Genomic DNA, 56,834 nt, shown 5'->3' with positions numbered 1-56,834 from the left:
GCCTGCAACAGCAGGTCGGCAACGCGGTGCGGACGATCAAGAGCAGCCACGCCAGTGCCTCGACCCGGGTCGGAGAAGTGACCCTTACGGCGCAGAGTTTCCAGGCGATTACCCAGGCGATGGGGGACATCATCGATCACAACCTGCAAATTGCCTCGGCCGCCGAACAGCAGGCGCAAGTGGTGGAAGGCGTGGAGCGCAACACCCTGGAAATCCGCGCCTTGAGTGAAAGCAATGCCAGCGAGGCGCGCATGACCGTGCAGGTCAGCGATGAAGTGGCGGGCATGACCCGGGAGCTGCATCGGCTGATTGCGCACTTCAAGGTCTGAGTCGCGAGTCCTTTAGCTTTGGAGGCCTGTCGGGTTCGCCGTATAATTCGCGGTCAGCCTGGGAGCCACCATGAATTCGTTGCCGATTGATGAAGTATTGCCGGCCCTGCGCCAGGCGTTGGGCGAGCGCCACGAGGCGGTGCTGGAGGCGCCGCCGGGGGCCGGTAAAACCACTCGGGTACCGCTGGCGCTGCTGAACGAGCCGTGGTTGGCCGGGCAAACCATCCTGATGCTTGAACCCCGGCGCCTGGCGGCCCGGGCGGCGGCCGAGCGGTTGGCCAGCGAACTGGGGGAAAAGGTCGGCGAAACCGTCGGCTATCGCATTCGCCTGGAAAGCCGGGTCGGCCCGAAGACGCGCATCGAAGTGGTCACCGAAGGCATTCTCTCCCGTCGCCTGAATGACGACCCGGCCCTTGAAGGTGTCGGCCTGGTGATTTTCGACGAATTCCACGAACGCAGTCTGGATGCTGACCTGGCCCTGGCCCTGAGCCTCAACGGGCGGCAGATGTTTCGTGACGAACAGCCGCTGAAGATCCTGCTGATGTCCGCCACGCTTGAAGGCGAACGCTTGGCCGGCCTGCTGGACGACGCGCCGGTGGTCCGTAGCGAAGGGCGCATGTTCCCGGTGACCCTGCGCTGGAGCCGGGCCTTTCAGCCCGGCGAGTTTATCGAACCTCGGGTGGTGCAGACGGTGCATGAGGCGCTGGACGCCGAGCACGGCAGCCTGCTGGTGTTTTTGCCGGGGCAGGCGGAGATCCGCCGGGTGCATCAGCAACTGGAGGAGAGCCTCGGTGGGCGGGCCGATGTGCTGCTGTGCCCGCTGCATGGCGAGTTGGACCTCGCGGCCCAGCGCGCGGCCATCGAGCCGGCGCCGGCCGGCAAGCGTAAGGTGGTGCTGGCCACCAACATCGCGGAAACCAGTCTGACCATCAATGGCGTACGGGTGGTGATCGACGCCGGGCTGGCGCGGGTGCCGCGTTTCGATCCGGGCAGCGGCATGACCCGCCTTGACACCCAGCGTATCTCCCGGGCCAGCGCCACCCAGCGTGCGGGTCGCGCCGGGCGTCTGGAACCGGGGGTATGTTATCGGTTGTGGTCCGAGGCTCAGCATGAGCAGTTGGCGGCCTACGGCAGCGCGGAAATTCTCCAGGCGGACCTGGCCGGGCTGGCCTTGCAACTGGCGCGCTGGGGCGTGGCGCCCGGCGAGTTGGTCTGGATGGACGCACCGCCGGCGGCTGCTTATGCCCAGGCGCAGGACCTGTTGCAGCGACTTGGTGCGCTGGCCGACAAGGTCGGCGCCGAGTCCGTATTGACGAACCATGGCCAGGCCATGGCCGAGTTGCCGGCGCATCCGCGTATCGCTCATTTGCTCTTGCGCGGTCAGGCGCTGGGGCTGGCGAGCATGGCTTGCGATGTGGCGGCACTCCTGGGCGAGCGGGATATCCAGCGCGGCGGCGGGGCCGACCTGCACACGCGGTTGGCTTTGTTGGCGGGTGAAGAGCGCGTGGCACGTGGCGCCCAGGGCGGTGTGCAGCGGGCAAGACAATTGGCTCGACAGTATCGCGGCTACTTGCGCGGCACGGCGAGCGAGCCGGTCGCCGACCCGGATCACCCGCGCTGGCTCGGGGCGTTGCTGGCCCTGGCGTACCCGGATCGGGTCGCGCAACAGCGCCGCGAAGGTGGCGCGGAGTACCGGTTGGCCAATGGCCGGGCGGCCTTGTTCAGTGAAACCGACAGCCTGATGAAACAGCCCTGGCTGGTGGTGGCCGACCTGGGCAGCCGCCAGGGCCAGCGAGAAGAGCGTATCTACCTGGCGGCGGAGTTCGATCCGGGCCTGTTCGACACTGTGCTGGCCGAGCAGGTGAGCACGGTCGACCAGTTGGACTGGGACGAGCGCGAAGGCGTGCTGCGGGCCGAGCGCCAGCGCAAGGTCGGCGAGCTGATCCTCGGTCGCGAACCCTTGACCGGGCTGGACGAGGCGGCGCGTAGCCAGGCGCTGGTCAACCTGGTCCGGCGCAAGGGCCTGGAGCTGTTGCCCTGGACCCCGGAACTGCGCCAATGGCAGGCGCGGGTGGCCTTGTTACGCCAGCTGGACCTGGCCGGGGCGGGCAAGAGTGACTGGCCGGATGTCAGCGACAAGACCTTGCTGGCGACCCTGGAGCAGTGGCTCAAACCGTATCTGGGGCGGGTCTCGCGGCTCAGTCATTTCGCCAACCTGGAACTGGCCGGGATCCTTCACAGCCTGTTGCCCTGGCCGTTGCCGCAGCGCCTGGATGAGCTGGCGCCACACCATCTGAGCGTGCCCTCGGGCTCGTCGATCCGCCTGGACTACAGTGAGCAGCCGCCAATTCTGGCGGTGCGCCTGCAGGAGTTGTTTGGCCTGGCCGAGACCCCGCGGATTGCCGGTGGTCGTCAGGTGGTGAAACTGCACCTGCTGTCGCCGGCCCGTCGGCCGGTGCAGGTGACCCAGGACCTGGCGAACTTCTGGCGCAGCACCTACGCCGAAGTGAAGAAGGACCTCAAGGGACGTTATCCAAAGCATTACTGGCCGGACGATCCCTTGGTAGCAGAGGCCACTGCTCGGGCAAAACCCAGGGGGACCTGAGGGCGCGACGGGTTGAGCGGGTCAGGTTTTCAGGATGTGGCCAGGAGTGCTCTCAACCTTGCGGCTGGTTGGCAGGGGAGGGCTGTAAGGGAGCGGTCATCTGCTTGATGCGTCCTTCCAGGCCACCATTTTCCTGGTAGCTCGAATAGAGCGTGAACAGCCCGAACAGTGCCAGCGCCACGGCGACAGAGGCAATGCCACTCAGAGTATGGTTTCCAAGGGAACGCCAGAAGCCGGGCTTAAGGCTCTCGATTTTGGCAACGATAACGCCATTGGCGATGGTCTCTTTCATCTCCGCACCGAGTTGATCAAGCGACTCGTCGATGAAGTTTTTTGCCAACTGCTCGGCTCTATCTCGATACATCCTGACTTGCTGTGGGGTGCAGGCGATCTGTTTGAATGCATCGTGATTATCGCTGTCCTGACTTCGAAGCCATTCAATTTTATGGCGCTTGTACAGTGCGTAGGCCAGCAGGCCCAGGAAATCCTCATCAGCCTCAACCATCTTGTTGAAGACGTTGAACGGTATCGAACTGGCAGGTGAGGTTGCTGTGGAGGAGTGAGCTGGAGTGTGAGGAAGGTCAGCGGGAGATGACGCCTGAGGTGTCGTCTCGACTGATGGGCGCGCGGACAAAGAATGAAAATCCCGCCGTCAACGAGACAGGCGTTCGTACGCCCGCTTCATCATGTCATTGATGGTTTCTTTGGATAGCTTCGAGGAGCGAGCAACGACATCCTTCCTGGCAGTCGACGAGAGCCGCTTGTTACTTTCCTTGACGAGTGCGATCGAGACGTTGGGCATGACAACCTCCAGTTTCTCCGTGGTCGCTCGGGCTTTCAGAGCTGCCCGGACGATAATCTCCCTCTGATCATCTTTGACAGCGACCCTGGAAAAGTCAAGGAAGCAGGGGGCAACTGGTGCCGCATCAAGAATACAAGCTGTGTCTGGCTTGGCCGAGCGATGGGCTTTCTGGGGGAGCCAGCAAGCCGGCTCCTACAAAGCCGCCGGCAACAGAAACCGCGCCAGCACCGGCAAGTGATCGGAAATCGTCAAGGTGTCGTCCTGGCGTACCTGTGCCTCGACCCGCTTGAGCTTGGAACTGTAGAACCAGTAATCCAGGGTCCGATCCGGCCCACTGACGTCGGGATCGTTCGGGTAGTACGACAGCCACTGCTCACGGTCTATGCCGCTGGCTTCGTTGTTGCTCGGGATCATCGGGTACTTGTCCCACAGCAGATGCAGCTCGCTGTCCGCCGAGTAACCGCCGCGCAAGCGTGGCGGCAGGCGCAGATACTGGCCCAGCGGCAGCAGGTTGAAATCACCGCCGATCAGCCAGGGCGTGCCCTGGCTCTCGAACTTGTCGAGCAATTGCAGGGTCATCCGCACTTGCTGTAGCTGGGTGTCGTTCTGGGCGTAGGCCCCCAGTTGCGTATTGACCACTGCCAGTTGCCCGCCGTCGCTCAACGGCAGGTAGTTCACCAGCAGGGCCGGGCGCGGCTTGAACTGCCGCTTGAGCAGATTGCCCGAGGCCAGCGGCAGTTGCTGGCGTTCGGCGTGTTCGACCTGATAGCGACTCAAGGTCGCCAGTTTGCGCCCGACGCTGCCGAAAATATGCCGGTCCGGGACAAAGTCGGCTTTCCAGTCGAACGCCTGGGAGCTGCAGGGATACAGGTCCGCGAGCCGTTCCTGGAGCAATTTCAACTGATCCTGGTAGGCGCTGGCCTTGGCGTTTTCGTCGACTTCCTGCAACAGCACGATGTCCGGCTGCTCGTCGCGGATCACCCGGCTCACCTCATCCAGGGTAAAGGCCATGTCTTCCGGGGTCGGACGTTCGTCCGGGCCGCTACCGTCGGGCAGGTCGTACCAGAACACGTAGCGTTTGCCCGCCAGGTACTGGAGGTTCCAGGTCATCACCTTGAGGGCCTGGCCCGGGACCAGCACCGGGGCCTCGGCGGTGCAGCGCACCGGCAGGGTTTCGCGCTCTTCCGGACGCCAGGTCAGGCTGTAGACCAGCAGGGCGGTCAGGCCCGTGACAATCAGCAGGCCGGCCACCAGGTAACGTAATAGACGGGTCATGGGCCTCGGTTCAGTCTTTAGCGGAATTTTCACCGATCAGCATGTAGATTCGGAACAAGACGACGCTGCTGAACAGTTGCAGGAAACTGTGGGCGCTGTCGATGATCAGCATCAAGACCGGGTTCTGTGGCGCCGGGTAGACACTCAGGCTCAGCCCCTTGAGCAGCCAGAGTGGCCCCATGACACACAGAATGCAGGTGAAGATTAGCCAGAAGTGGCCGCGGCTCAAGGCGAAGCTCTCCTTCATCGCCCGCAGCGGCTCGCGCCCGCGCAGCACCAGCAGGTATTCGGAGAAGGCCAGCACCACGGTCAGCCAGATGCCGGGAATGAAATACAGCGACAGGCCCAGCACGATGGCGATGGTATTGACCGCCGACAGCAGCGCAAAACGCGGCCACAGGCGTAGGGACATGGCCAGCAGGTCACGGTTGGCCGGGGTTTCGCCACGGCTGCGGGCATCGAGAAACAGGATCAGCGCCGCGGTATAGAGTGGATAGACCAGCAACCCGGACACCAGCCCGTAGGCCGGCGAGGCATCCGGGCCCACGGCGTTGTCCAGCAGTTGCTGGAGCAGGGTTTCGAAGATCACCAGCGGCAGGCAGAGCAGGGCGATCTGGCGCAGGTTGCGCTGGAAAAAGTACAGGGAGTCACGGATTACATTGAACGGGTTCATCGATTGTCTATCGCGCAGGCTGAGGCAGGGCATCACTTTAACCGATGGCGCGGGCCGACACTCAAATGTAAACGTTAGGTAAGGACTATTGAAACTTCCGGTAACAACCCCATAACTGAGGGACGCCTGGACCCGCTTGGGTCGGGGCGATCGATTTCTACCCGGCAATCTAATGAGGTCGCCATGAACAGCGAAGAGCAAACCCTGATCGATGGACTGTTTTCACGGTTGCAGCAAGCCGGAACGGATTCAGCCCCGCGTGACGCCCTGGCCGAAGCGCGGATCAAGGAACACCTGACTCGCCAACCGGCCGCACCGTACTACATGACCCAGTCGATCCTGGTGCAAGAGCATGCGCTCAAGAGCCTTGACGAACAGAACAAGCAATTGCAGGCGCAGGTGCAGCAGCTACAGGACGAGTTGCAGCAGGCCCGTGCCCAGGGCGCCGCGCCGGCGCCGAGCAGCGGTGGTTTCCTGTCGAGCATTTTCGGTGGCGGCCGCGATCCGGCCCCCGCACCGGCCCCGAGCAACTCCGGTGGCGGCTGGCGTGAGCCGGGGCGTCCTGGGTTCAATGCGCCACCACCGCAGCAGAACTACAACGCTCAACCCAACTATCAGCAACCGGCCTACGCCCAACCCGCGCCACAGCAGGCGGCTCCGGCGGCGCCTATCGGCAGCGGTTTCCTCGGTGGCGCGCTGAAAACCGCAGCCGGTGTGGCCGGTGGCGTGATGCTGGCGGAAGGTATCAGCAGCTTGTTCCATCACAACCAGCAGCAACCGCAGATCATCGAGGAAATCATCGAGCCGAGCCCGATGAGCAACAACGGTGGCGGTTGGGGTGATGAGCAGCGCATGGCCAACAACGATTCCTGGGGCAGCAATAACCAGGGTGGTTTCGCCGACGCTGATTTCAATGACGACAGCTCGTCCTTTTCTGGCGACGACGACTCCTTCGTCTGACCGATAATGGGGAGCGACTCCGCACTTGTGGGAGCGGAGCTTGCCCGCGAAGCTTTTGGCGGCCTTGAGGGCGCTTTCGCGGGCAAGCACCGCTCCCACAGGTTTTCGGTCGTATGCAGACTTTCGATTCGACGCGGAAATTGTGGGGGCCGGATTCACCGGAGCGCCGGACCACCACGAAGAGGCCCCTGGGGCCGCAAAAAATTTTGCAGGTGACCAGACTCCTGAAATTCTGTTCCTCCAGCCCCCCAGCCCCGTCGAATATTCGCTGAACCTTCCCCCAGGCTGGCATACTGCGCACCTAATCGCTCCCGAGCGCTCGTCATCACCCGCCAGTGCGCTTTTGCGCCATGAGGATTTGCGGTGAAGAAAATCGCTGTGTTCGCCGATGTGCAGAACCTCTACTACACCGTTCGCCAGGCCTATGGTTGCCACTTCAACTATGCCGCCCTGTGGGCCGATATCAGCCAGCGCGGGGAGATCGTCGAGGCCTATGCCTACGCCATCGATCGCGGTGACAGCAAGCAGCAGCAGTTCCAGCAGATTCTGCGCAACCTGGGTTTTACGGTGAAGCTCAAACCGTATATCCAGCGCAGCGACGGCTCGGCCAAGGGCGATTGGGACGTGGGCATCACCATCGATATCATGGACGCGGCGCCCCATGTCGACGAAGTGGTGCTGGCTTCCGGCGACGGCGATTTCGACCTGCTGCTCACGCGCATCATCGGCAAGCACGGCGTTGAAGCCGTGGCCTATGGCGTGCCGGGATTGACGGCCAACTCGTTGATTCGTGCCGCCAGCCGCTACGTGCCCATCGAAGGCGCGTTGTTGTTGAGAAACTGAAACTGATTTTGCAAAGGGCTGGGCTTTTGGAACGTATTGCGGTCATCGACTTTGAAACCACGGGCATCACGCCGAACGCGGGGTGCCGGGCTACGGAAATCGCCGTGGTCATCCTGGAACAGGGGCGCATCGTCGACCGTTACCAGAGTTTGATGAACGCCGGCGTGCGCGTGCCTGCGTTTATCGAACAGCTGACCGGCATCAGCAACGCCATGTTGCGTACCGCGCCGTCGGCGGAGCGGGTGATGAACGAGGTCAACGAATTCGTCGGTACCACCCCGTTGCTGGCGCATAACGCCGCGTTCGACCAGAAGTTCTGGGACTTCGAGCTGGGGCGGATCAAGCGTACCCGGTTGCAGAACTTTGCCTGTTCGTTGCTGCTGGCGCGGCGCTTGATGCCGTCGGCGCCGAATCACAAGCTGGGTACGCTGACGGCGTTCGCCCGCTTGCCGAATACGGGCCAGGCGCACCGGGCCATGGCCGATGCCGAGATGGCGGCGAATCTGCTGGCGCATATGGCTGGCGAGTTGCGCGACAAGCATGGGGTGCAGGGGGTGTCCCATGATTGGTTGTGTAAGTTGCAGAAGGTGCCGGCAGCGAAGATTGGCGAGCATTTGAAGCGCTATCGGGGCGTTTGAGAGCACTGTCGCGGACAGTCCAGGGTTTACGTCTGGCCGAGATTTGTGGCGAGCGGGCAAGCCCGCTCGCCACAAGACCGCGCTCCGTTACAAGTTTCCTTGACTGACTGGCATTGCTCCTGAATAGATCTTTTGTCGTGTGTTTTTTAGGAAATGTCGTACTGCGGGTGGCGACCTGTGCTGTCTTTCCCGAGCGGGGCAGTGACGTTAGCCTTTCTCCTGTCATCGCCAAATCGGTGACAGGGCGTAGGAACCCTTGCTGATCTCTTCAGACGCTTTGCGTCCACCTTCTGATTGCGGTGCTTTTTTTATGCCCGGATAATCAGCCGCGGTGGCCGTGCGCGGGCACGCTTCTGCGTGGCCGGGGTTGTCTGAAGACTCGGTTCCTACCCCGCGTACGGCTGCCACCCAAGTTCGTAGGAAGACGATTGGCAGCTTTTTTCAGACAGCCAAGAGTAATCCACAATGGAAAATTCCATTCCCGAAATACAAGCTGACATCAGCTTCGAAGCGCAAATCTTCACCCGCCACCACCTCAAACTCCGCGCCTTGCTCCTGCATGACGAGGCCTGGTTCTGTGCCCGTGATATCGGGCATCTGATGGGGATCGAATGGCATGAACGCAAAGCCATCAAGCTCGACCCGGATCAACGGTGGGTATTGAAACTCAAGGGTAACGGCCGATCTGAAGATCACCTGATGCTCAGCGAATCCGGTGTCTACGCGATGTTGGTCTATCACTACCTGCCGGAGAATCGCCATCTGCGCCAATGGCTGACGCATCAGGTGCTGCCGATGTTGCGCGGTCAGCCGCAGCCGGCGTTGACCCAGGCGCCGTGCCTTGGAGTTCTGGAGTGGGAGGGTGGGGCGCTGAGTCTGCTGCACTGGCGGAAAGAACCGTGGATTGGGCTGCGTGATATGCCGCAGGTGGTGCCGGTCAGTGGGTGTGGCAGCGTCTGGTAGAGAGCTATCGCGAGCAAGCTTGCTCCTACAGGATTTGTGTCGTGCACAGCCTGTGTGTTCGGCACCGTACTGTAGAAGCAAGCTTGCTCGCGATGGGGTGCGAAGCGCCCCCAAAACCGGTAAACACGGACTATCAGGCAGAACGCCGCCCCCGGTTTATCAGCCCTTCGCTTTCCCATTCATGTCCAAATGCCCCAACGGCACCCGCCGCTCAATCGCGCTCGACAACACAATCGAGGTCTTGCTGAAGCCGAACTGGGCAATCCGATTGATCAACTGCTCCAGCTCCGCCATGCTCCCCACCGCCGCCTGCAGAATCACACAGGGATCCCCGGTCACCCGATGGCATTCGGTAATCTGCGGAATCTGCGCCAGATCGTCGTAAGGCTGCTGCTTGCCATGCTGGTTGAGCCGTAACTCGATCACGCACTGGATCGGCAAACCGATCTTCGCCAGGTCCACCTTGGCCTGATAGCCGGTGATGACCCCGCTGCTTTCCAGCTTCGCCACCCGCTCCGCCACGGCCGGCGCGGACAGGTTGACCTTGCGCGCCAGTTCGGCGAACGAGGCGCGGCCATTGTCCAGCAGCTCACCGAGGATCAAACGGTCGTATTTATCCATCCACAGGCTCTCTATGACGCGGGCTTTCGAAACAGCGGTCGAAACCCGGAATATCCATGCTTTGCAAAGTGTACTGGCCTTATAACACGGTTTTGTAACTTATTATTTGCCGGGCGCCTTCCTAGAATAAGCCTCCCTTGTCCCGCCTGGATCTGCCCCCCATGCCTGCCCCTCGCCGTTTTCCGTTACCGCTGATCGGTGCCTTTTTTGCGTTGTATTTCATCTGGGGCTCGACCTACCTGGCCATTCGTATCGGCGTGGAATCCTGGCCGCCGTTAATGATGGGCGGCATCCGCTTTGTGATCGCGGGCACTCTGCTGTATGCCTATCAGCGCTTTCGCGGGGTGCCGGCACCGACCTGGCAGCAATGGAAAGCGGCGGCGGCCATCGGTGTGCTGCTGCTCAGTTTCGGCAATGGCGCGGTGACCCTCGCCGAACACATGGGCGTGGCCTCGGGCGTTGCCGCGTTGACGGTGGCGACGGTGCCGCTGTTTACCTTGCTCTGCGGGTTTTTCTGGGGCAACCGTAATACCGGTCTCGAATGGGCCGGGATTGTGCTCGGGCTGATCGGTATCGCCCTGCTGAACATGGGCTCCAACCTGCAAGCCAGCCCGCTGGGGGCCGGCCTGCTGCTGTTGGCCGCGGCGACCTGGGCCTTCGGTTCGGTGTGGAGCAAGCACCTGCCGTTGCCTCAGGGCGGCATGGCCAGCGCCGCGGAAATGCTGGTGGGTGGCGTGGTGCTGCTGCTGGCCAGCTTTGTCCGCGGCGAACGCCTGACCCAGATGCCCACCACCGACGGCTGGATTGCCATGGCCTATTTGACCGTCTTCGGCTCGATCATCGCCTTCAACGCCTATATGTACCTGTTGAAGCATGTGCGCCCGGCGGCGGCCACCAGTTATGCCTACGTCAACCCGGCTGTGGCGGTGTTGTTGGGCATCTTGTTCGCCGGCGAGCACATCGGTTGGCAGGAGTGCATGGCCATGGGCGTGATCATCAGCGCCGTGGTGTTGATCGGTTTACCGCAGTGGCGCAAGCCGAAAGAGGCCTGACAGGGTAAACTGCCGCGCATTGCTTCACGGCGCTGACACTTTTCCCGACGGTACTTCCATGACATTCGCCACACTCGGCCTGATCGAACCCCTGACGCGGGCCCTGGATACTCTGGGTTACCAGACCCCCACACCGATCCAGACCCAGGCCATTCCCGCCGTATTGGCCGGCCGCGACCTGATGGCCGCGGCCCAGACAGGCACTGGCAAGACTGCCGGTTTCGCCTTGCCGCTGCTGCAGTTGCTGACCCTGGAAGGGCCAAAGGTTACCGCCAACTCGGTGCGCTCACTGATCCTGGTACCGACCCGCGAATTGGCCGAGCAGGTGCATGAAAGTGTGCGCCAGTACGCCGAGCACCTGCCGCTGAGCACCTACGCGGTGTACGGTGGCGTCAGCATCAATCCGCAGATGATGAAGCTGCGCAAGGGTGTCGACCTGTTGGTGGCGACCCCGGGCCGCTTGCTCGATCTGTACCGCCAGAACGCCCTCAAGTTCAACCAGTTGCAGACCCTGGTGCTCGACGAAGCCGACCGCATGCTCGATCTCGGTTTCCAGGAAGAGCTGGGCAATATCTACAAGGCCTTGCCGAAAAAGCGCCAGACCCTGCTGTTCTCCGCGACCTTCTCCGATGCGATCCGCCTGCTGGCCGGGCAGATGCTCAACGATCCGCTGAGCATTGAAGTCAGCCCGCGCAACGTTGCGGCCAATACCGTCAAGCAGTGGCTGGTGACGGTGGACAAGAAGCGCAAGCCGGAGCTGTTCGTGCACCTGATGCGCAAGCAGCACTGGAAGCAGGTCCTGGTGTTCGCCAAGACCCGCAATGGCGTCGACCAGTTGGTAGAAAAACTCCAGGGCCTGGGCATCAATGCCGACGGTATCCACGGTGACAAGCCCCAGGCCACCCGCCAGCGTGCACTGGACCGCTTCAAAGCGAGCGAGATCCAGATCCTCGTGGCCACCGATGTGGCGGCCCGTGGCCTGGATATTGAGGACTTGCCGTTGGTGGTCAACTTCGACCTGCCGATCGTGGCCGAGGACTACATTCACCGGATCGGTCGTACCGGCCGTGCCGGCGCCACCGGTGAGGCGATTTCCCTGGTCTGCGCCGATGAGGTGAATCTGCTGTCGGCCATTGAGACCCTGACCCGTCAGACGCTCAAGCGCCAGGACGAAGCCGGTTTCGAGCCGGATCACCGGGTGCCGGACACCGATGCCTCGGGCAGTGTGATCAAGAAACCGAAGAAGCCGAAAAAACCGAAGGCCGCCGGTGGCAAGCGCAACCTGGGCAAGTGGGTCGACAGCGGCGAGAAGCCGGAAGATGTGGTGCAGTCGATCAAGCCGGTGCGCAAGGTGCCGGTGTTCAATACCGGGCCGCGCAAGCGCAAGCCGTAAGACCAGCACAACTATTGTGGGAGCTGGCTTGCCAGCGATGGGGCCCTTGAGTTTTGCATTGATTTCAAGTCCGCCATCGCCGGCAAATCTCAGGCTCGCTGCCGCAACCACTCCAGCATCCCTTGTCCCGCCACCCGCCCGCTGGCAAAGCAGGCGGTGAGCAGGTAGCCGCCGGTCGGTGCTTCCCAATCAAGCATTTCGCCGGCACAGAACACGCCGGGCAGTGCCTTGAGCATCAGTCGCTCGTCCATTGCCTCGAACGGTACACCGCCCGCGCTGCTGATGGCCTCGTCCAGCGGACGCGCCTTGACCAGCGTCAGCGGCAACGCCTTGATGGCATTGGCCAGGCGCGTCGGGTCGGCAAAGGTCTCGGCATTGGTCAGCTCCCGTAGCAGCGCCGCCTTGATTCCGTCGAGCCCCAACTGGCTGTGCAGGTGCTTGGCCATCGAGCGTGAGCCGCGCGGTTTGGCCAGCGCGGCCTGGACCTTGTCCAAAGACTTTCCGGGCAGCAGGTCGATCTCGATGGTCGCGCAGCCGTCCTGGTTGATCTGCTCGCGAATCGGCGCGGACAGCGCGTAGATCAGGCTGCCCTCGATGCCGCTGGCGGTGATCACGCATTCGCCCAGGCGCGGCGTGCCATGGGGCAGGGCGATGGCGACGTTCTTCAGTGGGGCACCGGCGAACTTGCCGCGCAGGACCTCGCTCCAGGCCATGACATCAAAGCCGCAGTTGCTCGGTTGCAAGGGCGCGACCGTCACGCCTTGTTGCTCAAACAGCGGCAGCCAGGCGCCGTCGGAGCCCAGTCGCGCCCAACTGCCGCCGCCCAGGGCCAGGAGCGTGGCGTCGGGCCGCAGGGTTTTTTCGCCGTCAGGGCTGTGGATAACCAGGCTGCCGTCACGCCAGCCCTGCCAGCGATGGCGGGTGTGGATAACTACCCCGGCTTCGCGCAGGCGCTTGAGCCAGGCGCGCAGCAGCGGGGCGGCTTTCATGTCGCTGGGGAAAACCCGGCCGGAACTGCCGACGAAAGTAGTTATCCCCAGGCCGTGAATCCACTCGCACAGTTCATCGGCGCCAAAGGTACGGAGCAGCGGGGCGATGTATGGACCACGTTCGGCATAGCGGGAGAGAAACGCCGGGTAGGCTTCGGAATGGCTGATGTTCATGCCGCCGACGCCGGCCAGCAGGAACTTGCGCCCCACCGAAGGCATGCCGTCGTAGAGATCGACCTGGATACCCACCTGGCTCAGCACCTCGGCGGCCATCAGGCCGGCAGGGCCGCCACCGATAATGGCGACGTGGGGGACGGGGGTGGGGGCTGGCTGGGTCATGGCGGGCGGCGAATTGGCTGAACGAGCCGGGCATTCTACGTTTTTCCACCGATCATGTGGTGTCCGCGGGCCCTTGGGGCTGACTTGCTGTTGTCCCCCCGATCCTGTGTTTGACGCGGACTCGTGTAGGAGCCGGCTTGCTGGCGATGAGGCCCTAGAGTGTTGCATCGATTTCAAGGGCGCCATCGCCAGCAAGCTGGCTCCTACAAGGGATTGCATTCTTCCTGTGGGCGTGGGCTTCAGAGCGGCTGTACGAAAAACATACAGTCTTCCGCGGCCCTTCCCCCATAAGGCCTGTAGCGCATTTCACTCAGGTTATCCACAGGCGGTTCCACAGCCATTGTGGGTAAGCCCAGGCTTCAATGACAACCTGATGATATCCAGACCTTTTGCGCGCTGTGGTGCAGGATCCCGTGGCGTCGGGCCAGGGCCCGACGGTCCTTGCTGTAGCCGCCGCCAATCACCCCGACCACCGGGATATCCCGGCCCAGGCAATGGCGCAGGACACTTTCATCGCGGGCGGCGACGCCTTCATCGGTCAGTTTCAGGTAACCCAGGGCATCGTCCTTGTGCACATCCACGCCGGCGTCGTACAGCACCAGATCCGGCTGGTAGAGCGGCAGCAAGTAGTTCAGGGCGTCATCCACCACCTTGAGGTAGTCGGCGTCACCCATGCCCATCGGCAAGGGGATGTCCCAATCGCTGTGGGCCTTGCGCGCCGGGAAGTTTTTCTCGCAGTGCAGGGAAACCGTGATGGCGTCCGGGGTGTCTTCGAGGATGCGCGCCGTGCCGTCGCCCTGGTGCACATCGCAGTCGAAGATCAGCACCCGTCCCACGCGGCCGCTTTCCAGCAGGTAGCGGCTGATGATGGCCAAGTCATTGAAAATGCAGAAGCCCGCCGGGTGATCGTAGTGGGCATGGTGCGTGCCACCCGCCAGGTGACAGGCCAGGCCCTGTTCCAGCGCCTGTTCGGCGGCCAGCAGCGAGCCGCCCACCGCGCGCACGGTGCGCCGCGCCAGGGCCTCGTTCCAGGGCAGGCCAAGGCGGCGCTGGTCTTCACGGGACAGTTCGCCAGCCATATAGCGCTCGATATAGCCACGGTCGTGGGCCAGGGCGAGGATATCCACAGGGCAGATCTGCGGTCGCAGCAGATCGGCGTCCCGGGTCAGGCCACTGTCCACCAGGTGATCGCGCAGCAGGCGGAATTTGTCCATGGGAAAGCGATGGTCCGCGGGAAAGTCCGGGCTGTAATCATCGTGGTAGATCAAAGGCAGCGGCATGGCGAATTCATGTAGGAAGGAGTGAAGGATCTTATCAGCGCGATACACTGACGAGCAGGACGTCAGCGTTGAAAGAATCCGGAGGGAGAGTTGATGGGGCCGATACTGCGACTTGAGAGTGCACGCTTGCTGTTGCGCCAGTGGCGCGACGAGGACTTGCCGGAGTTTGCCCGGATGTGTGCCGATCCTCAGGTGATGCGCTATTTTCCGACGGTCCTCAACCGTCTGCAAAGTGCCGCGCTGATCGGGCGGATTCGCGGGCATTTCGCCGAATACGGCTTTGGCCTCTGGGCGCTGGAACGCAAGGACAGCGGGGCTTTTATCGGCCTGACCGGGCTGATGCAGGTGAATTTCGAGGCCAGCTTCACCCCGGCGGTGGAAATAGCCTGGCGTCTGTCCAGCGAACACTGGGGCCTGGGCTATGCCAGCGAGGCGGCCTGGACCGCGTTGCGTTGTGGCTTCGAGCGGCTGTCCCTGGACGAGATCGTCGCTTTTACCAGCGAGAGCAACACGGCCTCGCAGAAGGTCATGCAGGCCATCGGCATGCATGACGATCCGCTGTCCGGCTTCGATCATCCGAATCTGGCCGACGATCATCCGTTGCGGCGTCACGTGCTCTATCGCATCAGCCACGCGCAATGGCTGCGCACCTTGCAAGGATAACCCCGGGGTTGGCCGATCCGCCGCACCGCCGGGGGCGTCAAAGGCTGTATCATTCAAGGCCTGTGGTCAGTCTACTGGCCACACAAGCGCGGATGGCTTGATCTCGTCGTTAAGTGAACAGTATTGCCCTGTGTGAGGAGCGTTTGAATGAGCCAAGTGCTGGAAGACCTGGTCGACTTGCTGACCCTGGAACCGATTGAAGAAAACCTGTTTCGCGGCCGCAGCCAGGACCTGGGCTTTCGCCAGTTGTTCGGCGGCCAGGTGCTGGGCCAGTCGTTGTCGGCGGCCAGCCAGACGGTCGAGGAAGCGCGGCATGTGCATTCGATGCACGGTTATTTCCTGCGCCCGGGCGATGCCGGCCTGCCGGTGGTCTACTCGGTCGACCGGGTGCGCGACGGTGGCAGCTTCAGCACGCGGCGTGTCACGGCGATCCAGAAGGGCCAGCCGATCTTCACCTGCAGCGCCTCGTTCCAGTACGACGAGGAAGGCTTCGAGCACCAGAGCCAGATGCCGCAGGTGGTAGGGCCGGAGAACCTGGCCACGGAGCTGGAGCTCACCCAGCAGCGCGCCCACCTGATCCCCGAGCACATGCGTGAAAAGCTCCTGTGCCCCAAGCCTATCGAAGTCCGCCCGGTCACCGAGAAGGACCCTTACAACCCGCAGCCGGCGGACCCGGTCAAGTACGTCTGGTTCCGCGCCGACGGGGCACTGGCCGACTTGCCGGCGCTGCATAAATACCTGCTGGCCTACGCCTCGGACTTCGGTCTGCTGACCACCTCGTTGCTGCCCCATGGCAAGTCGGTGTGGCAGAAGGATATGCAGGTCGCCAGTCTTGACCATTCGCTGTGGTTCCACGCCGATCTGCGCGCGGATGACTGGTTGCTCTATGCCATGGACAGCCCGTGGGCCGGTAACTCCCGCGGGTTCTCCCGGGGCAGCGTGTATAACCGTGCCGGCGTGCTGGTGGCGTCGGTGACCCAGGAAGGTTTGATCCGTCATCGCAAGGATTGGGCATGAGTCTGGCTGAGGTACGGCATTGGGTGTTCGACATGGACGGTACCCTGACCGTGGCCGTGCACGATTTCGCGGCGATTCGCGTGGCCCTGTCGATTCCGCCGGAACACGACATCCTCACGCATCTGGCGGCGTTGCCGGCCGCTGAGGCCACGGCCAAGCATGCCTGGTTGCTGGAGCATGAACGGGACCTGGCGCTGGGTTCGAAACCGGCGGTGGGGGCGGTTGAGCTGGTGCGTGAGTTGGCCGGGCGTGGATATCGCCTGGGTATCCTGACGCGCAATGCCCGCGAGCTGGCCCATGTGACACTGGAGGCGATTGGCTTGGCGGACTGTTTCGCCGAGGCCGATGTGCTGGGCCGTGATGAAGCACCGCCCAAGCCGCATCCGGGTGGTTTGCTGAAGCTGGCCGAAGCCTGGAACGTGGCGCCGAGCGAGATGGTGATGGTCGGTGATTATCGCTTCGACCTGGATTGCGGGCGGGCGGCGGGGGCTCGGACCATATTGGTCAACCTGCCGGACAACCCGTGGCCGGAGCTGACGGATTGGCATGCCGAGGATTGTGTGGCGCTTCGGCAGATGCTTTCGGCTTGAGGGCCTATTCGCGGGCAAGCTCCGCTCCCACAAGGGGGTGTGTCGTACACAAATCATGAGTTCAACGTGCCTTCGCGGCGGTGCGGCGACCCGACAAGCTCCGCTCCCACACGTTTTGAGCAGTACGCAAAACCTGTGGGAGCGGAGCTTGCCCGCGAAGAGGCCAGTGCGGGCAACGCTGCTCTCATTGCCCACACTGAAAACCGTCAGCGCTGAAACAACGCCTTCTGCCCCTGCGGTGAAGTCAGCATCCCATCGCCGTTATGCCCGACCCCGGGCACCTCGACCAGCGTTTGCGTGAACCCTTGCGGATGACGCTGTTGCAGGTAGGCAAAATAGTTATGCCCGCGAATCAACCGATACGCCCCCTGGGCCTCAGCCCCGCAGCTCTTGTCCAGGGCCGGATGGTTCGGGTCGGTGTCCTGTTGCCCCAGCAGGTAGGTGATATCGCGCTGCACATAAGCCTGCTCCAACTGCGCCGGTGATTGCCCCTTGGCGTAGTCCGGCAGGTTCTGCAGGCCATACTTCCAGTCATTGAACCCCGGGCAGCTCGACGGATTGAACCCCGCCACCGGCCGCTGGGCGTTGAAATAGGCATAGGACGATGGGTTGGCGATCACATAACGCAGCTTGATGCCGCTCCCGGCCAACTGCGTATCGCCATGCCCCACCAGCGCATAGCGCTGCACCACCTGACCACCGCCGGAGTGCCCGGCGACGACCACTTCACGCAGGGCCGGAAACTTCTTCCGATTGCCCAGGCGCGCGAGGACTTCATCCAGGGCCGCATAGGAACTCATCGCCGAAGGCCCGGTCGATTCCGAACCGGCCATCCAGTCATCGCCCTGCCAGCGCAGCAGGTTGCCTGGCAGGTGATTGCGCCGCACATCACTTTCATTGAGGAACTGCGGCGCGATGATCAGGGTGTTGCGCTGCTGGCCCGCCTGGGCCGCAGCGGTCTCCGCGCTTTGCAGGTAGGTCATGGCATTACGCAGCCGCCCGTGCACGATGATCAACACCCGCTCTACATCCGGCATCGGCCCTTGCCAGTCGCGATTGAGCCCGACGCTCAACTCGCCGGCCGAGAGTTTCAAATGATTGGGGCTGACCTCCTTGACCCCATGTTCGGCGGCCTGGGCTTGCCCGCCGATAGCGCACATCCCCAGCAACAATGACCGACAGACTATTTTTTTCATTCACAGACTCTTGGCGACGAAGTTATCGCATTGGTTGAGTTGCCCTTGGGCGAAGCCGGCCTTGAACCAGTGCACCCGCTGCGCAGAGGTGCCGTGGGTGAAAGAGTCTGGCACCACACGTCCCTGGCCCTGCTGCTGAAGGCGATCATCACCGATTGCGTTGGCAGTGTTCAAGGCGGCTTCGATGTCGCCGGGTTCCAGCCATTTCAAACGTTGCTGCGCGTGATAGGCCCAGACCCCGGCCAGGCAATCGGCTTGTAGCTCCTGGCGGACCAGCAAGCCGCCGTCGCCTTCCATTTTTTGCCCTTGCTGGCGGGCCGCCTGCATCTTGGCGTGTCGGGCGTGGCGGCGGCCTGCTCGATCAACCGGAAGAGGCCCGGAATCGGGCCTCGGCGGAGGGCGGGTCAGTCGGCGAGGTTGGGGATCTTGCGCGGGGCCATGAAGTACAGCCAGAGCAGGGCAATGAAGTACATCGCCGGGATCAGCGTGAACAACACCGCGTAGTTGTTGTTCGTGACGGTCAGGATGTAGCCCACCAGTTGGGTCATGAACATGCCACCGATGGCCGCGCACATGCCGCCGAAACCGAACACCGTGCTCATCATGTGCTTGGGGGTGTAGTCCATCACCAGGCTCCAGATGTTCGCGGTCCAGGCCTGGTGCGCGCCGATGGCCAGGGAGATCGCGGCCACGGCGACCCACAGGTGGCTGGCACCGGCCGCCATCACTACCCCGACGATGCAGCAGGCGAACAGCAGCATCGACAGCAAGCGGGCGCGGATCGGGTTGATCCCACGGCCGATCAGGAACGAGGAGAGGATGCCGCCGCCGACACTGCCGAAGTCGGCGGTCAGGTAGATGATGATCAGCGGGATGCCCATCTGCGTCACGCTGATACCCAGGTTGTATTGCTGGTTGAGGAACGGCGGCAGCCAGTACAGGTAGAACCAGAACACCGGGGCGGTGAGCGAGTAGGCCAGGGCGAAGGCCCAGGTGCCGCGCATGCGCAGGATCCGTGAGAAGGGTACGGTGGGTTGGGCCGGTTCGACTTCCTGCTGGATATACGCCAGTTCCGACGACTTCACCGAAGGATGCGCTTGCGGGTCGAAGTATTTCAGGCCCCAGCACACCAGCCAGATACCGCCCAGCGCCGACATGCACAGGAACGCCGCCTGCCAGCCCCAGACCTGCAGGATCAATGGCAGCAGCATGGGCGTGAACATCGCGCCGACGTTGGTCCCGGCATTGAAGATGCCGGTGGCCACGGCCCGCTCACCGGCGGGGAACCACAGGCGGGTGGTTTTCACACAGGCCGGGTAGTTGGCGGCTTCGGTCAAGCCAAGAATCAACCGGCAGACCATGAATCCCAGCGCCGAGGTGGCCAGGCCATGGGCGCCGGTCGCCAGGCTCCAGAGCAACACGGAGAAGAAAAACACCCGCTTCACGCCGATCTTGTCGATCAAGCGTCCCTGCAGGACGAAACCGACGGCGTAACCGACCTGGAACCAGAAGTTGATGTTGGCGTAGTCCATCGCCGTCCAGCTCATTTCCTTGGCCAGGATGGGTTGCATGACACCCAGGGCGGCGCGATCGATGTAATTCAGGGTGGTGGCGAAAAACACCAGGGCCAGCATGCCCCAGCGGGTGGTGCCGACAGCCATGGCGCCACGAATCTTGTCGGCGATACCGCCGCGGGTGCTGCCCTGGGTGACAGGGGAGCTTTGTGAAGTCGAGAGCATGAGCGATTACCCGTTTTTTGGAATTGTCTGGGTGTGTTTCTGCAGCGTTTGAAGCATTGCCTTGGCCGGGACGATGGTGCGCAGTGGGCGAAAAACCGTCAATTCGCCGTGGGCTATTGTGGTCGATAATCGCACACAAAACTAACTAGTTCGTACACTTCGATTGAAGTCCGGGTTCCCCTGCATCAATAATTCGCTCACCTCTTGAGGCCGGCTGGATGAAGTCCCTTGTAGGAGTGGCCGGTCGACGCTCGATTGCCGGCGATGAGGCCGGTAAGCCTTGCATCGCCTGATCGGCCGCTATCGCCGGCAAGCCGGCTCCTGCAACAGCGGTGTCTGGCTTTAGGTCGTCGCCACAATAAAAAATGCCCACCGTCGGGAGTCGTTATATGCAGCGTTCCATTGCCACCGTTTCCCTGAGCGGCACCTTGCCGGAAAAACTCGAAGCCATTGCCGCCGCCGGGTTCGACGGTGTGGAGATCTTCGAAAACGATCTGCTGTATTACGATGGCAGCCCGCGGGAAATCCGCCAGATGTGTGCCGACCTGGGCATCGCCATCACCCTGTTCCAACCTTTTCGCGACTTCGAAGGCTGCCGCCGCGAGCGCTTGCCGCGCAACCTGGAGCGCGCGGAGCGCAAGTTCGACCTGATGCAGGAACTGGGCACCGACCTGGTGCTGGTGTGCAGCAATGCGTCGGCCGACAGCGTTGGCGACCAGCAGATCCTGGTCGATGACTTGCACCTGCTGGCCGAGCGCGCTGGCGCCCGTGGTCTGCGTATCGGTTATGAAGCCCTGGCCTGGGGCCGGCACGTCAATACCTACCAACAGGTTTGGGAGATCGTCCGCAAGGCCGATCATCCGAGCCTCGGGGTGTTGCTCGACAGCTTCCATACCCTGTCGCTCAAGGGCGATCCGAGCGCCATCGCGCAGATTCCGGGCGACAAGATCTTCTTCGTGCAAATGGCCGACGCGCCGATCCTGGCCATGGACGTGCTGGAATGGAGCCGGCATTTCCGCTGCTTCCCGGGGCAGGGTGAATTCGACCTGCCGGGCTTTCTCGCGCCGATCATCAAGAGTGGCTACACCGGGCCGCTGTCCCTGGAAATCTTCAACGACGGTTTCCGCGCCGCGCCGCCGCGGGCGAATGCCGCCGATGGCTTGCGTTCGTTGCTGTACCTGGAAGAGAAAACCCGCGAGCGCCTGGCGCAGGAGGGCGAACCGCCGGTCAATCTGGACGTGCTGTTCTCTGCGCCAGCGGTCAGTGAAAACGATGGCATCGAGTTTCTCGAGTTCGCCGTGGATGAAAGCCTGGGCGCCAAGCTGAGCCATTGGCTGGAACGCCTGGGCTTTGCCAAGGCCGGGCAGCACCGTTCGAAAAGCGTCAGTCTTCTGCGTCAGGGCGATATCAATCTGATCCTCAACTCCGAACCCTATTCCTTCGCCCACAGCTTCTTCGAGGCGCATGGTCCGTCCTTGTGCGCCACGGCGATCCGGGTCAACGACAGCGCCAGCGCTTTGGCCCGGGCCGTGGCCTACAAGGGGCAACCCTATCGTGGCCTGGTTGGTCCCAATGAACTGGAACTGGCGGCGGTGCGGGCACCGGATGGCAGCCTGATCTACCTGGTGGACCAGGACGCTACCGGCCAGAAACTCTATGCCAACGATTTCCACCTGTTGCCCGTCACGCCTTCGCGCGCCGGCCTCAAGCGCATCGACCACATGGCGATGGCGCTGCCCGCCGACAGCCTCGACAGCTGGGTGCTGTTCTACAAGAGCTTGCTGGATTTCGAAGCCGACGATGAAGTGGTGCTGCCCGACCCTTACGGCCTGGTAAAAAGCCGGGCGCTACGCAGCCGCTGCAGTTCGATTCGCCTGCCGCTGAATATTTCCGAGAACCGCAACACGGCGATCTCCCATGCGCTGTCGAGCTATCGCGGCTCCGGCGTGCATCATATTGCCTTTGACTGTGACGATATTTTCGCCGAGGTCAGTCGGGCGAAAGAGGCGGGTGTGCCGTTGCTGGATATCCCGCTCAACTACTATGACGATCTGGCGGCGCGCTTCGATTTCGACGATGAGTTCCTCAGCGAGCTGGCCTACTACAACGTGCTCTATGACCGCGACGCCCAGGGTGGCGAGCTGTTTCACGTGTATACCGAGCCGTTCGAGGGGCGCTTCTTCTTCGAGATACTGCAACGGCGTAACGGTTATGCCGGGTATGGCGCGGCGAACGTCGCGGTGCGCCTGGCGGCGATGGCCAAGTCCCGCAGTGGTGGGGTGCGTCACGCCCGGCTTTGACCTGGCGGCCTCCCCTGTAGGAGCGAGCTTGCTCGCGATGGAGGTCAACGATAACGCTGGGTAACTGGAAAAACGCGGTGTGCTTGCGTTCATCGCGAGCAAGCTCGCTCCTACAAGAGATTGTGCTCATAATCACCAGCATCTGCTGAGAAGGCCGCGAGCCCATAATGACGATGACTTCAGAACTTACCGCCACGACCGACGCGCCGCCCGTCGTGCCGCGCAAGAGTCGCAAGAACAATCCCGAGAAGACCCGCGAAAACATCCTCCAGGAAGCGATTGTCGAGTTCGTCCAGCAAGGACTCTCCGGCGCGCGGGTCGATGCGATTGCCGAGCGGACCCACACCTCGAAACGGATGATCTATTACTACTTCGGGAGCAAGGAGCGGCTGTACGTCGAGGTGCTGGAGAAGCTCTACGGCGATATTCGCAGCACCGAAAGCCGTCTGAATCTGACAGCGCTCGAACCGCGGGAGGCGATTCGGCGGATGGTGGAATTTACCTTCGATCACCACGACCGCAACGTCGATTTCGTCCGGATCGTCAGCATCGAAAATATCCACAAGGGTGAGTACGTCAAGCAATCGAAGGCGATTCGCTCGTTGAACGTCACTATCCTGACCGCCCTGGGCGAGATCCTCCAGCGTGGTGTGCGGCAGGGGCTGTTCCGCAGTGGCCTGGAGCCGCTGGACGTCCACATACTGATAAGTTCGTTCTGTTTCCATCGGGTCTCGAACCGCCACACCATTGGCGAGATCTTCCAGCTCGACTTCTCGGACGAGCAGATCAAGGCGCGGCATCGGGAGATGATTTGTGAATCGGTATTGAGGTATTTGCAGGCCTGAATACCCAAGTCCTGATCTGGCTGAGCCTGGTTTTGCACAAGGGCCCAGCCAGGTGAGTCTTACAGGCTGTGAAAATGTTCCAGCATCCGCTGCGAATCCGCCGTTACCCCGCTGAACAGCTCAAAGGCCTTGACCGCCTGGAACACCGCCATGGTTCCGCCGTCCAGCGTGCGGCAACCCAGGGCCCGGGCGTTGCGCAGCAGTTCGGTTTCCAGCGGGAAATAGACGATCTCCGCGACCCATAGTTCGGCGTGCAGCAGCTCCCGTGGTACTGGCATGCCGGGCAGCTTGGCCATGCCCATCGGCGTGGTGTTGACCAGGCCATCGGCCTGCGCCATGGCCGCGGGCAAGTCGCTCCCGGCCCTGGCCCGGCAGCCGGCAAAATGTTGGTTGAGGTTATCCGCCAGGCTCTGTGCGCGGCGGCTGTCCACATCAAAAATTGTCAGTTGCCGTACACCTTCGCCGAGCAGCGCATGGGCCACTGCCGCACCCGCGCCGCCGGCGCCCATCTGCACCACGCGCTCCAGCGCGACGCCCTTGAGCCCCCGGCGAAAGCCTTCGGCAAACCCCAGGCAGTCGGTGTTGTGACCCACCCGTTTGCCATCCATGAACACCACCGTGTTTACCGCGCCAATCCCCCGAGCCTCCGGGGACAGTTCATCGAGCAACGGAATAATCGCCTGCTTGCAGGGAAAGGTGATGTTCAAGCCGGTGAAGGCCATGCGTTCGGCGGCCAGCAACAGCTCGGGCAGGGCATTGCTGTCCAGCTGCAACGGGTCCAGGTCGATCAGCCGATACAGGTAGCGCAGCCCCTGGGCATCGCCCTCGCGTTCATGCAGGGCCGGCGTGCGCGAAGCCTGGATGCCGGCACCGATCAGCCCCGCCAATACGCTTTTGCTGTTGTTTTGCGACATTACGTTTATCCCTTCAATTTCTGGCTGAAATAGTCCAGCGCCAGGCGATAGCCGTGGCTGCCGAACCCGCACATCACCCCGGTGGCGATGGACGATACGAATGAGTGATGGCGAAACAGCTCGCGGGCGTGGACGTTGGACAGGTGCACTTCGATCACCGGCAACTCACTGGCCACCAACGCATCGCGGATCGCCACCGAGGTGTGGGTCCAAGCGGCGGGATTGATGACGATCCCGGCGCAACGGCCACGGGCCGCGTGAATCCAGTCGAGTAGTTCACCTTCATGGTTGGTCTGGCGAAATTCCACGGTCAGGCCCAGCTCAGTGGCCGCGCGACCGCACAGGGCGGAAAGATCCGCCAGGGTTTCGTGGCCGTAGGTCGCTGGCTCGCGCACGCCGAGCAGGTTCAGGTTCGGGCCGTTGAGCACCAGGACGATAGGAGGCATCAGGAAATCTCCGTTGTTGTTTTTGGCTTGGACCGCAAGCTGATCAGGTCTGCGAGGGTAAAATGTACTAACTGGTTAATCCAAGTCAAATGAACAGAGCACGCCAGGAAGAAACCGTGCTGTTTAGTGTTCGATCAGCGAACAGTCCCCGGGAGATCTTTCAGCGCCGGGGTTCAACCAGTGATCGGCTGAGTGCTTGACGCGTTTCCATTCCAGGCGAATACTCGGCAAAAATTCATATAGATGACTGGATAACTACAAAAATGAATGCCCTTTCCAGCGATGAACGCCTGCCCCTTTATCAACGTCTGCGCGACGAACTGGCTCGGCAAATAGCCAACAACCGCTGGCGTCCGGGCGAGGCGATTCCCACCGAAGCGGTGCTGGCCGGCGAGTACCAGCTGTCCATCGGCACGGTGCGCAAGGCCATCGACAAACTGGTGGAAGAGCGCGTCCTCGAGCGCCATCAAGGCCGCGGCACCTTTATCCGCCGTCCGCAGTTCCAGTCTTCGCTGTTCCGCTTTTTCCGCTTCCAGACCCTGGCCGGTGAACGCCAGGTACCCGAGAGCCGAATCCTCAATATCGACGTCCTGCCCGCGCCCTCGGCGGTCAGCCAGGCCCTGGGGCTGCCGCCCGAGGCCGAGGTGATTCGCCTGGTCCGTCTGCGACTGCTGGAAGGCACGCCAGTGCTGGCCGAGGAAATCTGGCTGCCCAAGGCGCCGTTCCAGGCCTTGCTGAGCGCCGACCTGGGCCGCCAGGGGCCGCTGCTCTATCCGATCTACGAGGAGCTGTGTGGTCAGGTCGTTGCCTGTGCCGAGGAAACCCTCACCGCTGAATCCGTGGGCGAGGTGCATGCGCGGCTGTTGCAGATCGAGGCCAACAGCCCGGTGGTGGTGATCGAGCGGCTGGCCCGCGACTACGCCGGCCAGCCGCTGGAATGGCGGCGTTCCCGTGGTCATGCCAGCCACTTCCGCTACAGCGTCGAGATTCGCTGAGCCCGGGGCGCTTTCCCGTTTACCTATAAGGATAAGAAATCATGTTCAGTTGGTATCGCGACATCACTTCGAGGGAGCGCAAGACATTCTGGGCCTGCTTTGGCGGCTGGTCCCTGGACGCACTGGAAGTGCAAATGTTTGGCCTGGCGATCCCGGCCCTGATCGCCGCCTTCGCCCTGAGCAAGGGCGATGCCGGGCTGGTCAGCGGGGTGACCCTGGTGACCTCGGCCATTGGTGGCTGGCTCGGTGGCACGCTGTCCGACCGCTATGGCCGGGTCCGCACGCTGCAATGGATGATTCTCTGGTTCTCGCTGTTCACCTTCCTCTCGGCCTTTGTCAGCGGCTTCCAGCAGTTGCTGGTGGTCAAGGCGCTGCAAGGCTTCGGCATTGGCGGCGAGTGGGCGGCGGGCGCGGTGCTGATGGCCGAGACCATCCAGGCCCGGTTCCGCGGCAAGGTCATGGGCGCGGTACAGAGCGCCTGGGCAATCGGCTGGGGCGTGGCGGTCGGGGTGTTCACGCTGATCTATACCTTCGTGCCCGAGGCCATGGCCTGGCGCGTGATGTTCCTGGTGGGCTTGTTGCCGGCGCTGCTGGTGATCTATGTGCGGCGCAGCGTGGTCGAGCCTGATGGCACGCAACGTCAGGCCAAGGCCGCGGGCCGCGGCCTGTTGGCCTCGATGGCGGCGATCTTTCGTCCCGAGTTGCTGCGGGTGACGCTGCTCGGCGGCATCCTTGGCCTGGGCGCGCACGGTGGCTACCACGCGGTGATGACCTGGCTGCCGACCTTCCTCAAGACCGAACGCAACCTCTCGGTATTGAGTTCCGGCGGTTACCTGGCGGTGATTATCGTCGCGTTCTGGTTCGGCTGTATCGTCAGCGGCCTGCTGCTGGACCGCATCGGCCGGCGCAAGAACATCATCCTTTTCGCCTTCTGCTGCGTGGTCACGGTGCAGTGTTATCTGTTCCTGCCGCTGAGCAACACGCAGATGCTGTTCCTCGGCTTTCCCCTGGGTTTCTTTGCCGCCGGGATCCCGGCCAGCCTGGGTTCGTTCTTCAATGAACTGTATCCGGCGGATGTGCGCGGTGCCGGCGTGGGCTTTTGCTACAACTTCGGACGTGTGTTGTCGGCGGTGTTTCCGTTCATGGTCGGGCATATGAGCGAGTCGATGTCCCTCGGCTCGGCCATCGGCATCGATGCGGGGATCGCCTACGGCGTGGCGGTGCTGGCGGCGTTGGCCTTGCCGGAAACCAAAGGGCGTAATTTGCAGGCGGTCGCGACGGAGACTGTGCCGGCCAAGGGCGTCAATGTCAGCCAGTTATCCTGAGAACGGCAAAACCCCTGTAGGCGCCAGCTTGCTGGCGATGCGATCTGATGAGCGACATCGCCGTCGCCTGGAAAATCGCTATCGCCAGCAAGCTGGCGCCTACAGGGGTTGTATTCAACCTTTCCATAGATGAGTTCCATGTCCGAGACTTGCCCATTGCCGATTCACGGCATCGATGCCCATGCCCATGTTTTCCAGCGTGGCCTGGGACTTGCCACCGTGCGCCGTTATGCGCCGGACTACGATGCAACCCTGGCCACCTATCTGGAACGCTTGCGGGAAAACGACCTGAGCCACGGGGTGCTGGTGCAACCGAGTTTTCTCGGCAGCGACAACCGTTACTTGCTGGCGGCGTTGCAGCAGGCGCCCGAGCGATTGCGGGGCGTGGTGGTGGTCGAGCGCGATATTGCCTTCAGCGAGTTGGCGCGGATGGCCGCGCTCGGTGTGGCGGGCGTGCGTTTGAACCTGATGGGGCAGCCGTTGCCGGACTTTGCCGAAGTATCTTGGCAGGTGTTTTTCGAGCATTTGCGGCGCCTCGACTGGCATGTCGAAGTGCATCGCCAACTGGAGGATCTGCCGGCCTTGGTCAAGCCGCTACTGGCGTTGGGGTGCAAGGTGGTGGTCGATCATTTCGGCCGTCCCGATGCACGGCTTGGGGCCGGGCAAGCGGCTTTTGCCCGTCTGCTTGAGCTGGGTCAGAGCGGGCGGTTGTGGATCAAGGTCTCGGGCATCTACCGGCTGGGCGGGACGCCGATGGAAAACCTGCATTTCGCGGAAAAGGCCTTGTCACTGATGCTGCAAACCCTGGGACCGGACCGCTTGCTGTGGGGCAGCGATTGGCCACACACCCAGCATGAGCACGAGGTGAGTTTCGACTCGGAACTCGATTGCCTGCGCCGTTTGGCCTGCGCCGCGCCACTGCGTCAGCATCTGCTGTGCAACACGGCGGCGGAGTTGTTCGGGTTTGTGAGGGACTGAACACGACGATATCTTTGGGTTGGAACCCGATCTGTAGGCGCCGGCTTGCTGGCGATAGCGATTCTCCCGGCAACGGCGATGTTGCTCAGCAGATCGCATCGCCAGCAAGCCGGCTCCTACAGGTGATGTGGCGGTGTCGATATCCTTGACGGCCTCAGCGACGGGTCAGCAATACCCCGGATTCCATATGATGGGTCCAGGGGAATTGATCGAACAGCGCGCAGCGTTCGACACGGTGGCTATCGTGCAGTTGCGCGATATTCGCCGCCAGGGTCTCCGGGTTGCAGGAGATGTACAGGATATTGTCGAAGCGTCGGGTCAGTTCGCAGGTGTCCGGGTCCATGCCGGCACGCGGTGGGTCGACGAACACGCTGCCGAATTCATAGCTTTTCAGGTCGATGCCGTGCAGGCGCCGGAACGGCCGCACCTCGTTCAGCGCCTCGGTCAGTTCCTCGGCGGACAGGCGCACCAGGGTCACGCTGTCCACGCCGTTCTCGTCGAGGTTGCTCAAGGCCGCACTCACCGAGGTCTTGCTGATCTCGGTGGCCAGCACCTTGCGCACCCGGGTCGCCAGCGGCAGGGTGAAGTTGCCGTTGCCGCAATACAACTCCAGCAGATCGTCGGAACGCTCACCCAGGGCTTCATAGGCCCAGTTGAGCATCTTCTGGTTTACCGTGCCGTTGGGCTGGGTAAAGGCACCCTCCGGTTGTCGATAGCTGAAGGTGCGCCCGGCAATCTCGAACTTCTCCACCACGTAGTCGTGGCCGATCACCACGCGCTTGCCTTTGGAACGGCCAATGATGCTGACGCCAAGGTCGGCGGCCAACTGCTCGGCGGCGGTCTGCCAGTGTTCGTCCAGCGGGCGGTGATAGCACAGGGTGATCATCGCGTCGCCCGCCAGGGTGGTCAGGAACTCCACCTGGAACAGCTTGTGGCTCAGGGGCGCGCTGGCTTGCCAGGCGGCCTTGAGCTTGGGCATCAACGCATTGATGCGCAGGCTGGCGATGGGGAAGTCTTCGATCAGGATCGGGGTACGTTTGTCGTCCTGGGAAAACATCGCGTAGTGGCGCTCACCGGCTTCGCGCCACAGGCGGAACTCCGCCCGCAGGCGAAAGTGCTGCAGCGGCGAGTCGAACACCCGTGGCTCGGGTGCATCGAATGGCGCCAGCAGGTCGCGCAAGCGCGCGACCTTGTCTTCGAGCTGAGCGGTGTAAGTGTTGGAATCGAAAGTCATGCGTTGAACCAGCCCAGCTTGATCACGAACAGAATCGACAGAATCACCAGCGCCGGGTTCAGTTCGCGACCGCGACCGGACAGCAGCTTGATCGCGGTCCAGGCAATGAAGCCGAACGCGATGCCATTGGCGATGGAATAGGTGAAGGGCATGGCCAGGGCGGTGACCACCACCGGTGCGGCTTCGGTGATGTCATCCCAGTTGATTTCCGCCAGGCCCGAGGTCATCAGCACGGCGACGAACAGCAGTGCCGGTGCGGTGGCGAACGCCGGGACGCTACCGGCCAGCGGGGCGAAGAACAGCGCCAGCAGGAACAGTACCGCCACCACCACGGCGGTCAGGCCGGTCCGCCCGCCGGCACTGACGCCCGCCGCCGACTCGATGTAGCTGGTGGTGGTCGAGGTGCCCAGCAGCGAGCCGGCCATGGCCGCGGTGCTGTCGGCGATCAGTGCCCGGCCCATTTTCGGCATATGGCCGTCCTTGCCCATCAGCCCGGCGCGCTTGGCGACGCCGATCAGGGTGCCGGAGTTGTCGAACAGGTCGACGAACAGGAAGGCGAAGATCACGCTGACCAGGCCGATGTTCAGCGCGCCTTTGATGTCCAGTTGCAGGAAGGTCGGGGCCAGCGACGGCGGTGCCGAGATGACGCCGCCGAAGGGGCTGAAGCCCATCAGGATCGAGACAATGGTCACGCCGAGGATGCCGATCAGCACCGCGCCACGGACTTTCAGCGCATCCAGCGCGACGATGGCGGCAAAGCCCAGGGTGGCGAGGATCGGCGCCGGTTGCTTGAGGTCACCGAGGCCGACCATGGTCGCCGGGTTGCTCACCACGATACCGGCGTTGTGCAGGGCGATCAGCGCCAGGAACAGGCCGATACCGGCGGCAATCGCCGAGCGCAGCGGCAGCGGGATGCTGTTGATGATCCATTCGCGGATACGGAAGATCGACAGCAGGAAGAAGCACACCGCCGAGATGAACACCGCCCCCAGCGCGACTTGCCAGGTGTGGCCCATGTGCAGGACCACGGTATAGGTGAAGAAGGCGTTCAGGCCCATGCCCGGCGCGAGAGCGATCGGGTAGTTGGCGATCAGGCCCATGACCGTCGAGCCGATGGCCGCGGCCAGGCAAGTGGCGACAAACACCGCGCCCTTGTCCATGCCCGTTTCGCCGAGGATGCTCGGGTTGACGAACAGGATGTAGGCCATGGCCAGGAAGGTGGTAACGCCCGCGAGTATCTCGGTGCGCACATTGGTGTTGTGTGCCTTGAGTTGAAACAGCCTTTCCAGCATCTCTGCTCCCCCGTGGCGCACTCGGCGCCGTGAATGAATCGATCCGCAAACAGCCAAGCACAGACTCTAGCGGCCTGATGTGCTTCTGTCTGTGGAAAAAAGCCGCGCATCATACCAGTGGTTTGTGCCGGTTGGCTGCGCGTTGCAAGCAAGATGCCAGGACATCAGCAAAAAACTTCGGCGCTGGCGGCGCGGCCATGCTGTCGCCGGGTCCATCAGGCATACTGCGCGCTCCTTTCGGAGGGATTTATGAGCAGTCGAGTGAAGAGTCTGGTCCTGTGCCTGGGCCTGGTGATGGTCAGCACGGTGCTGACGGTGTCCGCCGCGCCGGCCCAGTCGCTGATCGGCGTGGCCATCTACACCGTGGTGTCCCAGGGCTGTATCGAGGACGTGTCCGACGGTCGCAGGCAAACCCAATGCGCCCATCGCGGGCCGATCACCGTGACGGTGGTGGAGTCGGGCTATGGTCATGGTCCGCAGGCCTTTCTCAATGGCGTACCGCTGCCCTACGCCTCGCGCAGCTCACTCTGCGAATTCCAACGGCCGTTCCTGCCTTGCACCACCGGCAAGGTGGTGGGTTACCGGTTCAGCTATGTGTTTGAGCTGGACAGCCAGCAGGTCGGCACTTTCGTCGTCGCCGATCGTTCGCTGACAGCGCCGGTGCAGACCAAGGGTGCGGAAATTCAAATCGCCGCCTACTAAGCGACTTTCGCAGGCCCGGTCGTTTCCGCCGGTTGGCCAGGGGCTTCGTGCATGCGATCGCGCCGGGTCAGGGTTGGAAACAGCTTCATCCAGCTCCCGGTGATCAGCAGGGTGCCGATACCGCCCATTACCACGGCGGGCACGGTGCCGAACCAGTGGGCCGTCAGCCCCGACTCGAACTCGCCGAGCTGGTTGGACGCACCGATAAACAGCCCGTTCACGGCACTGACCCGGCCGCGCATTTCGTCCGGGGTCTCCAACTGTACGAAGGACGCGCGGATCACCATGCTGATCATGTCCGCCGCACCCAGCAGCACCAGCACCGCCAGGGAGAACCAGAACGAGGTCGAGAGGCCGAAGGCGATGGTCGCCACGCCGAACACGCCGACGGCGCTGAACATGATCCGCCCGACCTTGCGCTCCACCGGGAAGCGCGCCAACCACAGCGACATCAGCAACGCGCCCACCGCCGGCGCCGAGCGCAACAGGCCCAGACCCCAGGCGCCGGTCAGCAGGATGTCCTTGGCGAACACCGGCAGCAAGGCCGTGGCGCCGCCCAGCAGCACGGCGAACAGATCCAGGGAAATGGCCCCGAGAATGTCCGGACGACTGCGGATAAAACGAATCCCGGCCAACAGCGAGTGGAGGGTGGCCTTGCCCTTGTTCAGGGCGGTCTGCCGCGCCGGCAGGTTGAGCATCAGCAGGCAGGCGATCACATACAGGGCCACGGTGGGTCCATAGACCCAGGTGCTGCCCAGGGCGTAGAGCAAGCCGCCGAGGGCCGGGGCGACGATGGTCGCCAGTTGCTGGGCCGACTGCGCGGCGGCCACGGCGCGGGGAAACAGGGCGGTCGGCACAATGGACGGCAACAGCGCCTGGGTGGTGGGCATTTCGAAAGAGCGCGCCGCCCCCAGCAGGAACGCCAGGATAAAGATCATTTCCCGGGTCACGTGGTCGGTCGCGCTGCCGATGGCCAGGCTCAGGGCGATCAGCGCCTGCAAGGTCTGGCACAGTGCTGCGACCTTGCGCCGGTCGTAGCGGTCGGCGACATGCCCGGTGTGCAGCATGAACAGCACCCGCGGGGCGAATTCCACCAACCCCACCAGGCCCAGGTCGAGCACATTGCCGGTCAGTTGGTAGAGGTTCCAGCCGATCGCCACGGTGAGCATCTGGAAGCCGCTGGCGGTAAAGATCCGCGCCAGCCAGAAGGCCAGGAACGGGCGGTGGTGGCGCAACAGCAACGGCGTGGGGTCGGGCATCGCGGGCTCGGTCGAGGGGGAGGGAAAAGCAGAGGTTATCATTTGGGTGTAACAAGAAGTTGCTGAGTTGCGCGGATTTTTTTTGCGCAGCAGAGCGGCAACTGAGCTGAGACAACCTGTCACGCGGCAAAAGACCACGCAGGCAGCTCGTCGGAATGGGACTACTCTTTCAACGTTGATTGATCCGGATCAATACCTGCCAGAGGAAGCATTATGTTCGGTTTGGAGGCGTTAGATCTCGCCCGAATCCAGTTCGCGTTTACCATCTCGTTCCATATCCTGTTCCCGGCGATCACTATCGGCCTGGCGAGTTACCTGGCGGTACTCGAAGGCTTGTGGCTGAAGACGCACAACGATACCTACCGTGATCTGTACCATTTCTGGTCGAAGATCTTTGCCGTCAACTTCGGCATGGGGGTGGTGTCCGGGCTGGTCATGGCCTATCAGTTCGGGACCAACTGGAGTCGCTTCTCCGATTTCGCCGGCGCGGTCACCGGGCCGCTGTTGACCTATGAAGTGCTCACGGCTTTCTTCCTCGAAGCCGGTTTCCTTGGCGTCATGCTGTTCGGTTGGAACCGCGTCGGACGGCGCCTGCATTTCTTTTCCACGGTGATGGTGGCCATCGGTACGCTGGTCTCGACCTTCTGGATTCTCTCGTCCAACAGCTGGATGCAGACGCCCCAGGGGTACGAAATCATCGACGGCCGGGTGATTCCAGTGGACTGGTTTGCGGTGGTGTTCAACCCGTCTTTCCCCTATCGGCTGATGCACATGGCCACTGCGGCCTTTGTCGCGACGGCGTTCTTCGTCGGCTCTTCGGCGGCCTGGCACCTGTTGCGCGGCCGCGACAATCCGGCAATCCGTACCATGCTCTCGATGGCCATGTGGATGGCGCTGATCGTCGCGCCGATCCAGGCGGTGATCGGTGACTTCCACGGTCTCAATACCCTCGAGCACCAGCCGGCGAAGATCGCCGCCATCGAAGGTCACTGGGAAAACCTCGGCAACGAACCGACTCCGCTGATTCTCTTCGGCCTGCCGGACATGAAGGCCGAGAAGACCCGCTTCGCCGTGGAAATTCCCTACCTGGGCAGCCTGATCCTGACCCACAGCCTGGACAAGCAGGTACCGGCCCTCAAGGAGTTCCCGCCGCAAGACCGGCCGAATTCGACCATTGTGTTCTGGTCGTTCCGGGTCATGGTCGGCCTGGGTTTCCTGATGATCTTCACCGGGTTGTGGAGCCTGTGGCTGCGCAAGCGTGACCGCCTCTACAGCAACCGCACCTTTCTGTACCTGGCGCTATGGATGGGACCTTCGGGGCTGATCGCGATCCTGGCCGGTTGGTTCACCACCGAAATCGGTCGCCAGCCCTGGGTGGTCTACGGCCTGATGCGCACGGCGGATGCCTCGTCCGGGCACACACTGGTGCAGATGAGCATCACCCTGGTGCTGTTCGTCGTGGTGTATTTCTCGCTGTTCGGTGCCGGCCTGGGCTACATGATGCGCCTGGTGCGCAAAGGGCCGAAAATCGACGAAGGTGCCGAGCCGAGCCACGGTGGTCCCGGCCAGCAACGGACACCGGCCCGTCCGCTCTCCGCCGCCGATGATGGCGCCGAAGATGTTCACCATCTGAACAAGGGGAACTGAGTCATGGGTATTGATCTTCCACTAATCTGGGCCGTGATCATCATCTTCGGCATCATGATGTACGTGGTCATGGATGGCTTCGACCTGGGGATCGGCATTCTCTTCCCCTTCATCAAGGATGACCGCGACCGCGACGTGATGATGAACACCGTCGCGCCGGTCTGGGACGGTAACGAGACCTGGCTGGTCCTCGGCGGCGCGGCCTTGTTCGGCGCGTTTCCGCTGGCTTATTCGGTGGTGCTGTCGGCGCTCTACCTGCCATTGATCCTGATGCTGATCGGGCTGATCTTCCGCGGCGTGGCCTTCGAGTTTCGCTTCAAGGCCAAGGAGCACAAGCGGCATATCTGGGACAAGGCCTTTATCGGCGGCTCGCTGACCGCGACCTTCTTCCAGGGGGTGGCGCTGGGGGCTTTCATCGATGGCATTCCGGTGGTCGACCGCCAGTTCGCCGGCGGCTCGCTGGATTGGCTGACACCCTTCACGCTGTTCTGTGGCGTGGCGCTGGTGGTGGCCTATGCCTTGCTCGGCTGCACCTGGCTGATCATGAAGACCGAGGGCAAGTTGCAGGAGCAGATGCACAACCTGGCGCGGCCGCTGGCCTATGTGGTGTTGGCGGTGATCGGGGTGGTCAGTCTCTGGACCCCGCTGACCCACGCCGAAATCGCCGCGCGCTGGTTTACCCTGCCGAACCTGTTCTGGTTCCTGCCGGTGCCGATCCTGGTGCTGGTGACGCTATACGGTCTGCTCCGGGCGGTGGCGCGCAATGCTCACTACACGCCGTTCCTGCTGACCCTGGCGCTGATCTTCCTGGGTTACAGCGGCTTGGGCATCAGTCTGTGGCCGAACATCGTGCCGCCGTCGATCTCGATCTGGGACGCCGCCGCGCCGCCGCAAAGCCAGGGCTTCATGCTGGTGGGGACGCTGTTCATCATCCCGTTCATCCTGGGTTACACCTTCTGGAGCTACTACGTGTTTCGCGGCAAGGTGACCCACGAGGATGGTTATCACTAGCGCTCTGTGCCCGCTCCGGCGGGGGCGGGCTGGCTGGCGGTGACGTGCTTTAGACACGCCATCGTGCTTGAACGACGAGGATTGGGCTCATGACAGGCAAACCTTCTTTGCACGAAATCGAGGCGGCGGAAAAGAAACCGCTCTGGCAACGTATTGGCTGGCTGGTGATTATCTGGACGGGGAGTGTGCTGGCGCTGTTCGTGGTCGCCAGCCTGATGCGGCTGTTCATGAATGCGGCGGGGTTGACCACTCACTAGTCTGGACGCGGTCGCCGGTACCTGTGGGAGCGGAGCTTGCCCGCGAAGAGGCCCTCAAGTATGTCAAAAGCTTCGCGGCGGTGCGGCGATCCGACAAGCACCGCTCCCACATGTGGTACGGCGCTAGAGTTCGGTGGGTTGCGATTATTTGCGCGCCTTGAGAATCACGAACTTGGGCGTCGCCGCCACTTGTTCGACGCCTCGAAACAACCGCGCCAGCTTGCTGTGATAGCCCAGGTGACGGTTGCCGACGATATACAATGCGCCGCCCACCACCAAGGCTTCACGGGCCTGCTGGAACATCCGCCAGGCGAGGAAGTCGCCGACCACCTGCTGCTGGTGGAAGGGCGGGTTGCACAACACCACCTCCAGCGATTGCGACGCTTGCCCGGCCAGGCCGTCGTCAGCCCTGATCACCGCCTCGCGCTCGCCCAGCGCCGCCCGCCAGTTTTCCCGCGCCGATTGCACGGCCATGAACGACTCGTCCACCAGCGTGTACTGGGCCTGAGGGTTTTGCAGGGCGCTGGCAATGGCCAGTACACCATTGCCGCAGCCCAAATCCGCGACCTGCGCGCTACCCAGGTTGTCCGGCAGATGCGGCAGGAACGCGCGGGTGCCGATATCCAGGCCTTCGCGGCAGAACACATTGGCGTGGTTGAGCAACTCGATGGCGGGCTCGTCGAGCCGGTAGCGCGTCGGGTAGGGCGATACTGCCGGCTCCCGTGCCTCGGGCATGGCGATCAGCAGGCGGGCCTTCTTCACCGCCAGGGACGCCTGTACCGGGCCGATATAGCGCTCCAGCAGATCGCCGGCGGCCCTGGGCAGGTGCTTGATCATGGCGCTGGCGACCACCTGGGCACCCGGAGCCAGATGGCCTTGCAGGCGAATCAACTGCTCTTCCAGCAGGGCGAGGGTCTTCGGCACACGGATCAACACCCGGTCGAATGGCCCGACCCAGGCCTCACTGGCGGGAACGTGAGGCACCGCATCGAAGAGCTGGCCGTTGCGCACCAGGTTTTTCTCCAGGGCCAGGGCGCCGAGGAACGAGTCGCCGCTGCTGGTCACCCGGACATGCCCGGCCAGGCTGCTGGCCAGGGCGCCGAAGCTGTCGTTGAGCACCAGCACCCGGGTTTCGGCCGACACACCCTGCTGCGCCAGATGGGCGAGCAGGTACTCATCCGCGGCATCGAAGGCTTGCAGCGGCTCGTTCTGTTGTTCGGGCTGGCGGATCAGGTCGAGTCGGGCAAACGGGCTTTCTAGCAGGGGCATGGGGGGCTCTGGAGCGTCGATGTTGCCTCGTCACAGGTTGGGACAGGACAAGCGGGAATTAGAGAATTGAAGGATTTTACGTGGGTTTAGCGCGGATTGCCTGTTTCTTCTGAGGGCAGGTCCTTCTGCCCGGGTGCTCCATGCTCGTTCAGAAAAGCAGCCCTGATTTGGCGGCACACAAGACGGCGGAAGCTTTGTTGTTGACCCCGAACTTCCTCATGATGGTGCTCATGTGAAAGCCCACGGTACGCGTTGTCAGGTGGAGAATGTCGGCAATCTCGGAGGCGGTCTTGCCTTCCGCGGTCCACTTCATGATCTCGGCTTCGCGCGGCGACAACGGGTAGCTGGTGTCCGACCTCTGGGTCGGCAGCAGCTTGTCTGCCAGCGCTGAATGCAGCCAGTTGCACAGCCAGAGGACTTGCCCGGCCTTGCTGTAGAACTCATCGGTGGTAATCGGGACCGAATTGCGCGCCAGACTCAAGGTGCTGACGATGCCGCGAACGTCATGGACTGACTGTGAGCATCCTTGTCTCAACCCATGCTCTTGCATGTCTCTCCAGAGTGTTGGCGTGGATTGAAAGACCTCCGGGGACCAGAGGATCGGGAATACCGAGCGATGACAGTGGAACACCAGCGGGTCGATCGTTTGGTAGTTATTGCGTTGATAGCATCTGTTCCATTCGTTTGGGTAGTTGTTGAAGTGTGTGCTGTTTGTTGGGTGGCTTCCGAGTAGGGTGGTTATTCTGAATGATGCGTAGGTGAAGCCAATTTGCACGGCCAGATTGAAAACTGCGTTGAAGATTGCCTGTTCTTCTTTTTCACTCATGAGCTGATGCAGTTGATTATCCTGCCAGTTCTCCATTGAAGTGCCCTTCCGTGATTGCGTGTAACGGTCGAAGGTGACGGAAGTAGTGTAGGAAATATCCGCCTTGGCAGCCGATATTTTTGGCCCCTGGGCGATATTTTTATAGTCTTTAAAATTCCGCAGTTATCGCTTGTTGTACTGTGGTTAAGGGCGTTTTGCTATCATTTTGGAAATTGTTCTTGGGTGGCAGGCTGGCACTGGAAGTGCTACCTTTAGACACTGTTTAAGTGTCTGTTTGTGAATGTGTATTGAGTGCGGGGTAAATATATATACATAAGTTGTTGTTTTCAGTGGTTCATGTACGTGTGCTTTAAATATGTACAGCTTTTTAAAAAATCCTATACCACTACAAACCATCGGTGTTTCTCCGCGGCTCTTTGCGCGACACTGACGTTCACTGCCTCACGGAGAGCGTCATGACCGCCAGCGCCGAGAAGTTCACCCGCCAGACCCTGCTCGGGGTCCAGCCCTTGACGCCCAGCCTGTTCACCTTGCGGGCCAGCCGTGATGCCGGCTTTCGTTTTCAGGCCGGTCAGTTCGCCCGCCTTGGCGTGAGCAAAGCCAACGGCAGTGTCGTGTGGCGCGCCTATTCGATGGTGTCCTCGCCCCATGACGAGTTCCTTGAGTTTTTTTCCATCGTTGTGCCCGAGGGTGAGTTCACCAGCGAGCTGAGTCGCCTGCAGGAGGGCGACACCTTGCTGGTCGACAAGCAGGCGTTCGGCTTCCTGACTCTGGACCGTTTTGTCGGCGGGCGTGACCTCTGGCTGCTGGCCACGGGTACCGGTATCGCACCGTTCCTGTCGATCCTGCAGGATTTCGAGGCCTGGGAGCGCTACGAGCGAATCATCCTGGTCTACAGTGTCCGCGAGGCGGCCGAGCTGGCTTATCAGGAGCTGATCGCCGGCCTGGCCGGGCGTGATTACCTGGCTGAGCACGGGCACAAGCTGCAGTTCATTGCAACGGTCACCCGTGAGCAGTGCCCGGGGCTGTTGAATGGGCGCATTACCCAGTTGATCGAGAGCGGCGAGCTGGAACGGGTGACGGGTGTGGCGCTGTCAGCCGAGCATTCGCGGGTGATGCTGTGCGGCAACCCACAGATGATCGATGACACCCGGGCGCTGCTCAAGCAACGGGGCTTGCAGCTCAGTCTGAGCCGGCGTCCCGGACAGGTGGCGGTGGAGAATTACTGGTAGGCGGAGGGGCCTGCAAAAACGCTTGGGAAATTTGCAATACCGGCTTTTGAACACCCGCGAACCTGCAGGAGTCCGGCTGGCCGGCGCTGGCGTGCGCAAGATCGCCAGTGCTGGCCAGCCGGACGCCTACAAGAGCACGCGGTGTGGCTTCAGGGCTTGTTGGCCTGCGCCTTGAGCAGGTCGCGGATCTCGCCCAGCAGCTCCTCTTCCTTGGTCGGGACCGGCGGCAGGGTCGGGGCTACCGCCTCTTCGCGCTTGAGCCGATTGATGGCCTTGACCCCTATGAAAATGGCAAAGGCGACGATGATGAAGTCGATGCAGGTCTGAATGAATTTGCCATAAGCCAGTACCACGGCAGGCACATTGCCGTCGGCGGCTTTCAAGGTAATGGCCAGGGCACCGAAGTCCACTCCGCCGATGAGCAGCCCGATCGGTGGCATCACCACATCGCCGACAAACGACGAAACGATCTTGCCGAAAGCGGCCCCGATGATGATACCAACGGCCATGTCGACCACATTGCCCTTGACCGCGAAGGCCTTGAACTCACTGAGCACGCTCATAGGTTATTCCTTGTTACAGATGAGTGGAGTAAGCGCAGTGTAATGGAGCCAAGCGCATCTTGCTGTGCGCGTGGGGCCGGTTGCGCCTGGTGTAATCGACCGATTGCCGGGGGGAAAGTTTTCAAAGTGCCATCAATCGCGCGAAATACGCGCCTTGGTGGAGGATGGCCCGTCTATACCCGCGACGGTAACTGGGACCTGGAGTTCGCCACCCCCCCCCCAGGGTTACACCGCGCTGATCGGCGCCAGCTGAGCTATCATCGCGGTTTTGCCTGGGGGTTCAGATGGCCAAGGCCAAGCGCATGTACGGCTGCACCGAGTGCGGCTCGACCTTTCCCAAGTGGGCCGGCCAGTGCGGCGAATGCGGGGCCTGGAACACCCTGACCGAAACCCTGGTGGAAAGCGGCGGTGCCGCGCCGCCCAGCGGTCGCACCGGCTGGACCGGGCAACAGGCGCAGATCAAGACCCTGGCCGAAGTCAGCGTCGAGGAGATCCCGCGCTTTTCCACCGCGTCCGGGGAACTCGACCGGGTGCTCGGTGGCGGCCTGGTGGACGGTTCAGTGGTGCTGATCGGCGGCGACCCGGGCATTGGCAAGTCGACCATTCTCCTGCAGACCCTGTGCAATCTCGCCATGCGCATGCCGGCGCTGTATGTCACCGGCGAAGAGTCGCAACAGCAGGTGGCCATGCGCGCCCGACGCCTGGGCCTGCCCCAGGACCAATTGCGGGTGATGACCGAGACCTGCATCGAAACCATCATTGCCACTGCCCGGGTGGAAAAGCCCAAGGTCATGGTGATCGACTCGATCCAGACCATCTTCACCGAGCAACTGCAATCGGCCCCGGGCGGCGTATCCCAGGTGCGTGAAAGCGCGGCCTTGCTGGTGCGTTATGCGAAGCAGAGCGGCACGGCGATTTTCCTGGTCGGTCACGTGACCAAGGAAGGCGCCCTGGCCGGACCGCGGGTACTCGAGCACATGGTCGACACCGTGCTGTATTTCGAGGGCGAATCCGATGGTCGCCTGCGCCTGTTGCGCGCGGTGAAGAACCGTTTCGGTGCGATCAATGAGCTGGGCGTGTTCGGGATGACCGATCGTGGTCTGAAGGAAGTCTCCAACCCCTCGGCGATTTTTCTCACCCGGGCCCAGGAAGAAGTGCCGGGCAGCGTGGTCATGGCCACCTGGGAAGGCACCCGACCGATGCTGGTGGAGGTGCAGGCGCTGGTGGACGACAGTCACCTGGCCAACCCGCGCCGGGTCACCCTCGGCCTGGATCCGAATCGCCTGGCGATGCTGCTGGCGGTCCTGCACCGTCATGGCGGGATTCCGACCCACGACCAGGATGTGTTCCTTAACGTCGTCGGCGGGGTCAAGGTCCTGGAAACCGCCTCGGACCTGGCGTTGCTGGCGGCGATCATGTCCAGTCTGCGCAATCGACCCTTGCCTCATGACCTGCTGGTGTTCGGCGAGGTCGGTCTGTCCGGCGAGGTACGTCCGGTGCCCAGCGGCCAGGAGCGCCTCAAAGAGGCGGCCAAGCACGGTTTCAAACGGGCCATCGTGCCCAAGGGCAATGCGCCGAAAGAGGCGCCGCCGGGGCTGGTGATCATCGCGGTCGCGCGGTTGGAGCAGGCCTTGGATGCGTTGTTCGAATAATGATCGCTTCACCCATCAATCGACATAAGGGAGTCAAGGGATGAAAGGTATCGGCTCTGCCGTGCTGCTGTTGGGATTGACCGCGTGGTGTGGCTTGGCGGGAGCGGCGGCGCAGGTGCCCGCCGGTTATCGCGTGGCCCAGCAACTGCCGATCGATGATGGCCAGGTGCTGGAGATCCTCGAGGATGTGCGGATCAGCCCGGATCTGCATCGCGACCTGTGGGGCAACGGCGCGGACCCGGAAAACCTCGAGGACGAGGTCCTCGCGGCGGATATCGAAAAAACCCCGCTGGTCGAGGCCCAGGTGCGTTTGCTGGCGGCGTCCGGTGAGGCGCTGGAGAGCAAAAGCCTGGGTTACCCGCTGGCCAGCGTCGAGAAAGCACCGCTGGCGGGTCTGCCAGCCCCGGCGTTTTTCCTGACCATCGATGAAACCGCGCCCATGGGCACTTACAGCGGTCCGGCCACCCAGGTGCTGATGCCGTCAGCGGGCAAGCTCAATACCACGGTCTATCGGACGCCGGAGGGCAAGAGCGAAGCGCTGTTCCTGGCCCAGACCGGCAAGGCGGCCTGGCAGGTCGGCGCGCCGGCGGCAGACGGTGTGGCACAGATCCAGCAGGTGTCATCGTCGCCGGCGGGCGAGGACGAAGAGTTTGTCACCATCTACCGCACTTATCGCTTCCAGGACGGCGCCTGGCAATTGTCGTCGCGGCAAGAGGAGGGGTATTGGGACACCGAGAGCGATTTTCCACAGCGGTCGGCGTTTCCCTGAACGATCCCGAGACCTGAACTGTAGGAGCCGGCTTGCTGGCGATGACGTCCATTAGAACGATACAAGGTTTCAGGGCCCCATCGCCGGCAAGCCGGCTCCCACATTAATTTTGCGTATCAGCAGCAAGCTGCCATGTTCCTACAGGTTGCGCTGAGGGGCAGGGGCTTTGTTTACAGTTCGATCAGTGCGCCCAGTTCCCGCTCAAGCTCCGCCGCGTCGGCGAGGTTCAGCTCGATCAGGCGCCGCAGGTGCTGGATTGACTCCAGGCCGATGTGCAGGCACTTGAAGCCCAGGTGGTCTTTTTCCCGGTGCACCAGTTCGGCATCCATTTCGACATGGGCGTTCGCCGCCAGGCGGATGTCGATGCGGAAGATGCCTTCGTTGCTGTCTTCCCAATTCCCGGGCCGCTGCAGCAGCAGTCCCTTGAGCGAAAGGTCGAGCAGATGCGCCGACCAGACGGTAGAGCCCTGACTGAGGGTGGTATCGGCGTCAAAATCGATGCGTTTGAATTGACGTCGATTGGAATGCGAGTCGCTCATAACGTGGCTCCTGTACGAATCCCCTGACTATAGCCGCCACAGCCAGCGGCAGCGAGCCGGCTTGCGATGGATAGCCGGATAGCACACGACTTGTGCGACCGTGGGCTATCGTTGGGGGCCATCGCTAGCTATCGCGCCAAGGCAGAAAAGTCATTCTCGACCCCTGTCAGGTATGGCCTTTGGCCCTGTAGGCGCTAAACTCAAGGTAGCTGTCTTTCTTGTCTTCTCTGGCTGGAATATAAAAATGAAAAATAATAATAGCCTGCTACGCCACTTACCCTGGCTGCTGCTGGCGATCGTTGGAGCGTGCGCCCTGGGCGTAGTGGCCTTGCGCCGCGGCGAGGCGATCAACGCCTTGTGGATTGTGGTCGCCGCCGTGGCGATCTATCTGGTTGCCTATCGTTACTACAGTCTGTTCATCGCCAACAATGTCATGCAGCTCGATGCCAATCGGGCCACGCCGGCGGTGCTCAACAACGACGGTCTGGACTATGTGCCGACCAACAAACACATTCTGTTCGGTCACCACTTCGCGGCCATTGCTGGCGCGGGGCCATTGGTCGGGCCGGTGCTGGCGGCGCAGATGGGCTACCTGCCCGGTACGCTGTGGCTGATCGCCGGCGTGGTGCTGGCCGGTGCGGTGCAGGACTTTATCGTTCTGTTCCTCTCTACCCGCCGCAACGGCCGTTCCCTGGGTGACATGGTCCGCGAGGAAATGGGTCGCATCCCGGGGACCATCGCCCTGTTCGGCTGCTTCCTGATCATGATCATCATCCTCGCGGTGCTGGCGCTGATCGTGGTCAAGGCCCTGGCCGAGAGCCCATGGGGCATTTTCACGGTGATGGCGACCATCCCGATTGCGATGTTCATGGGCGTCTACATGCGCTACATCCGCCCGGGACGCATCGGTGAGATCTCGATTGTCGGCGTGCTTCTGTTGCTCGGCTCGATCTGGCTGGGCGGACAGATTGCCGCCGATCCGGTCTGGGCCAAGGCCTTCAGCTTCACGGGCATACAGATCACCTGGATGTTGGTCGGTTACGGTTTTGTCGCCGCGGTATTGCCGGTGTGGCTGATCCTGGCGCCGCGCGACTACCTGTCGACCTTCCTCAAGATCGGCACCATCATCGCCCTGGCGATCGGCATCCTGATCACCATGCCGGTGCTGAAAATGCCCGCGCTGACCCAGTTCGTCGACGGTACCGGCCCGGTCTGGAAAGGCGGGCTGTTCCCGTTCCTGTTCATCACCATCGCTTGCGGTGCGGTGTCCGGGTTTCATGCGCTGATCGCTTCCGGGACCACGCCCAAGCTGCTGGATAAGGAAACCAACGCCCGTTACATCGGTTACGGCGGCATGCTGATGGAATCCTTCGTGGCCATTATGGCGATGGTTGCCGCTTCGGTGATCGAGCCGGGCGTGTACTTCGCCATGAACAGCCCGGCGGCGGCGGTTGGCAGTGATGTGGTGACGGTGGCACAGACCGTCAGCAGTTGGGGCTTCGCGATCACCCCTGACGCCCTGCTGGCCGTGGCCAAGGACATCGGTGAAACCACCGTGCTGTCCCGTGCCGGCGGTGCACCGACCCTGGCGGTCGGTATCGCGCAGATCCTCCACCATGTGCTGCCGGGTGAAAACACCATGGCGTTCTGGTACCACTTCGCGATCCTGTTCGAAGCGCTGTTTATCCTGACGGCGGTGGATGCCGGTACTCGTGCCGGACGTTTCATGCTCCAGGACTTGCTCGGCTCCTTCGTCCCGGCGCTCAAACGCACCGAGTCATGGACCGCCAACCTGATCGCCACCGGCGGTTGCGTGGCCATGTGGGGTTACCTGCTGTACCAGGGCGTAATTGACCCGCTGGGCGGCATCAACACCTTGTGGCCGCTGTTCGGTATCTCCAACCAGATGCTGGCCGGTATCGCACTGATGCTCGGTACCGTGGTGCTGATCAAGATGAAACGCCAACGCTATATCTGGGTCACCTTGCTGCCCGCCGCCTGGCTGCTGATCTGTACCACCACCGCAGGCTTCATCAAGCTGTTCGACGCCAATCCGGCTATCGGTTTCCTCTCCCTGGCGAAGAAATACAGCGTAGCGTTGGAGGCAGGGCAAGTGATTGCGCCGGCCAAGGACATCAGCCAGATGCAGCACGTGATTTTCAATGCCTATACCAACGCGGCCTTGACGGCACTCTTCCTGTTCGTGGTATTCAGTGTGTTGTTCTATGCCATCAAGGTCGGTGTCTCGGCTTGGGGCAACAAGGAACGCACGGACAAAGAAACCCCGTTCCAGGCCGTGCCTGATGCGTAAGAGAGGAATGCCAGCATGTTCAACGACCTGAGTCGCCTCGGTAAGTACCTCGGTCAGGCCGCGCGCCTGATGGTTGGCATGCCCGACTACGACACCTACGTCGAGCATATGCAGAACAAGCACCCGGACAAACCGGTCATGACCTACGAGGCGTTCTTTCGGGAACGCCAGGAAGCCCGTTATGGCGGCAAGGGCGGGCCGAAGTGCTGTTGACCCGGGTGATGCTCTCTTGAGAGCGTACCGGGTTATTCAAGGCTGAACACCGTCACTGTGGGAGCCCGGCTTGCCGGCGATGGCGATCTTGCGGATGCCATCGCCGGCAAGCCGGGCTCCCACAGTTTTTTAGCGTATGGGAGATTTTTGTTTGTCAGTTCCTATTCCTGTGACCGTCCTGAGCGGTTTCCTCGGCGCCGGCAAGACCACCTTGCTGCGCCATCTGCTCAAAGCCGAGCACGGCCTGAAAATCGCCGTGATCGAGAACGAATTCAGCGACGCCGGCATCGACACCCAACTGCTCGGTGCCGAGCCGGTGCAAGTGATGACGCTGTCCAACGGCTGCGTCTGCTGCACCATTCACACCGACCTGACCAAGGCCCTGTACCTGTTGCTGGAGCGCTTGGACAGCGGTGAGATCGCCTTCGACCGGTTGGTGATCGAGTGCACTGGCCTGGCCGACCCGGCCCCGGTGGCGCAGACCTTTTTCATTGATGAGGAGCTGCGCGAGCGTTACCTGCTCGACGGCATCATTACCCTGGTGGACGCGGCCCATGCCGAGCATCACCTGACCCAGACCATCGCCCAGGCGCAGATCGGCTTTGCCGACCGGTTGCTGGTGAGCAAGCGCGACCTGGTGGACGAGGCGACCTTTAGCGCCTTGAGCGAACGGCTGACGCGGATCAACCGCCGCGCCCCGATCCGCATCGTCGAGCACGGTAATATCGACCTGGCGGAACTGCTCGATGTACGTGGCTTCAACCTCAATGCCGACCTGGGCGGTGGCTTGAGTCTGCGCCCGGCCAGCAAGGCGCCGTCGATCGACCGCATCTCCAGCCTGGTGCTGCGCACTGCCGAGCCGCTGGATATCGACAAGCTCAGCGAGTTTATGAACGAGCTGCTGGAGGATCACGGCAAACAGTTGTTGCGCTACAAGGGCGTGCTGAATATCGCCGGCGAGCCACGGCGCATGGTGTTCCAGGGCGTGCTCAAACTCTACGGTTTCGACTGGGATACCGAGTGGGAAGAGGGCGCGGCGCGGGAGAGCGTGATCGTGTTTATTGCCGATGACCTGCCGGAAGAGAAGATTCGCGAAGGCTTTGCCAAGGTCGCGGCGGCCTGAGGCAATCAGTCAAGGAAACCGGGCATTGAAAACGCCGCATAACCTGTAGGAGCGGGCTTGTCGGGACGCCGCATCGCAGCGATGAGGCTCTTGAGCCTTGCGGCGCCTATCCGGACGCCATCGCCGGCAAGCCAGCTCCCACCTGGTCCGTGGCCAACCATGAGTTTGCGGGCGCCTAAATGCCCTGTGGGAGCGGAGCTTGCCCGCGAAGCTTTTGGCAAACTCAGGACCACTGCAGGACGGCAAGCCGATCCAGATACTCCGTCAACCGTCCGGCAGCCACCCCGCTATCACCATTCTCCACGGCAGTGACCAGGGCCTCACGCACCCGCCAATCCTCGACTCGCGCCGAATGTTGCGCCAGGGCCAATCCGGTCAGTGGCACCAGCCCGCTGAGAAAATGCGCCAGGGGCGCATTGCCAGCCATCCTCGCCAACTCCAGATGAAACTCACCGCCGAGTCTGGTCGCCGTGCTCTGCCGGCCCGCTTCAGCACTCTGGCGTTCGCGCGCGACCAATGTGCGGAGCGGCGCGAACGTCAGCTCGGAGGCCTTGGCGCAAACCAACTCGATAACGCTGATCTCGGCCAACCGCCGCGCTTGCAGGGTCTGGCGGATCTGTTCGGCATCCGGTTCGGCGACCCGCGCCCGTTGGTTGGGGCGGGTAAGAATGACCTGTTGCCGCGCCAGGCGGCTGATCACCCGCCGCACCTGGCTGCGACCCGCGCCATAGGCACGGATCAAGGTCTCTTCACTCAAGCCCTCGGCAAACTGGCGATCGAGAATGTCCTCGAACACCTGGGCGTAGAGCGTCTCGGCGCAAACGGCCGGCCCCTGTGGCAGGGCGAAAGTGCGCCGGGCGGTGAAAGGCAGGGGTGTCGCAACGCTGTTCATATCCGGTCTCCCCTTGGCGGGTGGGTTATTGCTCTGTACTGCCCAGATGGTCGTCCGGGATGGTGAGTTCGATGCCCATGCGCCGGCCTTCCTGGAGGATGTGCCGACGCATTTCCGCGCTGGCCAGCGCACTGTTCTTGTTGCGGATGGCGCGCACCACGGCTTCATTTTCCTCCAGCCGTTCGGCCAGGTGCTCCGGCGAGTTGCGCAGCACCTCGGCGCTCTGCTTGAGGGCGTTGCTGGTCTGCTGCACCACGTTCTGGAAAATCGGGTTGGAGGTCAGGGCGAACAGTTCTTCATGGAAGGCAATGTAGGCGTTCATCCCGGCTTCGCTGTCGTTGGCCTCCAGGGCTTCACGCATGTCCATCAGGGTCAGGCGCAACTGGCCGACCTCCTTGCTGCTGATGGACTGCGCCACCAGCCCGACGATAAACGGCTCCAGGGTGTAGCGCAGTTGCAGCACATCTTCGAGGCTGGCGTCGGCCACGCCGCTGTGGGCGGCCGAGGTTTCGCTGGGGGCGGCGTCGAGCACGACCACGCCTTTGCCCGGCATCGAGCGCACCAGACCGAGGGTTTCCAGTACGGTCACGGCTTCGCGCAGGCTCGGGCGGCTGATGCCCAGCTGTTCGGCCAGTTCACGTTGGCCCGGCAGCATCTCGCCGCTGCGCCACTGGCCGCGGGACAGGGCGGCGCGGAGTTTTTCTACGACTGAATTGACGACGGTTGACGAGCTAATCACGGTTCACTCCCAGATAAAACGGTCAGGCCACGACCCGAGGCCGGCGATGGTTGCGCGCGCCTGGGGCCGGTACCGGCGCCCATCCCTGGGCTCTTCGCATCAGAATTCCTGCTGATGAGCCGGTGGCACCGGCTTTCTTGGTGTAAAGGCATAACCTTGCTGGCCATCGAGGACCTTGTGGGCCCGTTGCACATCGATGTCCTTTTCCCAGCGGGCGATGGCCACGGTCGCCACGCAGTTGCCGATCAGGTTGGTCATGGCCCGGCCGATGCCCATGAACCAGTCGACCGCCAGCACCAGCACCAGCCCGACCACCGGGATCGCCGGGATGGCGGTCAGGGTGGCGGCGAGGATCACCAGGGCCGAGCCGGGAATACCGTGGGCGCCCTTGGAGGTGATCAGCGACACCAGCAGGATGGTCAGCAGGTCGGTCAGCGCCAGCGGGGTGCCAGTGGCGTTGGCGATAAAGACAATGGCCAGGGTCAGGTAGATCGAGAAACCGTCGAGGTTGAACGAGTAGCCGGTCGGGATCACCAGGCCCACCGTCGAGCTGCCTATCCCCAGGTGTTCGAGCTTGCGCATCACCTGCGGCAACACGGCATCCGAGGAGGCGGTGCCCATCACGATCAGCAGCTCTTCACGCAGGTACTTGAGGAAGGGCAGGATGCGCAGGCCGGACAGGCGCATCACCACACCGAGGATCAGCAGCACGAAGGTCAGGCAGGTCACGTAGAACAGCGCCACCAGGCTGCCGAGTTGGCGCAGCGAGTCCAGGCCGTAGGTGCTGGTGGTGAAGGCGATGGCGCCGAACACCCCGAGCGGTGCCAGGCGCACGATCATGCCCATGATGCGGAAGATCACGTGGCTGAGTTCGTTGATCAGCCGAGAGATGCCCGACGCCGACTCGCCCACCAGGTTCAGCGCGCTGCCGAATAGCACGGAGAACAGCAGCACCTGGAGGATGTTGTTGTCGGCAAAGGCGCCGATCACCGAGTTGGGGATCAGGTCCATCAGGAACTGCGTGGTTCCGCGCAGATGCTGGCCGCGGTCGGCGAGGTCGCCCAGGGCCACCTTGGACAGTTGCTCCAGATGAATATTGGCGCCGCTGCCGATGCCGGTGGAGAAGGCCAGGATCAGCCCGATCAGCAGGGCGATGGTGGTCAGGATTTCGAAGTAGATTACCGATTTGAGGCCGATCCGCCCGACCTTCTTCAGGTCGCCGGCACCGGAGATGCCGCTGACCACCACACAGAAGACGATCAGTCCGATGAGCATCTTGATCAGCTTGATAAAGCCGTCGCCGAGGGGTTTGAGCTGGACGGAAAATTCGGGAAGGGCGAGTCCGCAGATGATGCCGAGCACCAGTCCAAGGACAACCTGAAGGAAAATCGAACGCGAGCACCATCTGAGCATGGGGAGGATCCTGGTCGGCGTTCCGTGATCTGTGCCTGTGGCCGCAGCGTCGGAACTTAATTGTTGTGGTCTTACCGGTATGTCCAGTGCGAGGCCAGTCTACGCCCGATTTTTCCGGGATCACAAGCGGTTTTTCGTTAAATTGGTTGGACCGGTCTGACCAGTAATGCTGGTCCTGTAGGAGCCGGCTTGCCGGCGATGAGGCCCGCAAGCGCGATGCAAGCCTCAAGACCGCCATCGCCAGCAAGCCGCCTCCCACAAAATGGCGCTCCACCGTAAAGGCACTGCTTGGCTACGGGAGCGACGGACGGCGAGTTTTCTCCAGGCGAAAAAAAGCCCGGTCATGACTGACCGGGCTCTTGGGGTGCGACGGGGTGCGGGCTGCTTAAGCGCCGTAAACCGGCAGCTTGGCGCAGATGGCCTTGACCTTCGCGCGAACGGCGTCGATCACCGCTTCGTTGTTCAGGTCAGCCAGGATGTCGCAGATCCAGCCGGCCAGTTCGCGGCATTCGGTTTCCTTGAAGCCACGGGTGGTGACAGCCGGGGTACCGAAACGCAGACCGGAAGTGACGAACGGCGAGCGTGGGTCGTTCGGCACCGAGTTCTTGTTCACGGTGATGAAGGCCTTGCCCAGGGCCGCGTCGGCGTCTTTGCCGGAGATGTCCTGCTTGATCAGCGAGAGCAGGAACAGATGGTTCTTGGTACCGCCGGAAACCACGTCGAAACCGCGCTCGATAAACACTTCGGCCATGGCCTGGGCGTTTTTCACCACTTGTTCCTGATACGCCTTGAACTCAGGCTGCAGCGCTTCCTTGAAGCAGATCGCCTTGGCCGCGATCACGTGTTCCAGCGGGCCGCCCTGGGCGCCCGGGAAGACCGCGGAGTTCAGCTTCTTCTCGATCTCGGCGTTGGCGCGCGCGAGGATCAGGCCGCCACGTGGACCGCGCAGGGTCTTGTGGGTGGTGGTGGTGACCACGTCGGCGAACGGCACAGGGTTCGGGTAGACGCCGGCGGCGACCAGACCGGCCACGTGGGCCATGTCGACGAACAGGTAGGCACCGACTTTGTCAGCGATGGCGCGGAAACGTGGGAAGTCGAGGATCTGCGAGTAGGCGGAGAAACCGGCGACGATCATTTTCGGCTTGTGCTCGACCGCCAGGCGCTCGACTTCGTCGTAGTCGATCAGGCCGTTGGCGTCGATACCGTATTGAACGGCGTTGTACAGCTTGCCGGAGGAGGAGACGCTGGCGCCGTGGGTCAGGTGACCGCCGTGGGCCAGGCTCATGCCCAGGATGGTGTCGCCGCCTTGCAGCAGGGCCAGGTAGACCGCCGAGTTGGCTTGGGAGCCAGCGTGTGGCTGGACGTTGGCGTAATCGGCGCCGAACAGTTGCTTGGCACGATCGATGGCAAGCTGTTCAACCACGTCGACGTATTCGCAGCCGCCGTAGTAACGCTTGCCTGGATAGCCTTCGGCGTACTTGTTGGTCAGGACCGAGCCCTGGGCTTCCATCACCGCGGGGCTGGTGTAGTTTTCCGAGGCGATCAGCTCGATGTGCTCTTCCTGGCGCTGAGCTTCTTGCTCCATGGCGGCAAAGAGATCGGCGTCGTACTTGGCAATAGTCAAATCACGGCTGAACATGGCGGTCCTCAAGGATCGGGGGGGGGTAGAAAAGAAGCCATTCTAACCCAATGGGTTTTATCTGGCATATGAAAGGGTGTCATGTCGCGGATAAGCGGCGCTCATTTGGGGCGCCGCGCTGTCAGTTCCGGCCTCTTCGCGGGCAAGCTCCGCTCCCACACGGTTTATGCCAGACACGAAAACTGCAGGCGACCACGGTCACTGTGGGAGCGGAGCTTGCGCGCGAAGAGGCCGCTCCCACGCGGTTTATGCCAGACACGAGAACTGCAGGCGACCACGGTCACTGTGGGCGCGGAGCTTGCGCGCGAAGAGGCCGCTCCCACACGGTTTATGCCAGACACGAGAACTGCAGGCGACCACGGTCACTGTGGGCGCGGAGCTTGCGTGCGAAGAGGCCGCTCCCACACGGTTTATGCCAGACACGAAAACTGCAGGCGACCACGGTCACTGTGGGAGCGGAGCTTGCCCGCGAAGGCGTCGGGCCAGGCGCCGCAGGACATCAGTCGAACATGAACAGCGCATCATTGCTGAACTGCGCTTCAAAGCGATTGGGCGCCATCGGTCGGCCGAACAGGTAGCCCTGTACTTCGTCGCAACCGTGTTCGCGCAGGAAATCGAGCTGTTCGTGGGTTTCCACGCCTTCGGCGATCACCGCCAGGTTCAGGCTGTGAGCCATGGCGATGATCGCCCGGGCAATCTGCGCGTCCTGTTCGCCCGATGGCAGACCGTCGACGAAAGTGCGGTCGATCTTCAGCACGTCGATGGGGAACTGCTTGAGGTAGTTCAGCGACGAGTAGCCGGTGCCGAAGTCATCCACGGCGATGCTCAGCCCGAGGTTCTTCAGGCCGGCGAGGATCAGCATGGCCTCGCTGACCTCGCGCATCAGGATACTTTCGGTCAGTTCCAGCTCCAGGCAGGCCGGCGACACACCGGTCTCCTTGAGAATATTGGCGATCCGCGTGCCCAACTGGCCGTCGGAGAACTGCCGCGCCGAGATATTCACCGAGACCTTCGGTACCCGCACCTTGGCCAGGTGCCAGGCCTTGAGCTGGCGACAAGCTTCGGCCAGCACCCAGTCGCCGACATCCACCACCAACCCGAGTTCTTCCAGTACCGGAATGAAATCCCCCGGCGGCACCAGCCCACGGCGTGGATGGCGCCAGCGCAGCAGGGCCTCGGCGCCGGTCAGGCGTTTGCCATCGCCGCTGAACTGCGGTTGGTAATACAGCACGAATTCGTTCTGCTCCAAGGCATGGCGCAGGTCGCTTTCCAGCTCCAGGCGCTCCAGGGCGCTGGCGTTCATGTCGGCCTGGTAGAACTGGAAGTTGTTCTTGCCGCGTTCCTTGGCGTGGTACATCGCGGTGTCGGCGTTTTTCATCAACTGGCTGAGCTCGCTGCCATCTTGCGGGCTCAGGGCGATACCGATACTGGCGGTGACGAAGAACTCGCGGCCTTCGAGCACGAACGGCGTCACCAGGCTGGTGAGAATCTGCTCGGCCACATTGATGGCCCGGTTCAAGGCCACTTCCCGGGTGGCTCGCGGTTGCAGCAGCAGGGTGAACTCATCGCCGCCCATGCGCGCCACGGTGTCGTCATCGGCCACGCAGGCCAGCAGACGGGTGGCCATTTCCTTGAGCATGCGGTCGCCGGCGGCGTGACCGAGGGAGTCGTTGATCGGCTTGAAACGGTCGAGGTCGAGGAACATCAGCACCACCCAGGACTTCTGTCGCTCGGCCTGTTGCAGCGCGGTGTGCAGGCGGTCCTGGAACAGGGTGCGGTTGGGCAGGTGGGTCAGGGCGTCGTAGTAGGCCAGACGGTGAATCCGTTGTTCACTGGCCTTGCGCTCGCTGATGTCGGTGAAGAAACACACATAGCTGGCCAGGTCGCCTTCATCGTCGAGCACCGCGGTGATGCCGACCCAGGCCGGGTAGTGCTCGCCATTGCGCCGCTTGAGCCAGACTTCACCTTCCCAGGTGTTGTGCTGCTCCAGTTGCTTGAGCACATAACGCAGGTGGGCTTCCTGCTGGTCGTCGACGGTCAGCAGGTTGGGCAACTGGTCCAGCACATCGGCCACGGCGTAACCGCTGACCCGGCTGAACGCCTCGTTGGCCTGGACGATGTAGCCGGCCGGGTCGGTGATCAGGATCGCCGAGGTCGAGTGCTCGAAAACCGTGGCCGCCATGCGCAGGTCTTTTTCCGCGCGGCGTTGCTGGCTGATGTCGCGACCGACGCCGAGGATGCCCTCGAAGGCGCCGTGTTCATCCCAGACCAATACCAGGCGCAGCTCAATGGGGATCTTGCGCCCGTCGGCCTTCAGGCAGTCGAACAGGAACAACTGGGTCTGGACCTGCTCGCGCAGCTCGGCCAGGGCCTCGGGCTTGTTCAGCGCCTTGCTGACCCGCTCCATCAACAGGTAGATGCCATTGAGTTGCTGCGGGTTGGCGATGGTCGATTGCCAGCCATTCTGGAACACCCAGTCGACTTCGTAGCCGAGCACGGCCAGGACCGATGGGCTGACGTAGTTCAGGCTCAGCTGGCTGTCGGTGGAGAAAATCACGTCGCTGATGCTTTCGGCGAGCATCCGGTAGCGTTTCTCGCTGTCGCGCAGGGACTCGCTGGCCTCGATCTGGTCGGTGACGTCCTTGGCCACGCCGATGATCCGCGTGACCTGGTCGTACTTGTCCCGGGCCAGGGCCTGCTCGCGGACCTCGAAATGCCGCCAGTGCTCGTCGCGATGGCGGAAACGCAACTGGCACTGGAGCAACTGGCTGTAGCCGGCATGGCGCTGCTGCTGGCGCAGGCGGTGGTAGTGCTCGGCGTCTTCGGGGTGCAGCAGGATCTCCCAGAAGTACTCGCCCATCTGGTGCAGTTCGGTCTTGTTGTAGCCCAGGGTCTGGCCCAGGTGGTGGTTGCTGAAGATCATCCGCTGGCTGATCACATCCTGCACATACAGGTGATCCGGCACGGTACGCACCACGTCGGACCAGAAGCCCTCGCGTTCCAGCAGCGACAGTTCGATGAGTTTGCGGCTGGTGATATCGGTGATGCTCAGGATCACCGCTTGATAGTCGCAAGGGGCTTCCGGCAGTCGCAGCACCAGCCACAGATGTTGGTCCTGGCCGCGGGCGTCGGTCAGCTTGATCTCCAGCTCCAGCTGGTTCTGGTGGTTGAGCAGTGCCTCGACCAGCGGGTAGCCGATCCCGGCGGCATTGCCCGGGGAGCCTTCGATCAGGCTGCCCCAGGCACTTTCGCGGGAGTCGACATTGAGCACGCGCAGGGCCACCAGGTTGACCTCGGTGACTCGCAACTCCTGCAACAACAAACGACGGTGTTCGGGGTCGTGGGCGATCCACTGCTTGAGCGATTCGTTGTCCAGCAGGCGATGCTGTTCGAGGAAGCCCGGCAGCCCGGACAGGTCGAGGACGCAGAGGGCAACACCGGTGCCTTCGAAAATATCCTGGTAGCGTCGGCGTCCTTCCGTGACCTGGTGCTGGCGCCGGCGCATGTTGAACAGCGCCAGCACCGGCAGCAGCGACAATCCCAGCCCCAGCAGGCACTTGCCGATCAGGGCCGGGAGCAGGTCCTCGACCACCTTGCGCGGGTCGAACAGGCCGCGCAGTTGCCAGTCGCTGTTGGACAAGGGGGAGACCAGCACGCTGTTGGCTGCTTCGTCGGCGTTCAGCGGCATGGGCGTGGGGGCGATGTCATCGTCCCGGCTGATCACCAGGTGATTGTTGCGGTTTTCGATCAGCCAGCTCGCGCCCGGCTCCTGGTTGCCCTGGCGGGTAAGGTCCTGGAACAGCCGCGGCGACAGGCGCAGGACCCAGTAGCCGTTGCTCTCGCCGCTGGCCTGCTGCAACAGCAGGTGCACCGCCGAGCCGTGATCGTCATTGGTGAAGTAGTAGGTCTGTTTACGGTTGCTGTGTCTGACCTGTTCGGCGAGGAAGGCGGTATCCTGGCTGTCGCTGGCGCTGTCGCCGATCAGGGTGCCCTTGCTGTCGAACAGGGCGATGCTTTGCAGGTCCGGCATCGACACGCGCACCCGGTCGAGCAAGGCCTGCAGTTCTTCGCGGTTGTTGGGTTTGTCGAAGATCGGTAGTAGGTTGAGGGCGATCTGCGCATTGAGCGACATGTTCAGGCTGACCCGTTCGGCCATGTCGGCGCTCGAATCGATGCTGTTCTGGCGTTGCAACTGGCGGCTTTGCTGGAATTGATCGATCAGTTGCCAAAACAGCAGGGCGAGCAGGAACAGCACCAGCGTGGCCAGTATGCCTTTGAGTGTCCCACGCAGAGGCGGAGCCGACGCAAGGACGGCTGCACGCGCGGACGATGGCGGATTGGCTTTGGTCAAACTGTGATCCTGCGGTTGGGCTGGATTGGCGCGACATGCACTATAAGCCGGACGCCCGAAGGGCGGCTAGCATGCCTTGAGTTGTGGCAAAGTGCCAGTCCTGATCGACCGAGCGGTTTGCCCTGTCTGCCGCATTCAGGTAGTTTTACCGGTTACGCGCCAGCAATTCACGCGCCCTATTCAAGGGTATCGACCGGTGCGGCCATGGATTGACCTCTTGGCTGGCACACGGGGCCTGTTCACTGCGGGTACCGCTCGCGCCTTTATTCATCCGTCACTGACGCTAGGTTCTCCATGGCTCAATACGTCTTTACCATGCATCGGCTGAGCAAAGTTGTTCCGCCAAAGCGGGAAATCCTGAAAAACATCTCCCTGTCGTTTTTCCCGGGCGCCAAGATCGGCGTGCTCGGCTTGAACGGTTCGGGTAAATCCACTTTGCTGAAAATCATGGCGGGTGTCGACACCGAGTTCGACGGCGAAGCCCGGCCGATGCCCGAGCTGAATATCGGTTATCTGCCCCAGGAACCGCAACTCGATCCGACCAAGACCGTGCGTGAAGTGGTCGAGGAAGCGGTCAGCGTGATCAAGAACGCCCAGGCGCGCCTGGATGAAGTCTACGCGGCCTACGCCGACCCGGACGCCGATTTCGACAAGCTGGCCGCCGAACAGGCCAAGCTCGAGGCGATCCTGCAGGCCAGCGACGGCCACAACCTGGAGCGCCAGTTGGAAGTCGCCGCCGATGCGCTGCGCCTGCCGGCCTGGGAGGCCAAGGTCGAACACCTGTCGGGTGGTGAAAAGCGCCGCGTGGCCTTGTGCCGCCTGTTGCTGTCGGCCCCGGACATGCTGCTGCTCGACGAACCGACCAACCACCTGGATGCCGATTCCGTGGCCTGGCTGGAGCACTTCCTGCACGATTTCCCGGGCACCGTGGTAGCGATTACCCACGACCGTTACTTCCTGGACAACGTCGCCGGCTGGATTCTCGAACTCGACCGCGGTGCCGGTATCCCGTACGAAGGCAACTACTCGGGTTGGCTGGAAGCCAAGTCCGACCGTCTGGCTGCTGAATCCAAGCAGCAGTCGGCTCATGAAAAGGCCATGAAGGAAGAACTGGAGTGGGTGCGCAAAGGCGCCAAGGCCCGCCAGTCGAAATCCAAGGCCCGCCTGCAGCGTTTCGAAGAAATGCAGTCACAGGAATTCCAGAAGCGTAGCGAGACCAACGAAATCTACATCCCGGCCGGTCCGCGTCTGGGCGACAAGGTCATCGAGTTCAAGAACGTCAGCAAGGGTTATGGCGACCGCGTACTGATCGACAACCTGTCGTTCAGCATGCCCAAGGGCGCGATTGTCGGCGTGATCGGTGGTAACGGTGCCGGTAAGTCGACCCTGTTCCGCATGCTGATGGGCAAGGAAACGCCGGACTCGGGCAGCATCGAAGTCGGTGAAACCGTGCAGTTGGCTTGTGTCGACCAGAGCCGCGACGACCTCGACGGCAGCAAGACGGTGTTCCAGCAGATTTCCGACGGTTCCGACCAGATCCGTATCGGCAACTATGAAATCCCGTCGCGTACCTATGTCGGCCGTTTCAACTTCAAGGGCGGCGACCAGCAGAAGTTCGTCAAGGACCTGTCCGGTGGTGAGCGCGGTCGCTTGCACCTGGCGTTGACCCTGAAAGAGGGCGGCAACGTCCTGCTGCTCGACGAACCGTCCAACGACCTCGACGTGGAAACCCTGCGTTCCCTGGAAGAGGCCCTGCTGGACTTCCCGGGCGCGGCGATTGTGATCTCCCACGATCGGTGGTTCCTGGACCGGGTGGCGACGCACATCCTGGCGTATGAAGACGATTCGCAAGCGGTGTTCTTCGAAGGCAACTACAGCGAGTACGAAGCCGATCGCAAGAAGCGCCTCGGCGATGCCGCGGCCCAGCCGCACCGGGTACGGCACAAGAAACTGGCCTGATCGGTGTAGGAGCGAGCTTGCTCGCGATGGACTTGAAGACGCCACGGGGCAACAGGTGCCCCGTGTTATCGTTAACGACCATCGCGAGCAAGCTTGCTCCTATGTATGGACTCGCCCACCCTGTCAACACGCTTTTGAACACTGCTACCCGGTTGCATCTATGTATCAGGCC

50 protein-coding genes and 1 pseudogene (1 of these 51 running past the window's edge) are annotated in these 56,834 nt (G+C 62.4%); 27 read left to right on the top strand and 24 right to left on the bottom strand.

The window, feature by feature from the left end; all coding sequences use genetic code 11:
• Positions 1-329, top strand: the 3' portion of a protein-coding gene (locus tag AC07VG_RS28190; RefSeq protein WP_495022281.1) for a methyl-accepting chemotaxis protein. It extends 535 nt beyond the left edge of the window; only the last 329 of its 864 coding nucleotides appear in the window; its start codon lies beyond the left edge, outside the window; its stop codon occupies positions 327-329.
• Between the two features lie 70 nt (positions 330-399).
• Positions 400-2,934 carry an ATP-dependent helicase HrpB gene (gene hrpB, locus AC07VG_RS28185; RefSeq protein ID WP_495022270.1) on the top strand — a complete coding sequence of 845 codons (2,535 nt, stop codon included), beginning with the start codon at positions 400-402 and terminating at the stop codon, positions 2,932-2,934.
• 52 nt (positions 2,935-2,986) lie between these two features.
• On the opposite strand, the gene AC07VG_RS28180 is transcribed toward hrpB, so the two are convergent.
• The 4 genes from AC07VG_RS28180 to AC07VG_RS28165 form a co-directional block, all read right to left on the bottom strand.
• On the bottom strand, positions 2,987-3,439 hold the full coding sequence (locus AC07VG_RS28180) for a hypothetical protein (RefSeq protein WP_495004183.1): 453 nt from the start codon (positions 3,437-3,439) through the stop codon (positions 2,987-2,989).
• Positions 3,440-3,586: 147 nt separating this feature from the next.
• Positions 3,587-3,736 (bottom strand): hypothetical protein, encoded by a 150-nt coding sequence (locus AC07VG_RS28175; RefSeq protein ID WP_495004184.1) that lies wholly within the window; start codon positions 3,734-3,736, stop codon positions 3,587-3,589.
• A 192-nt stretch (positions 3,737-3,928) separates the two neighbouring features.
• Positions 3,929-5,011 carry an endonuclease/exonuclease/phosphatase family protein gene (locus AC07VG_RS28170; RefSeq protein ID WP_495004185.1) on the bottom strand — a complete coding sequence of 361 codons (1,083 nt, stop codon included), beginning with the start codon at positions 5,009-5,011 and terminating at the stop codon, positions 3,929-3,931.
• 10 nt (positions 5,012-5,021) lie between these two features.
• A complete protein-coding gene (locus AC07VG_RS28165; RefSeq protein WP_495004186.1) occupies positions 5,022-5,684 on the bottom strand; it encodes a YciC family protein in 663 nt (220 codons plus the stop codon).
• A 183-nt stretch (positions 5,685-5,867) separates the two neighbouring features.
• On the opposite strand from AC07VG_RS28165, the gene AC07VG_RS28160 reads away from it, so the two are divergent.
• The 4 genes from AC07VG_RS28160 (at position 5,868) to AC07VG_RS28145 (ending at position 9,088) form a co-directional block, all read left to right on the top strand.
• Positions 5,868-6,644 (top strand): DUF2076 domain-containing protein, encoded by a 777-nt coding sequence (locus AC07VG_RS28160; RefSeq protein WP_495004187.1) that lies wholly within the window; start codon positions 5,868-5,870, stop codon positions 6,642-6,644.
• 363 nt (positions 6,645-7,007) lie between these two features.
• Positions 7,008-7,487: an NYN domain-containing protein gene (locus tag AC07VG_RS28155; protein ID WP_248799413.1), complete on the top strand. Its 480-nt coding sequence runs from the start codon at positions 7,008-7,010 to the stop codon at positions 7,485-7,487.
• Between the two features lie 26 nt (positions 7,488-7,513).
• Positions 7,514-8,125, top strand: coding sequence for a 3'-5' exonuclease (locus tag AC07VG_RS28150; protein WP_495004188.1), 612 nt, complete (start codon positions 7,514-7,516; stop codon positions 8,123-8,125).
• A gap of 465 nt (positions 8,126-8,590) precedes the next feature.
• Positions 8,591-9,088, top strand: coding sequence for a BRO-N domain-containing protein (locus tag AC07VG_RS28145; RefSeq protein ID WP_495022269.1), 498 nt, complete (start codon positions 8,591-8,593; stop codon positions 9,086-9,088).
• Between the two features lie 159 nt (positions 9,089-9,247).
• Here AC07VG_RS28145 and AC07VG_RS28140 read toward each other — a convergent pair whose 3' ends face one another.
• Positions 9,248-9,709 carry an Lrp/AsnC family transcriptional regulator gene (locus AC07VG_RS28140; protein ID WP_495004717.1) on the bottom strand — a complete coding sequence of 154 codons (462 nt, stop codon included), beginning with the start codon at positions 9,707-9,709 and terminating at the stop codon, positions 9,248-9,250.
• 161 nt (positions 9,710-9,870) lie between these two features.
• Between AC07VG_RS28140 and yedA the strand changes: the two genes are divergently transcribed.
• Together yedA and rhlE1 are read left to right on the top strand one after the other, a co-directional pair.
• A complete protein-coding gene (yedA, locus tag AC07VG_RS28135) occupies positions 9,871-10,761 on the top strand; it encodes a drug/metabolite exporter YedA (RefSeq protein ID WP_495004716.1) in 891 nt (296 codons plus the stop codon).
• A gap of 58 nt (positions 10,762-10,819) precedes the next feature.
• Positions 10,820-12,154 (top strand): RNA helicase RhlE1, encoded by a 1,335-nt coding sequence (gene rhlE1 / locus AC07VG_RS28130; protein WP_495004715.1) that lies wholly within the window; start codon positions 10,820-10,822, stop codon positions 12,152-12,154.
• Between the two features lie 89 nt (positions 12,155-12,243).
• Here rhlE1 and AC07VG_RS28125 read toward each other — a convergent pair whose 3' ends face one another.
• Positions 12,244-13,482 carry a TIGR03862 family flavoprotein gene (locus AC07VG_RS28125; protein WP_495022268.1) on the bottom strand — a complete coding sequence of 413 codons (1,239 nt, stop codon included), beginning with the start codon at positions 13,480-13,482 and terminating at the stop codon, positions 12,244-12,246.
• 359 nt (positions 13,483-13,841) lie between these two features.
• A complete protein-coding gene (locus AC07VG_RS28120; protein WP_495004713.1) occupies positions 13,842-14,762 on the bottom strand; it encodes a histone deacetylase family protein in 921 nt (306 codons plus the stop codon).
• Between the two features lie 93 nt (positions 14,763-14,855).
• Here AC07VG_RS28120 and AC07VG_RS28115 point away from each other — a divergent pair, with 93 nt between their 5' ends.
• From AC07VG_RS28115 to AC07VG_RS28105, 3 genes are all read left to right on the top strand, one after another.
• Positions 14,856-15,425: a GNAT family N-acetyltransferase gene (locus tag AC07VG_RS28115; RefSeq protein ID WP_495022267.1), complete on the top strand. Its 570-nt coding sequence runs from the start codon at positions 14,856-14,858 to the stop codon at positions 15,423-15,425.
• Positions 15,426-15,572: 147 nt separating this feature from the next.
• Complete coding sequence (gene tesB / locus AC07VG_RS28110; RefSeq protein WP_495004711.1) at positions 15,573-16,442, top strand: acyl-CoA thioesterase II; 870 nt, start codon at positions 15,573-15,575, stop codon at positions 16,440-16,442.
• Positions 16,439-17,032: an HAD family hydrolase gene (locus tag AC07VG_RS28105; RefSeq protein ID WP_495004710.1), complete on the top strand. Its 594-nt coding sequence runs from the start codon at positions 16,439-16,441 to the stop codon at positions 17,030-17,032. Before tesB ends, AC07VG_RS28105 begins: the two co-directional genes overlap by 4 nt.
• Before the next feature lie 206 nt (positions 17,033-17,238).
• On the opposite strand, the gene AC07VG_RS28100 is transcribed toward AC07VG_RS28105, so the two are convergent.
• The 3 genes and pseudogenes from AC07VG_RS28100 to AC07VG_RS28090 form a co-directional block, all read right to left on the bottom strand.
• Entirely contained in the window at positions 17,239-18,228 is a 990-nt protein-coding gene (locus AC07VG_RS28100) for an alpha/beta hydrolase (protein WP_495004709.1), read from the bottom strand.
• A pseudogene (locus AC07VG_RS28095) lies at positions 18,229-18,561 on the bottom strand (neutral zinc metallopeptidase); the annotation flags it as partial.
• A 71-nt stretch (positions 18,562-18,632) separates the two neighbouring features.
• A complete protein-coding gene (locus tag AC07VG_RS28090) occupies positions 18,633-19,889 on the bottom strand; it encodes an MFS transporter (protein WP_495022280.1) in 1,257 nt (418 codons plus the stop codon).
• A 467-nt stretch (positions 19,890-20,356) separates the two neighbouring features.
• On the opposite strand from AC07VG_RS28090, the gene quiC reads away from it, so the two are divergent.
• Positions 20,357-22,267 (top strand): 3-dehydroshikimate dehydratase QuiC, encoded by a 1,911-nt coding sequence (gene quiC, locus AC07VG_RS28085; protein WP_495004708.1) that lies wholly within the window; start codon positions 20,357-20,359, stop codon positions 22,265-22,267.
• A 167-nt stretch (positions 22,268-22,434) separates the two neighbouring features.
• Positions 22,435-23,112, top strand: a complete 678-nt coding sequence (locus AC07VG_RS28080; RefSeq protein ID WP_495004707.1) for a TetR/AcrR family transcriptional regulator — start codon at positions 22,435-22,437, stop codon at positions 23,110-23,112.
• 59 nt (positions 23,113-23,171) lie between these two features.
• Here AC07VG_RS28080 and AC07VG_RS28075 read toward each other — a convergent pair whose 3' ends face one another.
• A complete protein-coding gene (locus AC07VG_RS28075; protein WP_495004706.1) occupies positions 23,172-24,026 on the bottom strand; it encodes a shikimate dehydrogenase in 855 nt (284 codons plus the stop codon).
• Between the two features lie 5 nt (positions 24,027-24,031).
• Complete coding sequence (aroQ, locus tag AC07VG_RS28070) at positions 24,032-24,472, bottom strand: type II 3-dehydroquinate dehydratase (protein ID WP_248799429.1); 441 nt, start codon at positions 24,470-24,472, stop codon at positions 24,032-24,034.
• 263 nt (positions 24,473-24,735) lie between these two features.
• Here aroQ and AC07VG_RS28065 point away from each other — a divergent pair, with 263 nt between their 5' ends.
• The 3 genes from AC07VG_RS28065 (at position 24,736) to AC07VG_RS28055 (ending at position 27,770) form a co-directional block, all read left to right on the top strand.
• The gene (locus AC07VG_RS28065) at positions 24,736-25,467 is read left to right on the top strand and encodes a GntR family transcriptional regulator (RefSeq protein ID WP_495004705.1); all 732 of its coding nucleotides are present in this window, start codon (positions 24,736-24,738) and stop codon (positions 25,465-25,467) included.
• A gap of 41 nt (positions 25,468-25,508) precedes the next feature.
• The gene (locus AC07VG_RS28060; RefSeq protein WP_495004704.1) at positions 25,509-26,792 is read left to right on the top strand and encodes an MFS transporter; all 1,284 of its coding nucleotides are present in this window, start codon (positions 25,509-25,511) and stop codon (positions 26,790-26,792) included.
• A gap of 138 nt (positions 26,793-26,930) precedes the next feature.
• The gene (locus tag AC07VG_RS28055) at positions 26,931-27,770 is read left to right on the top strand and encodes an amidohydrolase family protein (RefSeq protein ID WP_495022266.1); all 840 of its coding nucleotides are present in this window, start codon (positions 26,931-26,933) and stop codon (positions 27,768-27,770) included.
• 154 nt (positions 27,771-27,924) lie between these two features.
• Here the strand turns inward: AC07VG_RS28055 and trmA are convergent, their stop codons facing one another.
• Entirely contained in the window at positions 27,925-29,004 is a 1,080-nt protein-coding gene (gene trmA / locus AC07VG_RS28050; RefSeq protein ID WP_495022265.1) for a tRNA (uridine(54)-C5)-methyltransferase TrmA, read from the bottom strand.
• Positions 29,001-30,296, bottom strand: coding sequence for an NCS2 family permease (locus AC07VG_RS28045; protein ID WP_495004701.1), 1,296 nt, complete (start codon positions 30,294-30,296; stop codon positions 29,001-29,003). Before AC07VG_RS28045 ends, trmA begins: the two co-directional genes overlap by 4 nt.
• A gap of 249 nt (positions 30,297-30,545) precedes the next feature.
• On the opposite strand from AC07VG_RS28045, the gene AC07VG_RS28040 reads away from it, so the two are divergent.
• Entirely contained in the window at positions 30,546-30,998 is a 453-nt protein-coding gene (locus AC07VG_RS28040; RefSeq protein WP_495022264.1) for a DUF4879 domain-containing protein, read from the top strand.
• Here AC07VG_RS28040 and AC07VG_RS28035 read toward each other — a convergent pair.
• Positions 30,995-32,257, bottom strand: coding sequence for an MFS transporter (locus AC07VG_RS28035; RefSeq protein WP_495004699.1), 1,263 nt, complete (start codon positions 32,255-32,257; stop codon positions 30,995-30,997). The two genes, AC07VG_RS28040 and AC07VG_RS28035, sit on opposite strands and share 4 nt — an antisense overlap.
• A 213-nt stretch (positions 32,258-32,470) precedes the next feature.
• On the opposite strand from AC07VG_RS28035, the gene AC07VG_RS28030 reads away from it, so the two are divergent.
• The 3 genes from AC07VG_RS28030 to AC07VG_RS28020 all read left to right on the top strand — a co-directional run bounded on the left by AC07VG_RS28030 (position 32,471) and on the right by AC07VG_RS28020 (position 35,172).
• Positions 32,471-33,904, top strand: a complete 1,434-nt coding sequence (locus AC07VG_RS28030; RefSeq protein ID WP_495004698.1) for a cytochrome ubiquinol oxidase subunit I — start codon at positions 32,471-32,473, stop codon at positions 33,902-33,904.
• Between the two features lie 3 nt (positions 33,905-33,907).
• Positions 33,908-34,915: a cytochrome d ubiquinol oxidase subunit II gene (gene cydB / locus AC07VG_RS28025; protein WP_495004697.1), complete on the top strand. Its 1,008-nt coding sequence runs from the start codon at positions 33,908-33,910 to the stop codon at positions 34,913-34,915.
• 89 nt (positions 34,916-35,004) lie between these two features.
• Positions 35,005-35,172, top strand: coding sequence for a DUF2474 domain-containing protein (locus AC07VG_RS28020; RefSeq protein WP_103498104.1), 168 nt, complete (start codon positions 35,005-35,007; stop codon positions 35,170-35,172).
• A gap of 144 nt (positions 35,173-35,316) precedes the next feature.
• On the opposite strand, the gene AC07VG_RS28015 is transcribed toward AC07VG_RS28020, so the two are convergent.
• Positions 35,317-36,441 (bottom strand): methyltransferase, encoded by a 1,125-nt coding sequence (locus tag AC07VG_RS28015; RefSeq protein WP_495004696.1) that lies wholly within the window; start codon positions 36,439-36,441, stop codon positions 35,317-35,319.
• Positions 36,442-36,589: 148 nt separating this feature from the next.
• Complete coding sequence (locus tag AC07VG_RS28010) at positions 36,590-37,303, bottom strand: helix-turn-helix transcriptional regulator (protein ID WP_495004695.1); 714 nt, start codon at positions 37,301-37,303, stop codon at positions 36,590-36,592.
• A 419-nt stretch (positions 37,304-37,722) separates the two neighbouring features.
• On the opposite strand from AC07VG_RS28010, the gene AC07VG_RS28005 reads away from it, so the two are divergent.
• Positions 37,723-38,499: a ferredoxin--NADP reductase gene (locus AC07VG_RS28005; RefSeq protein WP_495004694.1), complete on the top strand. Its 777-nt coding sequence runs from the start codon at positions 37,723-37,725 to the stop codon at positions 38,497-38,499.
• A gap of 149 nt (positions 38,500-38,648) precedes the next feature.
• Here AC07VG_RS28005 and mscL read toward each other — a convergent pair whose 3' ends face one another.
• The gene (gene mscL / locus AC07VG_RS28000; RefSeq protein WP_495004693.1) at positions 38,649-39,062 is read right to left on the bottom strand and encodes a large-conductance mechanosensitive channel protein MscL; all 414 of its coding nucleotides are present in this window, start codon (positions 39,060-39,062) and stop codon (positions 38,649-38,651) included.
• Positions 39,063-39,346: 284 nt separating this feature from the next.
• Here mscL and radA point away from each other — a divergent pair, with 284 nt between their 5' ends.
• Positions 39,347-40,714, top strand: coding sequence for a DNA repair protein RadA (gene radA / locus AC07VG_RS27995; RefSeq protein ID WP_495004692.1), 1,368 nt, complete (start codon positions 39,347-39,349; stop codon positions 40,712-40,714).
• 40 nt (positions 40,715-40,754) lie between these two features.
• Entirely contained in the window at positions 40,755-41,483 is a 729-nt protein-coding gene (locus AC07VG_RS27990) for a hypothetical protein (protein ID WP_495022263.1), read from the top strand.
• A 170-nt stretch (positions 41,484-41,653) separates the two neighbouring features.
• Here AC07VG_RS27990 and AC07VG_RS27985 read toward each other — a convergent pair whose 3' ends face one another.
• On the bottom strand, positions 41,654-42,022 hold the full coding sequence (locus AC07VG_RS27985) for a PilZ domain-containing protein (protein WP_495004690.1): 369 nt from the start codon (positions 42,020-42,022) through the stop codon (positions 41,654-41,656).
• Positions 42,023-42,266: 244 nt separating this feature from the next.
• Between AC07VG_RS27985 and AC07VG_RS27980 the strand changes: the two genes are divergently transcribed.
• From AC07VG_RS27980 to yjiA, 3 genes are all read left to right on the top strand, one after another.
• Entirely contained in the window at positions 42,267-44,333 is a 2,067-nt protein-coding gene (locus tag AC07VG_RS27980; protein WP_495004689.1) for a carbon starvation CstA family protein, read from the top strand.
• A gap of 15 nt (positions 44,334-44,348) precedes the next feature.
• Complete coding sequence (locus AC07VG_RS27975; RefSeq protein WP_017123431.1) at positions 44,349-44,546, top strand: YbdD/YjiX family protein; 198 nt, start codon at positions 44,349-44,351, stop codon at positions 44,544-44,546.
• A 151-nt stretch (positions 44,547-44,697) separates the two neighbouring features.
• The gene (gene yjiA / locus AC07VG_RS27970; RefSeq protein ID WP_495022262.1) at positions 44,698-45,669 is read left to right on the top strand and encodes a GTPase; all 972 of its coding nucleotides are present in this window, start codon (positions 44,698-44,700) and stop codon (positions 45,667-45,669) included.
• Between the two features lie 223 nt (positions 45,670-45,892).
• On the opposite strand, the gene AC07VG_RS27965 is transcribed toward yjiA, so the two are convergent.
• The 5 genes from AC07VG_RS27965 to AC07VG_RS27945 all read right to left on the bottom strand — a co-directional run bounded on the left by AC07VG_RS27965 (position 45,893) and on the right by AC07VG_RS27945 (position 54,703).
• Positions 45,893-46,561 (bottom strand): GntR family transcriptional regulator, encoded by a 669-nt coding sequence (locus tag AC07VG_RS27965; protein WP_495004789.1) that lies wholly within the window; start codon positions 46,559-46,561, stop codon positions 45,893-45,895.
• A 25-nt stretch (positions 46,562-46,586) separates the two neighbouring features.
• Positions 46,587-47,300, bottom strand: a complete 714-nt coding sequence (locus AC07VG_RS27960) for a FadR/GntR family transcriptional regulator (protein ID WP_495022261.1) — start codon at positions 47,298-47,300, stop codon at positions 46,587-46,589.
• A 99-nt stretch (positions 47,301-47,399) separates the two neighbouring features.
• On the bottom strand, positions 47,400-48,713 hold the full coding sequence (locus AC07VG_RS27955) for a C4-dicarboxylate transporter DctA (protein ID WP_495004791.1): 1,314 nt from the start codon (positions 48,711-48,713) through the stop codon (positions 47,400-47,402).
• A gap of 385 nt (positions 48,714-49,098) precedes the next feature.
• On the bottom strand, positions 49,099-50,352 hold the full coding sequence (glyA, locus tag AC07VG_RS27950) for a serine hydroxymethyltransferase (RefSeq protein WP_495004792.1): 1,254 nt from the start codon (positions 50,350-50,352) through the stop codon (positions 49,099-49,101).
• A gap of 499 nt (positions 50,353-50,851) precedes the next feature.
• Complete coding sequence (locus AC07VG_RS27945; RefSeq protein ID WP_495004793.1) at positions 50,852-54,703, bottom strand: sensor domain-containing protein; 3,852 nt, start codon at positions 54,701-54,703, stop codon at positions 50,852-50,854.
• A 294-nt stretch (positions 54,704-54,997) separates the two neighbouring features.
• On the opposite strand from AC07VG_RS27945, the gene ettA reads away from it, so the two are divergent.
• Positions 54,998-56,662 carry an energy-dependent translational throttle protein EttA gene (gene ettA, locus AC07VG_RS27940; protein ID WP_495004794.1) on the top strand — a complete coding sequence of 555 codons (1,665 nt, stop codon included), beginning with the start codon at positions 54,998-55,000 and terminating at the stop codon, positions 56,660-56,662.
• The last annotated feature ends 172 nt before the right edge of the window (positions 56,663-56,834 follow it).

This window comes from Pseudomonas sp. GW821-FHT03C07 (genome assembly GCF_059420925.1).
The sequence above is the reverse complement of the archived record's forward strand: the minus strand, read 5'-3'. Positions and strand labels throughout refer to the sequence as shown.

Bases quoted from the DNA above. Each gene is read 5' to 3' on its own strand.
- AC07VG_RS28080 (WP_495004707.1), top strand. From the start codon at position 22,435: ATGACGATGACTTCAGAACTTACCGCCACGACCGACGCGCCGCCCGTC.
- AC07VG_RS27985 (WP_495004690.1), bottom strand. From the start codon at position 42,022: ATGAGCGACTCGCATTCCAATCGACGTCAATTCAAACGCATCGATTTT.
- ettA (WP_495004794.1), top strand. From the start codon at position 54,998: ATGGCTCAATACGTCTTTACCATGCATCGGCTGAGCAAAGTTGTTCCG.
- AC07VG_RS28015 (WP_495004696.1), bottom strand. From the start codon at position 36,441: ATGCCCCTGCTAGAAAGCCCGTTTGCCCGACTCGACCTGATCCGCCAG.
- AC07VG_RS28035 (WP_495004699.1), bottom strand. From the start codon at position 32,257: ATGCCCGACCCCACGCCGTTGCTGTTGCGCCACCACCGCCCGTTCCTG.
- AC07VG_RS27955 (WP_495004791.1), bottom strand. From the start codon at position 48,713: ATGCTCAGATGGTGCTCGCGTTCGATTTTCCTTCAGGTTGTCCTTGGA.
- yedA (WP_495004716.1), top strand. From the start codon at position 9,871: ATGCCTGCCCCTCGCCGTTTTCCGTTACCGCTGATCGGTGCCTTTTTT.
- AC07VG_RS28060 (WP_495004704.1), top strand. From the start codon at position 25,509: ATGTTCAGTTGGTATCGCGACATCACTTCGAGGGAGCGCAAGACATTC.
- AC07VG_RS28040 (WP_495022264.1), top strand. From the start codon at position 30,546: ATGAGCAGTCGAGTGAAGAGTCTGGTCCTGTGCCTGGGCCTGGTGATG.
- AC07VG_RS28020 (WP_103498104.1), top strand. From the start codon at position 35,005: ATGACAGGCAAACCTTCTTTGCACGAAATCGAGGCGGCGGAAAAGAAA.
- hrpB (WP_495022270.1), top strand. From the start codon at position 400: ATGAATTCGTTGCCGATTGATGAAGTATTGCCGGCCCTGCGCCAGGCG.
- AC07VG_RS27980 (WP_495004689.1), top strand. From the start codon at position 42,267: ATGAAAAATAATAATAGCCTGCTACGCCACTTACCCTGGCTGCTGCTG.
- AC07VG_RS28175 (WP_495004184.1), bottom strand. From the start codon at position 3,736: ATGCCCAACGTCTCGATCGCACTCGTCAAGGAAAGTAACAAGCGGCTC.
- AC07VG_RS28005 (WP_495004694.1), top strand. From the start codon at position 37,723: ATGACCGCCAGCGCCGAGAAGTTCACCCGCCAGACCCTGCTCGGGGTC.
- AC07VG_RS28045 (WP_495004701.1), bottom strand. From the start codon at position 30,296: ATGCTGGAAAGGCTGTTTCAACTCAAGGCACACAACACCAATGTGCGC.
- AC07VG_RS27975 (WP_017123431.1), top strand. From the start codon at position 44,349: ATGTTCAACGACCTGAGTCGCCTCGGTAAGTACCTCGGTCAGGCCGCG.
- rhlE1 (WP_495004715.1), top strand. From the start codon at position 10,820: ATGACATTCGCCACACTCGGCCTGATCGAACCCCTGACGCGGGCCCTG.
- AC07VG_RS28180 (WP_495004183.1), bottom strand. From the start codon at position 3,439: ATGGTTGAGGCTGATGAGGATTTCCTGGGCCTGCTGGCCTACGCACTG.
- AC07VG_RS27990 (WP_495022263.1), top strand. From the start codon at position 40,755: ATGAAAGGTATCGGCTCTGCCGTGCTGCTGTTGGGATTGACCGCGTGG.
- tesB (WP_495004711.1), top strand. From the start codon at position 15,573: ATGAGCCAAGTGCTGGAAGACCTGGTCGACTTGCTGACCCTGGAACCG.
- AC07VG_RS27965 (WP_495004789.1), bottom strand. From the start codon at position 46,561: ATGAACAGCGTTGCGACACCCCTGCCTTTCACCGCCCGGCGCACTTTC.
- AC07VG_RS28100 (WP_495004709.1), bottom strand. From the start codon at position 18,228: ATGAAAAAAATAGTCTGTCGGTCATTGTTGCTGGGGATGTGCGCTATC.
- AC07VG_RS28140 (WP_495004717.1), bottom strand. From the start codon at position 9,709: ATGGATAAATACGACCGTTTGATCCTCGGTGAGCTGCTGGACAATGGC.
- AC07VG_RS28145 (WP_495022269.1), top strand. From the start codon at position 8,591: ATGGAAAATTCCATTCCCGAAATACAAGCTGACATCAGCTTCGAAGCG.
- quiC (WP_495004708.1), top strand. From the start codon at position 20,357: ATGCAGCGTTCCATTGCCACCGTTTCCCTGAGCGGCACCTTGCCGGAA.
- AC07VG_RS28115 (WP_495022267.1), top strand. From the start codon at position 14,856: ATGGGGCCGATACTGCGACTTGAGAGTGCACGCTTGCTGTTGCGCCAG.
- AC07VG_RS28065 (WP_495004705.1), top strand. From the start codon at position 24,736: ATGAATGCCCTTTCCAGCGATGAACGCCTGCCCCTTTATCAACGTCTG.
- aroQ (WP_248799429.1), bottom strand. From the start codon at position 24,472: ATGCCTCCTATCGTCCTGGTGCTCAACGGCCCGAACCTGAACCTGCTC.
- AC07VG_RS28160 (WP_495004187.1), top strand. From the start codon at position 5,868: ATGAACAGCGAAGAGCAAACCCTGATCGATGGACTGTTTTCACGGTTG.
- AC07VG_RS28010 (WP_495004695.1), bottom strand. From the start codon at position 37,303: ATGGAGAACTGGCAGGATAATCAACTGCATCAGCTCATGAGTGAAAAA.
- AC07VG_RS28105 (WP_495004710.1), top strand. From the start codon at position 16,439: ATGAGTCTGGCTGAGGTACGGCATTGGGTGTTCGACATGGACGGTACC.
- mscL (WP_495004693.1), bottom strand. From the start codon at position 39,062: ATGAGCGTGCTCAGTGAGTTCAAGGCCTTCGCGGTCAAGGGCAATGTG.
- AC07VG_RS28030 (WP_495004698.1), top strand. From the start codon at position 32,471: ATGTTCGGTTTGGAGGCGTTAGATCTCGCCCGAATCCAGTTCGCGTTT.
- AC07VG_RS28090 (WP_495022280.1), bottom strand. From the start codon at position 19,889: ATGGCTGTCGGCACCACCCGCTGGGGCATGCTGGCCCTGGTGTTTTTC.
- AC07VG_RS28055 (WP_495022266.1), top strand. From the start codon at position 26,931: ATGTCCGAGACTTGCCCATTGCCGATTCACGGCATCGATGCCCATGCC.
- AC07VG_RS28125 (WP_495022268.1), bottom strand. From the start codon at position 13,482: ATGACCCAGCCAGCCCCCACCCCCGTCCCCCACGTCGCCATTATCGGT.
- AC07VG_RS28170 (WP_495004185.1), bottom strand. From the start codon at position 5,011: ATGACCCGTCTATTACGTTACCTGGTGGCCGGCCTGCTGATTGTCACG.
- glyA (WP_495004792.1), bottom strand. From the start codon at position 50,352: ATGTTCAGCCGTGATTTGACTATTGCCAAGTACGACGCCGATCTCTTT.
- radA (WP_495004692.1), top strand. From the start codon at position 39,347: ATGGCCAAGGCCAAGCGCATGTACGGCTGCACCGAGTGCGGCTCGACC.
- cydB (WP_495004697.1), top strand. From the start codon at position 33,908: ATGGGTATTGATCTTCCACTAATCTGGGCCGTGATCATCATCTTCGGC.
- AC07VG_RS28120 (WP_495004713.1), bottom strand. From the start codon at position 14,762: ATGCCGCTGCCTTTGATCTACCACGATGATTACAGCCCGGACTTTCCC.
- AC07VG_RS28165 (WP_495004186.1), bottom strand. From the start codon at position 5,684: ATGAACCCGTTCAATGTAATCCGTGACTCCCTGTACTTTTTCCAGCGC.
- trmA (WP_495022265.1), bottom strand. From the start codon at position 29,004: ATGACTTTCGATTCCAACACTTACACCGCTCAGCTCGAAGACAAGGTC.
- AC07VG_RS28075 (WP_495004706.1), bottom strand. From the start codon at position 24,026: ATGTCGCAAAACAACAGCAAAAGCGTATTGGCGGGGCTGATCGGTGCC.